The organism is Paenibacillus sp. J22P218 (assembly GCF_056269195.1).
This window is the reverse complement of sequence record NZ_JBWDNL010000001.1, coordinates 57,672-115,342: the sequence shown is the minus strand read 5'-3', so window position 1 is coordinate 115,342 and position 57,671 is coordinate 57,672. Positions and strand designations below refer to the sequence as shown.

The following is a 57,671-nucleotide window of genomic DNA, read 5'->3' as shown; positions in this document are numbered from 1 at the left end:
CTTGCATTGCCAACACAAGGGCAAGCGCCGCTTCACGTTTCTCGTACAATCGCCTCATGCTCTCCAGCAGGTTAACAGCGACGGCAGCCTCCTTCATCTCTCCAGCCATTGGCGCGAACTTCGCCACGAGCTCCAGCGTAAAGTCGATCGGTGCTTTATATTTCATATCCTCCAGCACTTGCCTGGCGAATATATCATGGTTGCCAAGCACGTCAGCAGTCTGAAGAGCCGCGGACTCTACTTGTCCGCCAACGACACTGAATCCGCTGCTAGCCCCGTTCTCTTCCTCCATGTTCACGGATACTACCTGCTCGAATATCGTTTGTCCGCTTGTGCCTCCACGGGCGAACAAACCATAACGCTCATAGAGTCCCTCATCGTAGGCGGATAAGACGGATCTTACGCCAGACCTTACCGTATCCTCTGCGAGCCTATGAATCGCCCCGATACGCGCATAATCAATAAGTACAGCAAAAAATAACAACAGTGAGGAAAGAACGATAACGGCAAATACGGTTACTGCGCCATCCTCTCGAAAAAGCAAATCTCTTAATCGAAGCCTCCTCATCCCGTTTCCGCTCCTTGTTGTCCTTGAGACGGACTTCATGGAGCTGCTCCTACGGCAGCATCTTGATAGGGAGCAAGCGCCTCAGCAGCTTTCGTCTTCGATATCGCCGGACCTCCGCTTCGATTCTGAAACCGGCTCGTATAATAACGGACGAGATCGACATTGCGAATGAACTCGACGGGATCGACCACAATAGCTGCAGCAACGGTCTTCGGTTCTCTGCCTAACCAGCCGTCTTGCCGAACATCGGATGATAGATTGAGCGGCTGCTTCAGCTTTACTAATACTTCGTTCTGCAATATTCCATGGTCGAACGAAAGCTCCCCCTTGTAATGAAGCTCTTCGTCACGCAGCCAAGCGGATGCTTGCATCAGCTTGCGCTCCGGCAAACTGCTAGCCTGAATAGCGCCAGCATCATCTTGACTGTCTGACAACTCCACTAGGGCGCCGCCTCCTCCCCGGGCTAAACCGAACAAGCTTTGCAGCATTTGATTGTCTCCGATTCTCCAATACAAGCCGTCATATTCAGGCTTCAGGAGCATGCCGCTCCTTGTATCGCGATGGCTATTATCCCAAGCAAAGGCGGCTCTCTCTGCTGTTGAGGAGGCGGCGTAATAAATGACAACCTTCTGGTAGATATACATACCGAATACGATGAACAACATAATAGCTGCGAGCAGCATCGGCATCACGATGGACGATTCTAGCGTGAAGCTGCCGCTCTCGCTTCGAGCTATGTTTGCCGCGGGCTTGGCTAACAGGGAACGAACCTTGCTTCGCTTAAGAGAAGATTTGATCTGCTTGGTCATCCGCTTTACCCATCAGCCGCTCGATTAGTTCAATAATCCAATCTTTGAACAGCAAAGCAATAATGATAACGACTGCAATGATCAATATAATTTCAAGCGTTCCAAGACCCTCCTCTGATTTCCAAAACTTGCGGACCGTATGTTTCATTCTTCTCATCGTACATCTCCCTCTCATTCATCGTTTGTTGTTAAGACATTAATAGAACAGCCGGCGCAGCGACTAAAATCATTAACACGAACAAAATTCCGACCAGCGGAAATACGAGCTTAGAGGATGCCTCCTCGCCACGCGATCTTGCGACCGCCTTTCTTTTCTCCCAAAGCGTGTAGGACAACTCTCGCAAGGCAAGTACGAAGTGCTCTCCTCCGCGCCTATAGTTAAGAAGCAGCACCGTTGTGAATACCGATACTTCTTGCACGGCGCATCTCCTGTTGAACCGCTCCACGGCCGAACTGAAGGAATGGCCATTGCGAAGCGCAGTTACCGCATGTCCCCACTCGATATACAGCGGATGCTTCCCTGCTTCCTTTCCATCCAGGCATCTTGCCAGAGCGTGCTGCACGGTCTCTCCTGCCCCTACAAGCAGCATCAACTTGCTTAACATGTCAGGCAGCTCGGCGATAATCTCCTGCTTGCGGCGCTCTACCTTGCGTCCCGCATCAACGAATTGGCGAAGCGGCAGTACGACGCCGAAGATGATACCCATCAACATCAGTACGCGCTCACCGGATAATGAGCTAAGCCAAGCACAAGCCGTTAATGCCGCATATCCGATGGATACAGCACCTCCTGCGGCTGTCTTCGTTCGCTCGATCGTCCAGTCAGCGCCGTTCAAAATGACCAGCTTCATATGGTAGCTGCCCATCTGTAGCTGCATCGTATCGAACAGACGAAGACGCTCCAACATTCGAACGAATGGTTCTGTCAGGATAAGACTTTGAAAGCTAGGTCCATGCTTCCGTAAAGCTGCGTTGCTTGATTTGAGGCCCAGCCAAACAGAACGCAGTCCGGTTGCACCTACCATATAAAGCCATACTCCAGTTAAAACAACGGCAATTAGAACATCCACTCCGAACCTCAGCCCCATCCTCCTACATTCGAATATCCATCATTTTGTTCATAATCCAGAAGCAGAAGAGCAGCAATACGAGTGCCGCAGTCAAGAGCAAGTAACCGAGCCCGCTGTACAAAGGAGCCATGTAGTCAGGTGCGGCAAAGCTGAGAAATCCTAAAAAAACGAAAGGCACAGCCATCATAATCTTGCCTTCGAACCGCTTCTGAGCGACCATTACCGCTATTTCCTGTTCTGTCTCCAGCTTCTCGCCGATAATCGCCGATGTGCGCTTCATCACCTCGATCAGATCTCCGCCCGACCTCTTGCATGCAGCAAGCGCATCGGCGAATTGCGTAATCTCGTCGATTCCTGCCCGCTCCGCGAAGCTTCGGAGCGCTTGTTCCAGCGGCTCGGCATGATCCAACCGATTGCTAATAATTTGGAATTCAATCAGCAGCTCGGTACGTGGATCGGGATACAGCAGCCTTAAGTCATCCAGCGTCGATACAAACGCATTTTCGATCGAGCGTCCGGCAGCAAGCGAAGAGACAAGCGAGAATAACGCCTCTTTAAATTGCAGCTTCAGCCTATCTTTCCGTTGCTGCAAGAGCCCTGCTCTCCAATACCTAGGTGCTATGACACCTGCGAAGGAGAACATAGCGGCAATGATGACGGAGTGGTAAAACAGATAAACAGCCCCCAACAGCGCTAGCGCCCCAGCAAGAGCAGCGATAGCAAATTGCCCATGGGTCAGCTTATATTGCCGATAATCGGGGAGGGTTGATTGCCTAGCAGTCGTCGCTTGAACTTGATTCTCCCATCCACACCAATACAGCAAACCGCGTATCGGATGTTCGCTCATGTCTATACAGCCTCCCCGCTTCTCTGCCGCCGTCCCGCCATAACAAGCTTGTCCGTATGCAGCAGAGTATTGCCTGTCGGACGCAGCTCACCGATCACTTTGCCCTCTTTCTCCCCGTCCTCTTGGAAACGAAACAGCGAATTCAACTGCACCTCGCCGCCCTCCATTCCTCGAATCTCGCATATTTCCGTCACCTTCCTCGTTCGATCCCGAAAGCGCGACAGATGAACGACAATATCGATCGCAGACGATATTTGCTGCCTAACGACCTGTACAGGCATATCCGCTGCACTTAATACCATCGTTTCCAGCCTCGCAATCATATCCTTCGCTCCATTCGAGTGCCCGGTTGACATTGATCCGCTGTGGCCGGTATTGAGTGCTTGCAGCATATCCAAAGCTTCACCGCCGCGCACCTCGCCAACGATAATGCGGTTCGGCCTCATCCGCAGCGAAGCGCGAATCAGATCGCGAATCGTTACCTCTCCTTTGCCCTCCGTATTCGCATTGCGCGTTTCGAGCGACACGAGATTGGGCAAGGTCCGAATCTGCAGCTCAGCCGAATCCTCAATCGTCACAATTCGCTCGTCGCTCGGTATGAATTGCGACAACGCATTAAGGAAGGTCGTCTTCCCAGTACCTGTTCCGCCGCTTATGAAAATGTTGTATTGCGATGCAATAATCTCCTCTAGAAAACTTGCAGCTTCCGCTGACAATGAGCCGTAAGAGATCAGCTGGTTCATCGTTAACGGCTGCTCAGGAAACTTCCGGATCGTCATGCATGGTCCTTTGAGCGCGACAGGAGGAAGCACGACATGTACCCGCGAGCCGTCCTTAAGCCTAGCATCAACGATTGGCGAAGATTCGTTCACGACTCGGTTCACGCTTGCAACTACGGCTTGAATCAGATCCTCGAGCCGCTCCCTGCTCTCGAATGCTACGGGATACAATGTCACCCTCCCATGACGCTCGATAAAAATCTCTGCATGATAGTTAATCATGATCTCCGTCACGGAAGCGTCCTCCATTAACGGCTGCAAAATATCCAGCCCTCGGAAGGAATGGAACAGCCTGCGCACAAGCTGTACTTTCTCATTTGCCGTAAGCGGATTTCGCGTGCACCACTCGAATACCGTATCTTCAGCAATTCGCATTAAACTTTCATCAGACAATGTGCCGTTGAAATCAATCTTGGCTCGAACGCTGTTGCGGAGCGACAGCACCACTTCATCCGTTAACGGCATGCTGCTCTCCGCCTCTCAGCATATAATTCATCAGCCTTCCTGCTGCAGCTCTGTATGATGGCGATGATAGGAGCTTAGCTGATGTCGCGCTATAGTTATTCCATTCCATCGCATCGGGCAATGAAATTGGCATATACGGTATGCCGTCCCGATTGACAGTCGGCGGCAACGCATTCATCTTCGCGCGATTATGAATCAGTTGGACCTTCTGAGCCATGCGTTGAAACCGCGGTCCCCACTTCTGCTCCCCATAGCGGTAGGCCAGCCGCTGCTTCGCAAGAACACCCTCATCGTCGCATACGAGCCACAATATCTGATCGGAATTTTCCAGCAGCTTCATGTGAAGCTCGTCCAGACCGTCGTCCAGATCGACAATGATGAGATCATATTGTCCTGACTGCTTAATCAGAGCAAGCAATCCAGCCGCATCTTCCGCGCCAAGCGTCATTCGATCCTCCGCGTTCGTGCATGAAGCGAGGTAGTCTCCCTTCAGCAACGAATGGCGCTTGCGATGCTCAAGCAACCATTTGCCTGCTTGCTCCGGTTCGGATTTCAACTTGTACAATAGCTCTGACATGCCAAGCTGAGTACCTGTGTGATTCGCATGCCCGAGCCATCCACCCAATGAATGCCACCGCTCCAAGTTCAGATAAAATGTTCGGTACTGCTGCGATCCCGCAGCATTTGTCAGATGAAGAGCAAGCGCGGTCTTCCCTGTGCCCCCGGAAGATGAATACACCGTTACGACCTTCGCGCCCACTTCCGAAGCGAGCCCAGTGCCAACGGGAGATGAGTACCCAGCGGTACCTGCCCCCGCGTGCATATCGAACAAGCCTTGCAGCAGTGCAGGCAACGGCTGATATTGCAGCAACTCCTTCTGCTGACCCCCGCTCTCTCCGCGCTTCGAGACGAGTGCAACGGTCGCAATTCGTTCCAGTCTTGCAGCATCGATGCCGACTTTCAGTTCTGTATACAATCCCGGCTGTACGGCAAGCAGGTCCATCGAATACCCTTTCTCGATATGCTCCTTCAGCGCTAGCGCATTTGTGAAGGCGATCAATTGCCATTGCTGGCCGATCGGGCTCTCGCGAACATATTCCGCCAGCCGTTTAACGTATTCCTCCTCCTTCGCCGCTACAGCAAGCTGATATCGTTTCATGGCTGCACACCTCCTCTTCAGTTGAGAAAAACAAACGCAAAAAAGCACCGTATAAAACGCTATTTCTAGCGTCATATACGGTGCTTCCGCGGTTGCTCTTATTAACTTTGGTTAAAATTTACCATATCCCCCTGCCACTCGTCAACACTAGCAGTCTATCTTTTTGGAATCTTTGAAGCGCATATTCCGGGATATCTCTTGCTACTGCTTCATCCTTATTGGAAAAATAGCTTGATTTCCCGATCCGCGTTCTCATCCGAATCCGAACCATGAATAATGTTGCTCGCCACATCGATGGCAAAGTCGCCGCGAATCGTCCCTGAAAGGGCATCGGACGGATTCGTCGCGCCGATCAACGACCTTGCGTTTTTGATCGCATCCTTGCCTTCCCATATCATGGCGAACACAGGTCCGGAGATGATGAAATCGACTAGCTCGTCGAAGAAAGGCTTCGCTTTCAGGTGCTCGTAATGCCGCTCGGCAAGTTCCCTGCTTATTTGCATTACCCTCGCGTCAACCAGCTTAAAACCCTTTTCCTCGAATCTGGCAACAATGCGTCCGACAAGACCTCTCGCAAACCCATCGGGCTTAACCATTACAAACGTTCTATCCATACAGATCCCTCCATCTCTATCGGTATAGCCATTTATCGGTAAAGCCATTCAATAATGATACCTGCCGTTTCCTCAATTGCACGGTTTGTGACGTCGATAATCGGACAATTGAGCGATTTCATAACATCCTCAGCGTATTTCAGCTCCTCGATAATGCGCTCCTGTGACGCATATTGCGCCGAAGATGGGAGTCCCAGCGTCTTAAGGCGCTCCGTTCTAATCCCTAGCAAATGCTCAGGCTGCATGGTCAGACCAACGATTAAGCGACCGGGCGCAGGCTTTAATTCCTCAGGCAAGTTAACCTCCGGCATGAGCGGAAGATTCGCAGTCTTAATTCCTTTGTGCGACAAAAAGACGCTAAGCGGTGTCTTGGACGTTCTCGATACGCCGATCAGCACGACCTGCGCCAGTACGAAGCCTCTCGCATCCTTGCCATCGTCGTATTTGACTGCAAATTCGATCGCATCCATTCTTCGATGATAAGCATCGTCTATCGAATGAAGCAGGCCTGGCTCACGCTTCGGATAACTTCCGAAGGTATCGACATAAGCTTGCATCATCGGCCCCATCACATCGACGGCGCGCACGCCCTGCTTAAGCGATTCCTCCTTCATCAGTTCCCGCAGCTCCGGCTGAACGAGCGTATAGCTGATGAATCCGCCAGTCCCAGCCGCTTCCGATACGATACGTACGATCTCATCCTCCGACTTCAAATGTCCATAACGCTTAATTTTCACATGCTCTGACGAAAACTGTCGGAGGGTCGCTTTCGCTACCGCTTCAGCCGTCTCGCCAACCGCATCTGAGCATACGTATATAATTTGCTGAGTCACTGGTGTCATAGATTCCGCTCCCCCAAATCCGGAGCCGCCGCAATGTCGGCCAACAGACGTATAATGTTCGACTTCGATACCCATCCTACAATCTCCGGATGAGGCGCTTGTTCGTCGCGAGGCATGATAACTGGCAAGCAATCGACCTGATGAAGCGACATCTTGCGTATCGCGTCCAGCACGGAATCATCTTGCATTAACGTTACGATATTCGGGTAACGGGTCATGACCATACTTACGGGAATCGATGCAGCTCCCGCATTGCCAAGCGTAATCTTGAGCAGATCCTTCGGCGTAACAATACCCGCAAAACCTTTGTTCTCATTAACGACTAGAAGCGTGTCGGCATTCTCGGTGAATAACGTGATGACTGCATCATGCACGGATAGCGAATCCGGCACGTTAACCGGTACGCCTTGGATTTCTCTTACCTTTAAGCTGCCTAACTGCTGCAACGCTTCGTTGCTTGACCGGTACGCATTGCCTAAGAAATACCCAACCTTAGGTTTGGCGTCCAAATGTCCCAGCATAACGAGCAGCGACAAATCCGAACGGAGCGTTGGCCTGCTAACACCGAGATATTCGGCTAATTGTTCACCGGTAATCGGTGCATGCTTCTTTACCAGCTCTACTAACTCCAATTGACGCGAAGATAGCTGAATCGGACTCCCTCCTACTATATGACTCATATTTACTAATAATTTCGTTATTATACGCCAATTAATATATCACATTCGCATATGATGTACAACATTGGAATCTCTGAGTGTACAAAAAGCTGCCTTCTCGTCATAACGACTACGATAAGGGCAGCTTTCTTTTGTAATAAGCTATTTAGATTCTATCGATTTTTCGGTCATATCAATGAATAATTGTACGTCTTCCTCCGTCAAAGCAACCGCCTCACTCCAGAAGTTGCTCTCCTCAAGGTTTACGCCCAAATGAACCGAGGCCAGCTCCTCGACGGTCATTCGGCCCGTATCCCGCAGCAGTGCGACGTATTTGTCCGCAAACGCGGGCCCTTCTTGCTGCGCTCTTGCATAGATGCCTGCGCTGAACAAATAGCCAAAGGTGTAAGGGAAGTTGTAGAATGGCACATCCGTTAAGTAAAAATGAAGCTTCGATGCCCAGAAATGAGGGTGCGCCTCGCCCAGCATATCGCTGAACGCCTCACGCTGAGCATCTTCCATTAGCTTGTTGAGCTGTTCAGAAGAAACAAGTCCTTCTCTCCGCAGCTCATAGAACCGGGTCTCGAACAAGAAGCGTGCATGTATGTTCATAAAAAAGGCAACCGAGCGCTGGATCTTATCCTCCAGCAAGCCAAGTTTCTCATCGGCGTCCGTTGCCGTCTTTAGTGCCTTATCCGACACAATCAGCTCGGCGAATGTCGATGCCGTCTCCGCAACATTCATTGCATACTCTTGCGATAAAGGCGGCAAATCATTCATAACATGCTGATGATACGCATGACCCAGCTCATGGGCTAATGTCGATATATTCGATGCCGAACCGGAATACGTCATGAAGATACGCGTCTGTCCGCTCTTCGGAAACGAGGTGCAGAAGCCTCCTGGACGCTTACCTGGGCGATCCTCCGCTTCAATCCAGCCATTAGCGAACGCCTCCTGCGAGAAATCGGCCAGCTCCGGGCTGAATCCGCGGAATTGTTCAACGATGAACTCCGCCGCTTCCGCATAGGGAACGATTCGCGCTGAAGCGCCAAGCGGTGCCTCCACGTCATGCCAGTCAAGCTTCTCTACGCCTAGCAGCTTCGCTTTCCGCTCCAAATAGCGAACGAGCGACTGTTTCCCGTCCTGTATCGCCGTCCACATCGCCTTTAGCGTTGCCTCGCTCATCCGATTCATCTGAAGCGGCTCTTGCAGCACAGACGCCCAACCGCGCTTATCATAAAGCTTCAAGCGGAAGCCGGAGATGCGGTTCAGCACCTCGGCGCTTAAATCTGCTTGCTCCGACCACACGCGCTCCCATTCGGTGAAAGCTGCCTGACGAACGGCTCGTTCGCCTTCGGACAGCCGATTATGCATCTGACCAGCAGATAGCGTCCGGCTCTCCCCGTCTGCTCCAACATCATTAAACTTGGCTCTCGATACGATTAAGTTATAATAATCGCCCCAGCCATGATAACCATCGACGGACAGATCTCCTGCCAGCGCCTCCAATTCAGGCGCCATTTTCTGCTTCGCAAGCTCTCGGCGCTCATGCAGGTTGAATGCGATCTCTGCCAGCTTCTCATGTTCGAGCAACGCTGCCCACTCGCTGTCCCCGTAAGCTCTTAGCATATTGTCATATCGAGTAAGCACGCCGATCAGCTTGGCAGACAGCGTCTTCACCTTGTCGTTAAGCGAATTAGCCGCTGTATCTCGGATATTGGCAGCCATCAAGCATGCCACGAAAGAATCCGTCTCTCTCAGACGCAGAAGAACGGATTGTACAATATCGGTCAGCTGTGCCAGCTTATCGGCATCCAATAACGCATTGCCAGCTAGTTCGGCATCCAGCCTCTCCATATCTTCCTCCATTCCTTTAAGCTCTTGCATAAAGGCTGCCGATCCGGAGCCCCCCTCATAGATCGAATCAAGCTCCCAAGTAAGCGGATATTGCTTTGCCACGCCCATCATCCTCTCATCGTTATTTGCGCAAATGTCTCTGACGGTGTATAACTTATATTAATATTACCACATCCCGATTAAGAAGAAACCGCATCGCGGTCCTTGTTAAAGGGCAAGGGGTTTCGCGATTCAAGCGTAAACGGCTATCGCTACGGTGAAGGCCCTGCGGAATGCTGAATGAATATTGAATGGAGGAATCATACATGTCTAAACCTTTGCAAATATCAGCCGAAACGGCTGTTAAGTTATCCAAGCAGCTTGGCGTGCCGATCGAGCATCTCATGCATATGCCCAAACATATTTTGCTCCAAAAGCTCGCCGAGCTTGCGAAGCAGGAAGGTCCGTCAACGGACGAGAGCGGCAACAGCTAATGGTCCCTTTCGAGAGAACATGGCCGTATGACATCATAATGGGTGATATTTATGTCACCAATTGCCCATTCTGCAATGAAGAAAATGTACTGCTTCCGCTTCGTCCTGAAGAGATTACATTGATCCAAGACGGCAAAAAGCGACTGCTCGTATTTCCATGCTGCCATAATCAAATCACGGTTGTTGACGTTGATCGTGATTACTTGCTCGCTAATCGCGCGCTCCCCGGGCGCAAATAAACAAATAAAGGCCGACCTCGACATATCACCTAAAGTGATTGCGCCGGGATCGGCCTTTATTATTTATTATGCGAATGAAGCTATGCCATCACCGCTCACTTGCTCAGTGGAATCGGTAATCTCGCCTTCGCCACTCAGCATCGATTCCTCGCGTATCAATTGCCATTGCTCACGGCTTGCCCGAATCATTGCCGAATCTACAATTTTCTTATCGTTGACTACGCGCGAGAACCATCGTACAGCATCATTCCGCTCACCGATTCTACGGTGCAGCTCCCCGATTATGTACATCAGCCTCGCATTGTTAAGCGAAGCGCCTTCTTCCTCATACACACGGATATAGGATTGCAGCGCGAAACGCAAAAAGCGCTGTTCCTCCGTTTTGTTGGACGCGTATCGATAAAGCCAAGCGATATGGTGTAATATTCCGGCAATAACACGTTCCTTCTCACCGACAGCCTGAGCGCTAATTAGCGCTAGCTTATAGGAAGCCATCGCTTCCTTCTCGGTACGCTCGCCGCCATAATTGACGGGTACCCACCGGCTTCCAGCCGCCTCCATATACTTCCGCTTCTGAACATCATTAAGCCTGTCCAAACCATTCTCCGTCGTAGCGAAGCCGCAGGTCGGGCATACGCGAACAACATAAAAATCAGGGTTAACGCCAGCTTTGTAGTAACCGCAAAAATCAGTGTCTGTAGCGATTGCTTTCTTGAAACTCGGGCGCACTCTTGATGTCTCAAATGGTGTTTCACAGCAAATACACTGTAGCTTAGATTGATAGAGCGGTTCCATTGAACTCACGTCTCCTCTTCGAGTGTGTTAACAAAGTGATGCGCCGGGCCGGACAGCCTGTCAATGACGATCGCTTGCAACTGCTCCTCTACTCCAATCTCCGCAAGCGCTCTGCGCATGCAATCGAGCCAAGCTTCCGCGCGCTCAGGCGTAATCGGAAAAGGCAAATGCCTAGCTCGCATCATCGGATGTCCATATTCGTCGGAGTAAAGCGAGGGGCCTCCAAAAAATTGCGTCAAAAACATATATTGCTTGTCCATCACCGGATGTATATCAGCCGGAAACAGCGGTCCGAGCAGAGGGTGGGCTTGCACCTTTGGGTAGAAAGCCTCAACCATTTCTCTGATCTTTCCTGCTCCGCCGATCAATTCATAAAGGCTTATATTCCTATTCATCGTCATTTTCAGCTCCATATTGTAGGTCTTTTGAATTATATTTTAAAGAAAAATCATTTCCTATTGCTTAGTATAACATTTATAGATGACCGTATAGAAAAAAAGCCCGCATTGTAATATGCGGACTCATGATTATAAGAACGAAACATACCTTAATAGTCTTCTTCACCAGGTGAGGATAGCGACTCTCGGATGACATAGACGAACGCGCAGACTAAGATGCCAGCGATATAACTCATGCTCATCACTCCAAGCTTTTAAAGGTAGCTCTATTGTAGCATATTTCAGCGTCAAAATGTAAACGTTTTCTTTGTGGTTAAAAAATTTATTTTCCCTCCCTGTAAGTGATGGATGTCCACCCTTCGGCATATACGTGTAGGAGGATCAATCGACTCGTCCATGTCGTCTTTCCTATGCTTGTTCTCACCGTATACAAAGGAGGCGGCTAGCGTGCTGCGCACTTTCATTCATCCTTTATCGTTAACGGCGTTCGCTGCATTAAGCGTCGCCCTGCTAATGACTCTATTTCCTGCTGAGACACTGACATCCTCGCTGCGCGGACTGTCGATATGGTGGGAGGTGCTGTTCCCAGCGCTCTTCCCTTTCTTCGTCATCTCAGAACTGCTGCTCGGCTTCGGCATTGTCCATTTCTTCGGCAAGCTGCTTGATCCGCTTATGCGACCGCTGTTCCGACTGCCTGGCAACGGCGCATTCGTCGTCGCAATGGGTTATATATCGGGTTATCCGGTAGGAGCGAGATTAACCGCGCAGCTATGGGAACAGCGCCTTATTAATCGTTCCGAAGGCGAACGGCTCGTTGCCTTCACTACAACGTCCGATCCCGTCTTCCTGATTGGCGCGGTAGCCGTCGGCTTCTTCCACAATGTCGCTTTGGCGCCGCTGCTTGCAGCTGCACATTACGGCAGCGGACTGCTTATCGGACTTACGATGCGTTTCCATGACCGTCATGCTCCAATGACATCGGAAAGGCGGCCGGCCGTCAGAGCAGATGGCAGCAACCGGCACCCATCGCGGCTGTATACCGCCCTGAAAGCTATGCATGAAGCTAGACTGCTCGACGGACGGGGGCTTGGACAATTGCTGCAGGATGCAGTAGGCTCTGCTTTACGGCTTATGATTGTCGTAGGAGGTCTCGTCGTCTTCTTCTCTGTCGTCATGGAGATGCTGACACGGGCAGGACTTGTCGGAGCACTGGCTGAGGCCTTCCGATTTCTATTAACGGCAGCAGGCCTGCCGGCACCGCTAGCGGATGCGGGCGTATTCGGCATATTCGAGGTGACGCTAGGATCGCGCGCAGCCGGAACAGCGAACACGCTGCTCCTTCATCAAGCTGCAATAGCTGCATGGGTGCTGTCATGGGGCGGCTTATCCGTTCATGCGCAGGTTGCCAGTCTGCTTAGCAAAACCGATCTGCGTTACCGACCGTTCCTGCTGGCCAGGCTGCTGCACAGCGTCTTGGCCATGGCACTTGTCTACTTGCTATGGAATGTGCTTGGACCTGCATAAAAAAGTGACCATTTTCCAGCCCACTCACGCATTGAATTCGATCGACATTTCCTTTATCATCTTAAGTATGCAACAGATCGGAAGGAGATTTACCTTTGAAATACGCGGTTATTGATCGAGGCGATTCTTTATCGCAATCATTGGCTCAAAAATTTCATCAGCTTGCAGCGGAGAAACATTTTGTTCGCAGCGACGACAGACCCGAGATCGTCATCTCGATAGGAGGCGACGGCACGCTTCTGCATGCCTTCCACAAATATGTCGATCGTATCGCCGATGTCGCTTTTATTGGCGTTCATACCGGACATTTGGGCTTCTATGCGGATTGGCAAGCAGACGAGATTGAAGAGCTTGTCGCCATGATGGCGGCGGAACAACCGCGAATTGTTCGCTATCCGCTTGCGGAGATTCAACTCGAAACGCCGACCGAAACAAGTTATTATTTATCGTTGAACGAATTCACGCTCAAAGGCGTCGATGGAACGCTCGTCGCACAAATTAACATTAACGACGAGATGTTCGAGATGTTCCGCGGCGACGGTATCGTTATCTCTACACCTTCGGGCAGTACCGCTTACAATAAGAGCGTCGGCGGCGCTATTGTTCACCCTTCAATCGAATCGCTGCAAATCGCGGAGATTGCATCCATTAACAATCGCGTGTATCGAACGCTCGGCTCATCGGTCATGCTCCCGCAGCATCATCACTGCGATATCATATCGAAGAAGGAGCAGAAGCTCCAGCTGACGATCGACCATGTAAGCATCACGCGCAGCGACATTATCTCGATCCGTTGTTCCGTTGCGAGCCGCAAAGTCAGCTTCGCCCGTTATCGTCCATTCACGTTCTGGAATCGGGTACGCGAAGCATTCTTAGACTCCGGCGAGCGTTAATAGACATTGAACCGATCACACAAAAAAGACGCCGAGACACTCCTTTAGGAGCGTCCGGCGTCTTTATTTGGCCGTTGGTTCGAAGGCGCTTCTGCGGATGCCGCCGCTTCGCCTGCGGCTGTACCGGAACGCGGATGCTTCTTGTTCCGATCGTTGCCGCCGCGGTAAGGCTTGCGAGGCTGCTGCTCGCCCTTCTCCCCGCGGGGATGTCCATTTCCGCCACCGCTGCGATGTCCGTTGTCGCGTTGGCCATTCTCACGGGAGCTATTGTCGTGGCGATGAGCTCCCCGGTTAGAACGCTCTTGTCGTTCATGACGTTCTTGTGCCGGTGCTGCAGCTTCCTTGCCTGCTGCCGTTTCGTCCAATGTTCCCGTTTCCGAGCGGCCCGCGCTCTCCGGCATCCGATACGTTCTCGCGTCGACCCGCGGCTTCAGTTCTTCCGCATCGAAGTCGTAATCTCCCGGCTCCTTCTTGCTCGACTCCTTCTTCTCCAGAATGAAGTAAGCGCAGCCGAAGTTGCAGTATTCGTTAATATAATCCGGCATACCGGAGTAGAGGCTGTCCTTCGTAGCCTTGGAGTGGGAATCGCGGAAGAAGCCTTTCAGCCTTAGCTGACTATAGCCCCAGTCGCCCACGATAAAGTCATACCGCTCCAACACCTCGCTGTATCGATCACGAAAGGCTTCTGGATTCCATCCGTTTCTATTCTCATGAACAAGCTCATATGATTTGCCGCCGATATGAATCAAAGCCATCTTCTCCACCTCTTCTGCGCATCCCTTACATTCCGCCGGAGCAAGAGACACTTCCTCACACTATTCCTTCCCAGAGCCTGCTACTGCCATCTTATCCGCAGCAATAGCCGAGTCCGTCTGTTCATGCGCATGATAAGAGCTTCTTACGAGCGGTCCGGATTCTACGTGACGGAAACCGCGTTTTTGCCCTTCTTCCTTCAACTTCGCGAACTCGTCCGGATGGACGTAACGAACGATTTGCAAGTGATTAGGCGTCGGCTGCAAATATTGACCCAACGTCAAAATATTGACATCGACTGCGCGCAAATCATCCATCGCCTGCAAAATCTCTTCGTATTCCTCGCCAACGCCAAGCATAATGCTCGATTTCGTCGGTATCTTCGGCTTCATTTCCTTCGCTCTCTTAAGCAGCTCGAGCGAGCGTCTATACTTCGCTTTCGCACGGACTCGGTTAGATAAGCGCTCCACCGTCTCGATGTTATGGTTCAGGATATCCGGATTCGCATCCATTACGGTCTGCAGAGCATCCCAGTTGCCCATAAAATCGGGAATAAGCACTTCAACGCGGCAGAATGGCATCCGCTTGCGAATTGCGCGAATCGTAGCCGCGAATATCGAAGCCCCGCCATCAGCAAGGTCATCGCGGGCAACCGAAGTTACAACGCAATGCTGAAGTCCCATCTGCTCGGCAGCTTCCGCTACGCGGTCCGGCTCTTGCAGATCTAGTTCTGTCGGCAGGCCGGTCTTAACCGCACAGAAGCGGCAAGCACGCGTACAAATATCGCCTAGAATCATGAACGTAGCCGTTCGATTCGCCCAGCATTCATAAATATTCGGACAACGCGCTTCTTCGCATACGCTATGCAGCGTCTTGCCGCGCATCATTTCTTTAATCTCGGCAAAGTTGCCGTCTGTCGCCAACTTTATACGAAGCCAATCAGGCTTTTGTAATTTCTCACGTTGTTTCATACGGCATTACCTGCTTTCACTTTCGTTGTATAAGGCCACAATCACTCCGCTTATTATATCACGTTTCGGATAAAAACCAATGATTTGCAAAACATATCGTTATTCCGTCATGCTTTTGGAAAGGGTGAGACGTTTGAAAAGGACTTTTCTGCTGAAAGCAGCATTATCGGCCGCATCGCTGCTCCTTGCCGTTCCCGGTATATCCGCTCAGGCCTCGCCTAGCAAGCAGCAGCGAACCGAGCAAGCCGCCAGGCCGACATCTTCTGCAACCGAAGCGGATTTGATCGCAGCAAGAAAAAGCTTATACCATCAACTAAGCACCGTTACGCAAATTCCATGGTTTTGGCTCGCAGCCATTGACCAATATGAACGCTCCATGTCGAAGGTGAAGCCAAAAGCACGGCCAATGCTCGGCAGCACGGTAGGGATATTTATCGATCAGGAGCAATGGGCCGGGCCGCTAAATCCCGATATGGACGACAGCTCTCCCGTATCGATCCAATGGTTCAACGGCATCGGACGCGACGGAGACGGCAATGGTATCGTCGAGCGCAATAGCGATATCGACCTTCTCTACTCGCTTGTCAGCAAGGTCGCGGCCTTCGGCACAACGGAGGAGGACTTCTCTATCGGGTTATGGGAATATTACCAGAACGGCCGAGCAGTCAAGCGCATTCAACAGTTTGCCCGCATTTACGAGCATTTCGGCAAGCTCGATCTGTTCGAGCATGCCTTCCCGCTGCCGATAGGCACCAATTACAGTTATAAGGACACCTGGGGTACGGGACGCAGCTGGGGCGGCAGGCGGACCCATGAAGGGACGGATATTTTCGCTAATCACGGGGTCCCCGTTAGAAGCACCTGCTATGGCGTAGTCGAGATTAAAGGCTGGAATCCGTATGGCGGTTGGCGAATCGGCATTCGGGACTTAAGCAATTTCTATCACTACTACGCCCATCTGTCTGGCTATGACAAGACAGTCGAGGCCGGCACGATCGTTCAGCCGGGTCAAGTGATCGGCTGGGTCGGCAGCTCCGGCTATGGCAAGCCCGGTACGCAAGGCAAGTTCCCGCCGCATCTGCATTACGGCGTATACAGCGATCGAGGGCTTATCGAATGGTCATTCGACCCTTATCCGATGCTCCGCCGCTGGGAAGCTTCCGAGAGGCAGCGCTTAAGATCCAAACGATAGTATTCTACACAAGGAGAGGCCGCCCCAACAGCCTATTGGCTTTTGGGGCGGCCTCATTATTAGCGGCTTCACTCCGAGCCGGTATTGCCAGCATTGCCAGCGTTATTGCTATGCTCCCCTGATGCATTTCCTGCTGAGCCTTCATTGCCCTCCGCCCCGCTGCCGCTCGCATTATTGCCGCCGTCATCCTTATTCTCGCCGTTCTCGCCTTGTGTCGTAACGCCGGAGCCCGGAGACAACGGAACCGATATATTCGGCGCCTGCCCCGCCGATTCGCCAACAGGCTTGCCCGTATTGTCGTAGTAATACATCGGTACATCACCAACGACGAGCAAGTAGGATATCGGAATCTCCGTCTCTACCAGTTCAGGCTCCGTATCGAATGGAATGATAATCGTAACCTCCGCCGTAATGCGAATGTACACCTCGACCAATACCATGTTGATCGCGACATCCTTCTCGCGCGTGCTCAGCTCCACCTTTGCCGCCCCGACCGGCTCGAACTTGACCGGTACTCGCGGACCGAACGACGATATAATCGCGCTGTTCAGCGCATGTCCGATCGGGATATGCTCTAGAATATCCTTCATATCCTTAAGCGTGTTCTCCACGGTGGAAACGGTCTGCGAAGTGATCTTCATATGCTCGGCATAATTGAGAATGAAACCGGATATTTTGCCGTTGCTATTCATCTTCCAGTCGATCAGCTTCTCTGATTCCGACTGGTTCGCCACCTGATCGGTAATCGCCTTGTTGATTGCCTGTGTTGCAACCTGCTTAACCCGAATCTTCGCGATATTCATGAGCGGCGGCCTTAAGTTCCGTTCGATATATACAAACGATTGAATCGATAACAACGTCATCACAATAAGGGCAATGAGCCAAAAATTGCGCCGTCGCATACGCGGCCTAGCCGGACGGCCGCCCCATGCGCCTGGAGGCGGGCCGCCGCTGTTCCTGCTCCGCGCACCGAATCCGAGTGAAATAGAAGATGTGCGTTTGCCCCATTTTCCTCGGCTAGCCCCCGTTCTCGACCCCCACTTCGCGCCTGAAGAGCTCGCCTGCTGCGTGCTGGGCCTGCTGCCGCCCCAGCTTACCGTTTTCACTCGTCTAATTGGCCTCCCCGTCCACATGCCCCCGCCGAATGAACGAAACCGCCAGCCTCTCCTTCCCCATTTTGCCAAGTGCAAGGCCTCCTCCCGCTTCACCCTGTCCGCCTTCTATATCCATTCATATGCGTGGCTCGGCCAAAAAAGAAGGCAGCTTGCCCGTTGCGGCTGGGCTGTTCTACCTTATAATGGAATCAGACAGACTCGCGGATTAACGATAGGAGTGTTATAGATGATTATGCGGCCTGAAGCGATTTTGATGGATATGGATGATACGATTATTGCCTTCGAGCATGGAGTAGACGTTGACGCCTGCTGGTTCCAAGCTTGCGGTATCCATCTGAAGAGCAATGACAAGGGCAATATACCGGCATTAGTAAGTGCGATTAAAACGGAGGCCAAATGGTATTGGAGCGACCCGCAGAGGCACCGAGAAGGCAGAATGGATCTCACCGCTGCAAGAACGCGTATCATCGATGCGGCTCTGCAAAAGTTGTCCTTCATCAGCAGCTACAGTTCATCGGTCTCACGGGCAATCGCTCGGGATTACGGACTAGTTCGAAACGAAGCGATCTACTTGTACGAGGATGCCATTGAAACGATTCGGCATATTAGAACATTAGGAATTAAGCTGGCGCTGTTAACGAACGGTACCTCATCGGAGCAACGGCACAAAATCGAGCGCTTCAACCTTGAACCGCTGTTCGATCATATTTTTATTGAGCAGGAAGTAGGCATTGGCAAGCCTGATCCCCGCGCTTACGAAAATGTCTTGAAGCGGCTAGGCGTAGAAGAGCCGCACACGGCGTGGATGGTAGGCGACAACTACGAATGGGAGATTACCGCTCCTCAGAAAATAGGCATTCGCGGCGTTTGGATTAACCATAACCGTCCGTTGCTCGATTCGAATCCAGATACAGCTCCCTACCAATCCATTTCAACGCTCAGCGAATTGCGTAAGCTGCTCCTATAAAGCTGTATCTGTATGAAAAGATAATTATAATCATCTTTTATATCCCGTTTGTTTTCCGGCCCGGCTAGAATGAGAACATACCGAAAGAAACGTACGAGGAGGAAGACAAAGATTATGATTGCCGTTGCAGCCATTCATACCGTTTTTCAGAAAGAAGCCTTGTTCGCTGCCATTGCCGAGCAGTACGATATCGGCAGTCCGCTCACGAGCCGATTTGTCTCGAACGGCTTGAACGATACCTACGACGTCGTTACGGACGAAGGCCGTTACGTGCTTAGAATCTATAAGAAACATTGGCGGAGCGAAGCCGAGATTCGTTACGAGCTCGATCTGCTGCTTTATTTGCAAGGGGCAGGCATCCCTTTATCTCGTCCCATTGCTCGGAAAGATGGCGAGCTCGTTACCTATATTGCCTCTTCAGAGGGTACGCGCTACGCGGTACTGTTCACTTACGCTGAGGGCATCGCGATAGCGAATGCTCAGACGAGCGTACACTACGGCCGGGCGGCAGCTCAGCTTCATCGTGCAGCGGACGGCTTCGTTCCGTCCCATGAACGCTTCCAGCTAGACAGCGCCCATCTGCTCAATGAACCGCTGGAACATCTGTTGCCCAAGCTTCAACACCGCCCCGACGATGTCCGATTCGTCCAAGAAGCGGCAGTCCGGTTGAAGGATAGGATGAACCGGCTGACGTTAAACGACAACGACTGGGGAGCATGCCATGGCGACCTGCATGGTTGGAATGTGTTCCATGACGAGAAAGTCGACGGCAGCCTGACGCACTTCGACTTCGATTGCTGCGGGGCAGGCTGGCGCGCTTACGACCTGTCTGTGTACCTATGGAATCTCGTGCATGGCAGACATGATCCCGAGAAATTCGGAGACGAGTGCTGGGACGCTTTTCTGAGCGCCTATGTCGCGGAACGTCCGCTGAGTCAGGCCGATCTTGACGCTATTCCGTTATTCGTGGCGGTTAGGCAGCTATGGCTGCTTGGGCTGCATACGGGCAATAGCGCGGTGTGGGGCGCGTGGCAGGATGACGGTTATTTTGACGGGAAGCTCAAGTTTCTTAAACTGTGGATGGAAGCATACGATTTATAATAACGTTCCAACCAACGTGAAGCGAGGAGGGTGTGCGTTATGCTCATACAACCGCTGGCGCATGCCGAAGCTGAACAAATATGTAATTGGAGATACGATGGCGAGTACTCGTTCTATGATATAGCCGATAGCCCAGACGTCATTACGGAGTTGACGGACGGCAGCTATTATTCGGTAAAGACGGCTGACGAAGGCGAGCTGATCGGCTTCTTCTGCCTCGGACCGCATGCGCAGGTTCCCGGCGGACAGATAGCCGGCCTGTATGGCGGGGTCGGCATCATCGATATTGGAATTGGGCTGCGGCCCGATCTCGTCGGCCAAGGCCGAGGCTCAGCTTTCCTGGCAGCTATCACCGAATACACGGTGGAGACGTTTCATCCTCGGAGGCTGCGCCTCAGCGTTGCGACATTCAACCGCAGGGCAATCGCTTTGTATACGAAGGCTGGATACCGGAGGCTAGCTGCGTTTGATAGCTACGGAACGGAATTTTGGCTCATGCTGTATACCATTTAGAAATTTGTTCATTTATTCAATAGGATTGGCGCTCATCTAAAGGCGTCATGCGAGATTATTCAAAAATAAAGCGATATCGGCATAAAACCGGCCGCTAGTCGTCTCTTTCAAATCATGCCCAGATCCGGGATACTCTCTAACCGTTAAATTCTCAGCCATTCTGAGGTAACGGTCCAGCTCGCCGTCAGGGATCATAGAGTCTTCCTTTAATCCCCTCGCTACTAAAACGGGAATGTTCACCCGATCATCGAGGTTGCGGTGCGTCGATTCTATCTGAATTCGTTGTACGGCCTTGACCCGAATATGCTCGGTACGGCCGAAAGGAATTAAATACTCATTGATATAGGCGCTAGGCCACTCAGGCGGCATCATCCGATGCTCTGGCGGATAATCCCCAATAAGCAGAGAACTCACTTGTGCCTGATGCTTGAGCGCATAACCAAGAGCGTACGACACCCCTCGGGAGTAGCCTAGCAAATGAAAGCTTTCCAACTGCGCCTGCTTTACGACTGCCTCTATATCGCTTATATGCTCATCCAAGTCATAGCCAGTGTCTGGCGTATCGCTTTTCCCTCTCCCTCGGAAGGATAACGCGATGCACCGTCTCGGAGAAACCGACATGACCGTCTCCAACAATTCCAAATACTCTTCCGCCGTTTCCGACAGTCCCGGACAAACGACCAGCGGCAAACCTACATCAGCTGTGGGTCTGATATCATAATAATGAAGGCTAACATCTTGGTTATTGGCAAAAAAAGATGGGTACGTATGCTTCATTACGGCAATCTCCTCCTTATCGGCCCTCGATTCGATACTTTTTCTCCAGATCAGAATAAGGCCCTGGCGCAATTGGAATCGGCTTCGTAATCGCTGACTCATCCGCTAGATCATCACTTTCTATGTCATCATACACAGAAATCCCCAGTTCAAGCACTTTGGCAACTATCTCTTCATCGATGTGCACATCATCCATTCGTTCCTCCAGGACGACCTCCATTGTATACTCGTAACCGAAGCGCTGCTCCAATCCTTTCTTATCCGTGTATATTAATGTAACTACAATAGGTTTGATTCCGCAGCTTATCGGCTCATCCGTAAAGATGGCTATCATGAATTCATCTGCCCGATCGGGACGGTAAATGACAATTTCACCCTTTTCATTCTCATAGAAGCGAGATAAGTTGCTTTTACGGCTAATCCCTTGCGGCAGCTCAATCACAATACGAGCAGTAGCAGCATTTCGAATCGGGCCGAACCGCACGAGCAGATGGTTCATCCCATCCGCATGCTCAATCATGGACTTCGCCGAACGTATCGTGATCACCCCTGGTCTCCCCTTTCGACCAATCCTGTTACAGCTTCAATGATTTTTCCCCTGAGCTCGGGCGACGTGCGGGAGCTGATCGACAAAATGACGTCCTCGCTAATGACATAAGTCTCGTGCCTCATCATCTGGTCAGCCTGATAGAGCGGCAGCTTCTCTCCGATGCGAATGACTTCCTCAATCGACAGCTGTTTCAACTGCTCCTGAATACTGGCTAGCGTCTCCCCGCTCTTCGCGAGCGTCAATAACGCACGAAAATAATGCAGATGATTGTCCGTGTAAACACGCTTATTTCCGACTGTCTCCAAAGGCGGAATAACGCCAATCTGCGTATAATACCGAACCGTTCGCAAATTCATCCCGGCGTCCTCATGCTGCAAAACTTCCGTTAGTTGCTTCGCTGTATATTGCTCCATGCTCCCCATCCTCGCGTTACACTAAAGTGTATTAGTTACAGTATACTGTAACGTTTCCGAATTGTAAAATATAAACTATCCTTTGTCAGATCTGATAAAACACAAAAAAAGCAGACCCACTTGCACGGTCTGCATTCTGATAATCCCTTATAACAACGAGCGGATATAAGCGAGGTTCTCGCGGAGCAGCGTCTCGGAATCGGCGGAGCTGCTGAAGTCCTCGAAGCTGAGCCAGCTGTCGTAACCGACTGCCCGCAGCGCTGCAATGACTTGCGGCCAGTGTACCGCGCCAGCTGTAACAGCCGACCACGATGCTTGCCAAATTCGGCCATGCTCGCCGCTTCCGATCGTCGGCAGCGCTGCATCTGTGCGTTGCCACACCGCGTTCTTGACATGGACGTGACCTAAATATTCGCCGAGCACTTCGAGTCCCATTTGATAGTTCTCGAAGCCTTCATGCACCATGTTGCCCGGATCATATATGACACCGATATGGTTCGCGTCGAACCCGTCAACCAACCGGCGGGCTAGTGATGCGCTAGGCGCAATATTACCATGATGAACTTCAATAAGACCTTTGACGCCGTAAGTTCGGCTTAGCGATTCCGCTTCTTGCAAGTAAGTGCGAGCCTCGGCATACAGCTCTTGGTAGGTGCGTTTGCCGTCATAATTCGGAACGCCGATGCGGATGGAAGGTGCGCCAAGCAACTTCGCTGCGCGCATCGCGTTTTCTGTAGCCGCCAGGTCGCCGCTGCCAATGTAAGCTGCCACATTCGGCACGACCAAGCCAGCCGCCTCAGTCAATTGCTTAAGCTCTAACAGCTCGGCTTCTGACGTATCCGTCTCGACTGTGGACAAGTTGTTGCCCCAGAACGAAGGCGCTTCCTCGCGTCTAGCCGGGTCCGTCTTCGTGAAACGCCATTCTACGCCGTCATAGCCGTTCGAGCGAAGCAGCTCAAGCGTACGTTGTTGCGAGCAATCTGGAAGCATTACCGTAAATACTGAAAATTTCATACGTCACCCCGATATCATCATTATCGAACACTATTTCGTATCAATCGATCATTGCTGTCCCCATCTTATCATAACGATCATCCCTTCTCTTCGCTTAGCTTTGCCTTTATGGCTCACCTATTTGACTGTGGTTGCTATCGCTTGTAGACTAGACAAGTCATATATCGCAGACAATCACGCACGATAGATATCTATGACTGGAGGAGTTCATACTTATGTCCGTCAATCGACGACTCTTTACCGATAGCGACTTCGAGGAAGTCATCCAGAAGCAGCTCAAAATCCGTGTTTTCCAAGACAATCATATTATCGAAGGCAGCACGGTCGTTGTCCGCTTCGACGATTCAACCGTCGTTACCCAATCGAGCGTCAGTGATATTACGTATCATAAACGAAACGCTTGCGAGTTTTTTGAGCTCAGAAGACGTTAAGTATAGGCAAGAAGGGCTGCCCTCGGAGGCAGCCCTTCTTGTTTGGATACTACTTTATCAATTGCACGACTTGCAACAATCGCTTAATAATAACAGCCGCTTCTGCGCGCGTTGCCGGATCAAGCGGAGCGAATATATCCGCTTTTCCTTTGCCTACTATAATACCTACTGCCGCTGCGCGCTTCACGCTATCAAGCGCCCATGCATGGATTGCACCTTCGTCACGGAAGCCTGCTTCTTTCGAAGAATCAACGCCTTGCTTCACCTGAAGCCCAGCGTTAGCCGCGAAAGCCAGCGCATTGGCCGCCATAACGGCCATCTGCTCGCGGGTAATGGCATCGAGCGGCCGGAAACGGCCATCGGCATTTCCTTTTACAAGACCGTAGCTTGCCGCCGTTACAACCGCTTCCTCGTACCATGCTCCCTTCGCTACGTCGGAGAAGGTTATTCCCGCTCCATTCCCTGCGCCTTGCAAGCCTAACGCTCTTACCAGCATCGTCGCGAACTCTGCGCGCGTCACACTGCGCTGCGGAGCAAATCTCGAAGCCGTAATTCCGCTTAAAATTTGCCGCGCTGCAAGCTGTTCAATGTCGCTCTGCGCCCAATGTCCCTTCGTATCGTCGAAGGATTTCGCATTACTCGCAAGCACGTAGATACTGTTGCTCATGCTCATGATATCGGCATGCGTCTTACCTTCGGCCGATTCGATCACGGCTGGCACGTAATGGAATTTTCCTGTGCCAGGATCATAGACGAGCACGACCGCATCCTTCGGATCGATTTCGCCTTTCGCGGTCAGCGTACGCTTCACGTAACGACCTCCGAAGCTGCGAATTTCTGTCTCCGTATTGCCGTTCGTTACGATAATCGTGAAGTCGATCGGTTCGCCTATAAGCTCGAGACCCTGCTCTTCGGCTTTCTTCTCAAGCTCAGTCTTGATCGCTAGCTCCACCGGCTTGATGTTGAGAGTCCAGACTACTTTGCTAAGTTCCTCCGGAGTCAATGTACCAAGCTGACTCGTTACGAACGACAACGGCAATTCATATGTCGCTCCGTCAAGTTCGATAACGATGACCGCATCGGCATTTTTTTTGCCAGCTTCAAGCAGTGCAGCGCCAGAGAACGAAACGCCGTTATTCGATTTGGCAGTGTCAATTGTAAATACGATGCGATCCTCGTTCGCGGAAGCCGCTTCAGTCAGCTTCGCATCGTTCTGCTTCGTATCGACCGTTTCTGTCACAGGAGGGTCTGGAATGATGCTGCCGCCCCCTGAGCCGCCTTGACCTTCATCATCTCTTGCCTCAACTTCGATCGTAAAGATGCGAAGATCACCGCCTAACAAGACGCTGAGCTTCGTCACCCCTTCAGAGCGTGCGCGAATGACATGATCCGATCCAATCGAAGCAATGCTCGCAGTCTCAATAGCGAAAGCCGCATCATCCGTCACGTCTACGCCCTCTGCACCCAGCACTTGCAGTTCCTTCCTCTCTCCCTCTGTCATACGAAGCGGTCCTGTATCGCCATTCTCAAGCTTAATGGAGAATGGCTTCTGCAGATTGGCAAAACCGTCGTTCAGCTCTTCAAAAGCAAAGTTCGGATTGGCATCGGCAATCATCCGAATGCGTTCACCGCGAACGATCACGTTATCAACGTCGATCGTGCCCGATAGATTGCCTGTTACGTCAATGCCGTTCGTGCCCATGCCATCGAGGACGACATTTTGCAACGTGAGATTATCGACGCCAAAGCCTCCGCCATGGACGATTAGTCCTGCATACGTGCTGTCCAGCGCGACATTGTCGCGAACGATAACATGACCGTTCAAGTCCTTCTCGCCTGCGAACAGCCAGATCGCGCCAAGATTGATGTTATAAGCCGAATCGGCGCTGCCGGTGCGAATGAGCGTATTTCGTTCAACAACAGTCGTTCCCGTGAACGGAACCGGATTGAAACGCGTCGATACGGCAATGCCCGCACCGTTCGTGATCGTATCCGTACCGATATTATCCTGAAGCTTATTGTCTTGCCCTCCAAAAATAACGAAGTTGTCCGCTAGCCATGGCAGCGCCACCGTATTGAAGCGCGCCGTATTGTTGACGCTCGCGAGTCCTTCTGCCGACCACATCGCAAGGCCGTCATCGCCTGGATAACGAATATCCGACTGCTCCATCAAGCTGTTGCTCGTTCCGACGGAGAAGTTGATGCCATCCGCCATCAGATTGCGCAAGCGAAGGTTAACCATATGCAGCTCGTCGGTAATTTCCGTACCGCCCCTAACTCTAGACAACCATAAACCCGTTTTGGAATGCTCTACCCACACGTTTTGGATGACCGAGCCTGTGCCATAACCGCCATAGAACGCATGCGTAAGCGCTTCGTCATCGCGAATATTAAGATCGCCGTCAATCAACAGATCGTACACCTGTACGTCACTGCCCTTGCCGATAAACTTCGCTCCGATCAGCGTCGTGTACCACATGCCAGCACCGCGAATCGTAATTTGCGACAGATCAATATTATCTTCACCAAGATGGAATACGCCGGCCGGGAACCATACACCCTTGCCCTGCTGCTTCGCGGCAGCCATCGTTTCTTCGAACGCGGCCATGTCGCTATCGCCGTCGCTGGCAACTGCGCCGAAGTCAGTCACCGATAAGAAGCCATCGGGCTTAGTCAGCGCGCCCTCGACTTGCTCCATGTCCGCAAGGTCAATGACATAGTAATCCGCTTCATTGCCCGCATCCTTCTGCAATCTAATCGTGGCTCCTGCAGGCACGTCGCCGATCAACGCATGAATTTCATCGAAGAAACGGTGCGCGTTGCCCTGATTAGGATCATTCGACCAAGGGTAGCTGCCGTATTCCCAGCCATGCTTGGAGCTCAGCGACAGCTGCTGCTTGAACTCGCCGTTCACATACAGCGCAAGCGTCTCGTTAAGCCCTGCTCCATCCTCGCTGTCAGGAATGACGTAGCGAAGCACGATTGAGTTCGCAGCCTTCGCAAGCGTGAATTCCACATACTCGCCTTCCGCATCCAGCTTGACCGCCGATCTTCCCGATGCTTCGGAAGCTATCTCCTTATAGAGACGCGATGGCTCAAGCACTTCTCCGTTCGTAACCGCGTGCTCCGCTTCATAAGAAACGTAAGGTACTGTTGCACCGCGATAGTTAATGCCTACACTATGGCGTACGGTGAGGCTATCGAGCTTCACGCGGCCGGTATCGGCGGCATTCTTCTGAAGCGTGATCGTGTTAATGCCAGCACGCAGCCCCAGTTCAAGCACTAGCTCCGTCCATGCTGTCGCCTTGCCGAATGCCGCTTGCGACACGGGCAATCCGTTGACGTAAACGCTAAGCGTCCGCTCAGCCGACGAAGCGCTCATATAGCGGAGAGCTACATCATAGCTGCCTGCCTCCGGCGCGTTTACGGTGAAACTAATTTTAGCGCCATTCGTTGTAAATCCGTCCATATACCCGTCGCCAGTGAAGCCTTTGGACGTATCGGAGGCTGCTGCTCCTCCGCCAAAGAATGCCTGCTCTGCTTCATAGCGAACGTCTGAACGTACCGGTGCAAGCGTCCACATCGCGTCATCCATATCGGATGGCGAGCCGTGTTTCACTCCACTGTCCGTATGCTGCAACAATCCGCCACGGTCAGAAGCGTTGCCGATCAGCTTGTAGCCAAGCCGATCCTCGGTGTACCACTGCGCCGCATCATTCCCCTTCGCATCCGTATCGAGACTGACATTTCCTTCGTCATCGACCGCGAGCAACTGCCCCGATTCTTTGTTGCGAATCAGCTTGCGGCCGTTGAAATCCTGCTGCAGCCACTGCGCTCCAGTATCGCCCTCAACTGGCGTTCCCGTTAACAAAGCTCCGTCTTCCACATACATGTATTGCGATGTTGCCTTCGATTGAATGGTCACGTAATTCGTATCGTTAAAGATAGGCGTTGCTGTATCATAGACTTTGCCTTCGCTCATATCCGGCGTATCAAACTCTTCCGGAGCGTATTCGAAGCCCCACTTCACCGAGCCGTAGCCGATTGGGAACAAGCCTCGTTCCGCGTAACCTGCATTGTTCTGCACATTGATCAGCTCGTCATTGTAATAGCCGTTCATGCTGCGGATCACATATTCCAACGTACCGGGAACCGCTTCAATGGCCCAATCCGATTCCAAATCTCCTTCAGCCGCTTCTTTGCTTTCAATGAACGTCATATCCTTTTTCATGGACATGTAATGTCCGGTTACACGATTTCGCAAACGCTGCACGCCATCATAATCCTCGATATACCAGTGGCCGTAACCGTTACTCTCGTCAACATCGCCATAGAGCACGATACCTCCGCTATTTTCGTACAAAAATTTGCCGTTCGCCATGCTTACGATTCGAATCGGTCCGTCATAGAGCGGTTCGGGCTCCATCACTACCGGTTCGAGTACATACTGCGCGCTGTCCTCTGCGACAACCAGCTTGCTCACCTTCGTGTAGCTCTCGCCATCGGCATACAAATAATGTCCAGCCCAGCCGCTCTTCAGAACGATAGTATCGTCGGACGTGCCCGGCTCCATCATCCACTTTGCACTGCCCCAGCATAAGCAAATACCGTCTTGCGCAACGATTTGTTGCGGCGGCGCATCAAGCTCAACATCTGCACCTACATGCTCCATCGAAACGTAATGATTTGTGGATACATTCTTCAGCCTAATCGAATTCGGACTGTCGCCCGTCTTTTCCAAATACCACACCGATGCCGACTGTTCTTCCGTGAGGTCGCCGTACTTGACTTTGCCAAGATCGTCTCCAGCCTCGGTTACCTCGTATAGGTAATCATTAGTCAGCTTATTTTTGATTCTGACGTTGGTAGGTCCCGCTTCACCGACAGGCTCAAACTTCCAGCGCGGACTGCCCCATGAAGGATTAATAACGCCGTACTCCACATATTTCGTTAAGTTTTGGAGGCTCAAATACTTTTGCTGGCCAACGACATCATTGGCATCTTGAACGCTGTGAATCAGCTTCGTCCCGTCGAAATCCTCGATCACCCACACGGCGCTCGTCCACGAGTCCTCGACGTCGGAGACGGATATGCGTCCGTTTTCCATATTTTCAATATGGATATAGTGGCCGGTCGCTCTGTTTTGGATTCGCTTGCGTCCGTGGAATCGCTCGACAAGCCATTGCCCCTTTTCATCGTCCTCGGCAACATTGCCATATTTCAATTGACCGTTGTCGTCCTCGTAGAAATAGAAAGGCTGCCATTCATTTCTGATCCGGACGTATTGAGGCGTACCGTCCCCCGAAAATGCCGGATCCTCGAACAACCATTGCGCCGAGTCTACATTCGGATCGATATCTCCTGCTTGTGCCGCACCGATTGCGTCTTTTATATTCAAAAATTCGCCTGCGGCAGCTTTGCTTTCGATTGTTTTGTAATCGTCATACAAGGTAGATCTTGCAAGCGTCCATTGATCATTAATAGTACTCTCGGATAAGTTCAGTACATGTAACGGATCTTCAGGACTATCGTTGCCTGCTCTTGATATATACCGGCCTGTTGCCAAATTGCGAAGCCGCTGCTTGCCGTCATAGTCTTCCGTTACCCATTGGTAATACGTTTTATCGCCAACTACGGTCGTTAATGCTCCATAGCTCACAACGCCTTCGTCATCGAACAAATAAGCCGTACTGACGGGATCTATCGTAAAGCCCGCAATCCGATATGGCAGCGCATCCGGTGCCAGCTCAATTCGCCATTGCGCGTTATCCAGTCCCGGATTCGACCAATCGTTGGAACGCACATGCGTATCGTCGGGGAATTGAGTGTTCAGCACATAGGTAAGCGTCCCGGATGGCGTATTTAACGCTTCAATGTTTTTGAACGTTATATAACCGGCGCTCGATGCATCCTCCATCAGCCATTCCGACTTCGTGTCGATACCTGTTGCTAATGCCTTTATTGGCTCCCAAAATACGCCTTGCGTAATATAGTGACCGGTAGCACGGTTTTTGAGGCGTTTCGTATTCGGCGTATCTCCCTCTTCCAATATCCAATGCGAGGAGGCGTCATTCGCTTTTTTATCGCCGAAATCAACGAACCCATCAGCAGCCTCGTACAAATATTGCCCTTCTCTGAACTTATTCGCCAGCCTGACCGGAACGGCTTCTTCCACCGGCTCAATCGCCCATTGCGGGCTCTCGAAAGTGATGTTAATGTCATTGCTCGCTTCCGCAAAACCAAGCTGATCCTCTTGGTGAATGACAAGGTTGGCGCTCGAAGGTACGGTTGCACTCTTGATGACGACAAACCCGGGGCGATTCGATTCATGAATCGTCCATTGGTCCGCATTCGTGCTTGTCGCTATCTCACGGGCGGTTAGCGCATCTCGGCGCTGCGTCACGTCCGCGATCGTTATGTAATGGCCGGTTGCGCGGTTGCGAATTCTTTTGTTGCCGTTGTAGTCCTCCATCTTCCATTGTGCGGACTCGTCTTCATAGCTTGGAAAACCGTAGCGAACAACGCCTGACGAATCCTCGTAAAGGTAGTTGCTCTTCCACTTGTTCTTGAGCCTAACATAGGAGTCGCTAACCGCATCCCCGCTTTCTCCTGCCAATTGCTCGTCAGCCGCGTATACCGGCATCGCCGTTAATACCAGCAGCAGCGATAGCAGCAAAGCGAGATATGACCGTGCTCGTTTCATTGCAAAACCTCCCTATTGTATATGAAATAATCTCTCTATAAGCATAGGTTGGAATCGCTTACATAACGATGTGTATTATTAAACGAAGTAGGTGTATTTTTACTAAATGTTGGTCGAATATCCATCTAGCCATGTCCTGCGCAAAAAAAAAGCTCTCCGTCACTCGCTGTTGAGCGAGTCGGAGAGCTTGAAACTTATTGATTGAACCAATTAACGCTTACGCTTAAGCCAGCTTCTGATACATATGATGCAAGTATCGCCAGCGGATCATGAAGAAATAGACTAACTGAATAAGGAAGAACGAGATGTAGATTTTGGTCGCGTTGCCTAGCATCGCATATTGAACGACGCCCTCCATGTTGATGAACGCCACTGCGCTATGGATAAGTCCCAGCAAGAAAGGCAGGAAGAACATAAGCACGAGCTGGCGTGTCACTAACCGCTTAAGCTCTTTGCGGCTAAGTCCTAGCTTGCTTATCATCTGATACTGACGCTCATCCCGCTCCAGATCGGCATAAAGCCGGAAGTAGATGAAGCTGGCCGCGAATGTGAAGAAGACGACGCCGACGAGCACGCTAATAATGAACAGAATCGCATTCAACTGCTTATCGTGATACCAGTCCATAACGAGCAAGTTATAATAGTATTCGCCGTTCTCGCTATGCGCCGGGATAAGCTCCTCCAAGCCTCGGCTTATGCTTAGCGTATCCGACCAGTCTGGCACGACATAATAATACACCGTCTCGCTGATGTTATTTTCTTGCTCGAACTGCGACTTTGGAATCGTATTGAACAGCTCGTCGGACACGATTAAGGTATCGCCGTATTCCGTTGAGATCAGTTCATTAAAACGATTCTTGATGATCATGTCCGCTCCCGACCACTCTCTCACCGCCGTTAGCAGCCCGGCGTCGTCGTAGCTTCGATTGCTGCGCGACGCAATTCCCGACGCGATGCTGACTTCCGTATTCGATAAGCTTTCCGGCTCATAACCAAGCAGCGTAGCAAGCTTGTTGAAGTCGCTAAGCCGAATGATCATGCCGCCCGCATTCGTATACCTGTGCGTGACAGCAGCCTTCTCATAAGCGAATCCACCGCTCGATAACTTCTCGTCAAACGTCTTGATATGCTCCTGCTCCATCTTGTTATCGTTCAGCGATCGGTACGTTATCGCATATGGATTCATTTTCTCCGAACGGACAGGATCGCCGACAGCCAAGCAAACGCCGATGCCGGAAAATGCGACAGCCATAACCGTAGCGACCATAAAGAACATAATCGCGTTGTCCTTCATCCGGTACGTCAAATCCGATAACGTTAGAAGATTAATCCGGCGAAAAAAGAACTTTTCCCGCTTCTTCATAGCCCGTATCGCATATACGCTGAGCTGCGTGAACATGAAATACGTACCGAGAACAACACTGCTGACTGCGGAGATAAGCAGCGTGAAGTAATACGCTTTGCCGAACACGAAATAGAACACCATGCCATAACCGCCCAAGATTAGGACGAGCGCCAGCAGAGATAGCCACAACGACGGCTTCGGTTCAGGCTTCGGTTTCTCGCCTTCCTTGATGAGATCCAGCACTTGATTGCGCTTGCCGATCCGCATCGTCAGAAGCGAGATGAATAGGAAGAGCAGCGCGAACGCTCCCGCCGTCGTCCATATCGCTTCAATAGGGACGTAGAAGTTCAACGTCTCCTCAAGCATCAGCATGCGTGAACTAACTAGTAGAATAAGCTTCGTAAAGAGCAATCCGATGATGATTCCGCATACAACCGAGGCGAGACCGATAATCATATTTTCGATAAAAGTCAGCCTCTTGCGCTGTCTCTCCGACATGCCCAGAATAAGCAGAATGCCGAATTCACGTTTCCGCACCTTGAGGAAGGCGCTTGTCGAATAGAGCAGGAATAGAAACGAGAAAATAAAGATCAAATACTGCGATATTTTCAGCCCCATCCCACCAAGGTAAGAAGCCGTCTCGCTGCTGGATGCAAGCTGTCCCTGGAAGTCAGGGTGATAGAGCAGCACCGCGTAGATGAAAAATACCATAACGGAGAAGGCACTGCTCATGAAATGGGCGGCATACGTTCTTTTTTTGCGAAAAACGTTATTAAACGCGAATTGTCGAAAATTCATTCTCGTTCCCCCCAAGCAAAGCGAGCACGTTGATGATTTTTTGGTAGAAGGCCGGACGGTTGTCGCCGCAATGAATCTCGGTATAGAACTGTCCATCCTTGATGAACATGACTCTATCGCAGTAGCTTGCAGCCATTGCATCATGGGTCACGAGCATCGTCGTCGCGTTCTCCTCCTTGTTCAGCTGCGCCATCAGCTCCATTACATCTCGCGCCGACTTGGAATCGAGATTACCGGTCGGTTCGTCGGCCAGCAGCAGCTTCGGAGTATGAATGAGCGCCCGCGCAATCGCCGTACGCTGTGCTTGACCTCCCGATATTTCATAAGTTCGTTTATCGAGGATACCGCTAATACCCAGCTTCTCAGCCATATAGGCAACTCGCTTGTTCATCTCCGTCAGGTTAACGCCGTCCAGCGTTAACGGCAATACGATATTCTCCTTCACCGTTAACGTGTCGAGCAGATTGAACGCTTGGAATACAAATCCAAGCTCCCGCCTCCGAAACTGGGAAAGCTTCTCGGAGGACAGCTCATAAGGATCTTGTCCGTTAATACGGACCTCGCCTGAGGTCGGACGGTCGATCGTGGACACCATATTCAGCAGCGTCGTTTTGCCGCTGCCCGATGGACCCATGATGCCGACGAACTCCCCCTTCTCAATCGTCAGATCAACGTTCGTCAATGCTTTATAAGCAACCTTGCCCGGATATATTTTATTTAAGCTTCGTACATGCAGCAGTTCCACTGGATGATCTCTCCTCACATTTAGTTGATAGCTCTAGTCTAGCCCAAGCGTAAACGGCTAACGCTACGTACGAACCGCTAGCTGTAGGCGTAGGTATAAGACTAAAACTTATACTTTACTATAATTCAAAAAAGCCGTCGCTCCTATGAGCGCAGCTTTCATTTACCTAACAACTTTGTAAGGTTGGCGAATGGGCCATTGGATATGCGCCGGGTGACGAGCCGTAAGTGTACATCTGACCAGCGGGCTGTAAGAGCGTATTTGCGCTTACAGCCTGGGATCGGTGTGAAAAACCGGTCGACGGGGAGCTGTACGTGGTGCGCATATGCTCTTACAGACCTCCCACCCGGGCGGCATACGGGAATGTAATGCGTACGGTCGTTCCTTCGCCAACCTTTGATTGCAGCCTGATGTCGTGGTTCATCTTGTCCAGCACCAGCTTCACGATATAAAGGCCCATGCCTGTCGACTCCTTGAACCTACGGCCGTTCTCTCCCGTGAAGAACGGCTGGAAGACGCGTGACAGATCTGATGCGGGAATGCCCGCTCCCTGATCGATAATTTCCAATATAACCGACCGATCGTCCGTCGTTGCCGACACGGTCACCTTCTGCTTCGTGCCCGCCGAGTAATTAATCGCGTTGGCAATCAACTGCTGCAGGATGAACCGCAGCCATTTGCCGTCGGATTCCACGCGGAGGGATTCATCAATCTGGATCTCGGGATAAACGAAGCTGCGGATGAATAGCCGCTTATTTTCTAAGATGACATCGTTCACGAGCTCCCTAAGCGATAACGTCTCCACCTGAAAGTCCTGCTCGAACGTCTCCAGCCTCGCCATATACAGGACCATCTCAAGCCCCTTGCGAATACGATCCGTTTCCTCGGACATGCTGACATCCCGGGGCTCGTCGCTATCCTGCAGCAGCAGCTCCAGCACCGAGAGCGGCGTCTTCATCTGATGCACCCATTGATTCATGAACGTAATCTGATTTTGCCGCTTGCGCTCATCCTCTAAAATCTGCTTCTGATAATGGCGGTATTGCGTATGCAGCAGCTCTCCAAGAGCCGCTTGCAGCGGGGCGGATTCCAACGTTTGAATCGATTCCTCGATTCGAACCTGCTTGCTCGACAGCACCTCATAGAACCGCCGATGACTTGCATACCGGTAAACCAAATACACAGCTAAGAAGAAAAAGCCAAGCAAATACGCATACAGCGCAACCTTCCAATTCCGATAACCTTCCAAATAAAAGACCACGGTCACCGCCGCCATCTGCAGCAGAACGACACCAACCAAAGGCCATTGCTCGCGAAAAAACAGCCTCATAGCTGTCTCCCCTCGCTCCAAGTGTCGCTTAACCGATAGCCTGTGCCGCGAACCGTTTCCAACGAGCCCTCAATACCAAGCTCAGCCAGCTTCTTGCGCACTCGCGTAATGTTAACACTGAGCGCGTTATCATCCACATACGTATAATCGTCCCACAGCTTCTCCAAAATGATCTCTCTGCTGACCAGTCGCTCGAATTTGCTTAGCAGCGTCTCTACAAGCACCGTCTCCTTCTTCGTCAATGCAGCGGTCTTGTCCCCCAGTCTGAGCTCCATTCTCTCCGGGTATAGCGTCAATCCTGACCGCTCAACGAGCCGTTCAGCCGATGACGCTGCATAATCGCCGTAAACTCGCCGCAGCTGGCTGCGTATCTTGGCCATGACGACCTCATAATGAAAAGGCTTCGTCATATAGTCGTCGCCGCCGTTCTCGATTGCCCTCACTTGATCCATCTCGCCGCTTCGGGCGGATATGAAGATGATCGGGCAAGTCGATATAGTACGAATCTGCCTGCACCAATAGAAGCCGTCGAAGCTTGGCAAATTAATGTCCATTAATACCACATGCGGCTTGATCTGCTGGAACTGATCCAATATATGTTGGAAACCGCTGGCGATAACGGCCTCATTGCCGTACTTCTCGATATGTGCGCGCAGCAGCTCTGCTATCTTCGCGTCATCCTCTACGATCATGATCGTGTACATGCTCCGCCTCCACTAGACCTTTGATATACAACAATTATACACCGATGACACTCACGGATAAAAATGAATAGCCATATCCCTTTGCAGCGGCAGGGCTAGTGTCTCGCAAGGCGTGCTAGAAGGCAAAAGATAGTGTATACCCTAGAACCTCTCAAGCTCAAAAAGGATACATATATAGGAGTACGAACCACTAGGAGGAACGCATATGACGAAAGTCTATATCAAACGTCCATCCGTCTCCATTCAAGGCAGATACGTCATTGATCCGAGGCAGATGACCCCGGTCCATCACCATCATCATCACCATCATCATCATGAAAGCCACGCAGCTGTTGCGCCTGTTCGCAAGCCTGTGAAACACAAAAAAATAAAAATCGTTAAAGTGCCTAAAAAACGTTACTACAGTCCTCCAGGCGCGCCCCTGCTATTGCTGGAGGGTCAATGCGTGCCAGTAAGACACTGTTGTGATCATGAAAAAGAACATGATGAGCATAAGCACAAACATGAACACAAACATGAGCACAAGCATGAACACAAACATGAGCACAAGCATAAGCACGATGAAAAACCTAATCCGCATCATGACAAAAAACTGAAAAAGGCTAAAAAAGTTAAACTCGTGAAACGGGCTAAAGCTATAAAAAAATGGAAGAAGATACATGTTGTTAAGAAGGTACATGATATTAAAAAGGAACATGTTGTTAAGAAGATAGTTGTCGTCAAGCCTATCAAATGCGTTAAAAAACCAAAAGCTCTAAGAGGACCAAGAGGCTACAGCGGAGCACAAGGCTTACGCGGACTTGCAGGACCGATCGGTGCTACTGGAGCTACAGGCGCTGAAGGGATTATAGGACCAATCGGACCGCAAGGCGTTCCAGGCATCCAAGGGCCAGTCGGACCAACAGGCGACCCAGGACCTGAAGGACCACAGGGTATCCAAGGCATCCAAGGCATTCAAGGTCCTCCTGGACCAGCATTCATTGGCGACTTTTCCGAACTGACAGCCTTATTGGAGGCGTATTTGCTGGAAGGCACAACGGTCACCGTCATGACTGCCGGACAGCCGACAGGTTTCACTGGCACGGTATCGAGCATTCAAGATACACTAGTCACGTTTATCACTGGTTCGTCTACGCTCATGACCATTCCGCTGAATCAAATTACGAACATCGAAATCGACGAGCCAGCGGATTAAGCAATGTCCACTACACTATCTGGCGATCTTGTTTCTCTGATAGGCACAGAAGTAACGATTGTTACGAACGCGTACGGACAGCTGTCTGTGATCGGTACACTGGTGTCCGTCGGCAACGACTTCCTCCTTGTAACGTTCGACGATGGGAAATTCCGTTATGAGCTGCGCGTCTTCTATGCCAACATTGTCTACGTTCAGGCTGCACCGACTGTAATACCCAGCTAGAGGAAGCAGCACTTCCTCTTCTCCGAACACAAACAAGAAGCCCGATCCTCCATACGGAGAACCGGGCTTCTGCCTTCCTATTCGACTTTGATTGGATCGTAGAATTTCTCTTGTACCAGCTTAGCAGAGTTGTCGAGCAACTTCTGCAGGTCTGCGCCTTTTTTGGAGAATACTTCTTGCAATACGTTCGTTACTTCGCCGTAGTAATCTTGCGTATTGTATTGTGCTTCTGCTTTACCGTCAAGCAAGTTGTCGGATTCAGCAGCGTATTTGTATACGTTGTCGTATTTGTCGAAGATCGCTTTTGCCTTTTGACCGTACTCGGAATCGCTGCCGAAGTAGTTCAATTGCGGCGGTATGAAGAATTTGCCTTCTTCTTGACGTTTCTTAATATCGTTTTCAAGCGACTCCAGGCCTTTGTCTGTGAAGTAGTCGAACGTTACATAACGGAATGCGATTTCTTGCTCGTCTTTTGTTGCGTTCGGGTTGATAACAAGGTAGTCGCCGCCAAGAACGCCTGTATGCTTGCCGTTCGCATCTGCTTTCGGCATTGGGAATGTCAATACGTCCGCCGGCTGCATGCCGCCTTGGTTAAGCGCTTGCTCCAGTACGCCTTCAGCACCGGCAATAACCATTGCCGTACGGCCTTGTGCGAATGCGCCTACTGCATCGCCCCAGCCAAGTGCCCAGTCTTGCGGAATTGCGTTAGCTTCCCATCTCAGCTTGTTGTAGAACTCAAGAGCTTTGACGCCAGCAGCCGAATTGAAAGCTGCCGTTACTTTGCCGTCGCCAACCGTTTGGATCTCGCCGCCTGCTTCGAACAAGAAATTCGTCCAGTTCCAGCCAGCTTCCGTGCCTCTGCCCATTGGTGCGATACCGGCAATACCTTTGCCAGGGTCGGCAACCGCTTTAGCCGTATTGTACATATCGTCCCAAGTCCAGTCATAGCCAGGTACTGCTACGCCTTTGTCGTCAAGCATCTTCTTGTTGACAACCGTCGTCGTTACATAACCTTTTTGGGAGATGCCGTATACTTTGCCGTCGATGTTGAATTGCGATTGAAGGATCGGGTTGATTTGATCTTTGTATTCGTAGTTATCCCACAGTTCCGTAATATCGGCAGCCCAGCCGCGCTCAACAAGGAACTTCGCTTCTGTTGCCCAAGTGTTGAATACAGTCGGCGCTTCGTTCGAAGCCATTTTTACGCCGATTTCCGTTGGGTTGTAGTGCCAGTCGCTTTTTACGATTTCAACGTTCGGGTATTCTTTGATGAAACGCGCGATTTTATCGTCTTCCGCTTTACGGTTTTCGACTTGGTCGGGCAATGGATAATAAATGCTGATCGTTACTTTTTTGTCCTTGATATCGTCCTTAGGCGGTTCCGTCTCTTCCGAGCCTTGGTTGCTCGGTTTATCCGTTGCCGCCGGCGGTGTTGTTTCCTCCGTCTTATTGTTTCCGTTGCCGCTGCACGCTGCGACGATCGACATCAGCAGGATGAGACAAACCATGACTACGACATTTTTCTTTAGCATCGTTATACCCCTTCTCATTCGGATTTGTTTTTACATTCTCATCATAACGAAGGCGTTTTCATGCGACGAGGTGTATTTTTATGTCGATCATGTGCAGGTTTACGATTCGTAAAACCTGCTATCCTTTCACGCCGCCGAGCTGCAATCCGCGCATAATGTACTTTTGGAACATCAGGAATACAACGATTGGAGGCAGCATGACCATCGTCAGAATCGCGAACCGAATGTTCAGGTCAAGCCTGCGAGCCTGAATAACATACTTGTAGATTGCCGTTGCAAGCGGATACGTATCATCGCTTTGCATGACGAGCGAAGGCCAGAACCACTCGTTCCATGCGCTCGAGAATACGAAGATCGCCAGCGTCGAGAAGATCGGAACCGATAGCGGGAGCGCGATCCGCGTGAACGAGCCCCACTCCGATGCGCCATCGATCCGCGCAGCTTCGAACATTTCATGATGGATGTCATCAAAGAAGTTTTTCAGCAATAGTAAGAAGAATGCGCTTGCGCCCGCCGGCAGCCAGAATGCCCAATAGGAGTTAAGCAGCCCGAGATCCCGCAAATTAAGGAAGTTCGGAATGATGTACGTACTAGGCGGGATGAACAGCGTAATCATGAAGAAGAAGTAAATCCCCTTCTGATACGGAACGTTCAGCTTCGACAAGCTGAATGCCGCAAGCCCGAGCACAACGACCGTCACGATCATGTTGCCGACGAAGATCGCAACCGTGTTGCCTAGAAACTGCGTTAGATCGATATAGTTCCAACCAGTCTTATAGTTGTCAAAATGCCATTCCACCGGCAGGAAGCGCGGCGGGAAGGAGTTAACCTCCGTATTCGCCTTAAGCCCGTTGAACAACGTTGACAGAATCGGATAGACCATGGAAGCGACCATGATCAGTATAAGGAGGACGATTAATGCCAAACCTGCTATATTGGATTTTTTCTTATAGTCGTAATCGGATAAAATACCGCGTTCCATCGTTTTGGCCTTCATGATTAGTTTCCTCCCTTGTTGTTCAGCCTGAATTGAAGCAGTGCCAGACCGCCAAGCACAAGGAACATCAGAACGCCAAGCGCAGAAGCTACACCGTAATCCAATCGTGTGGTCGCATACTTAATAATGAGCAGAGCATAAGTGAGCGTTGCTTTGTTCGGACCGCCGTCCAGCAATGCAAGCTGCGACTGGAACCCTTGCGATGTGCTGATCAGTTGCATTAACAGCAGCAGCATCAACAGCCCTCTGATGGAAGGAAGCGTAATATGCCATATTCTGCGGAATATGCCCGCGCCATCGATCTCCGCTGCTTCATACCAATCCTTTGGAATGCTGAGCATGGCTGCCAAATAAATAAGCATGGCAGACCCGAATTGCTGCCACGATTCCATGAAGACGATCGAGATCATCGACCATGATTTATCGGATAGGAAAGCGATTTGATTGGTGCCAAGTCCAGTCAACGCACCGTTAATCGGTCCGACCGGATCGTAGAACCAACGCCATAGCCCGTACAATACAACCGCCGGGAGCACGTTAGGCAAATAAGCGGCGATACGTACGATCCCTTGGAAGCGGCGCATCTCGGATATAATAATGGCAAATACGATCGGAACCCAAAAGCCCATTACAAGACCGAGGAACATATAATACAGCGAGTTTTTGATCGCAATCCACACGTCGGCGTCCTTGAACACCGTTTTATAGTTATCGAATCCTACAAACTCATTCCCTTTGACGAAGTCGATGTGGTAAAAGCTGTAAAATAACCCTTTCGATATCGGCACCCACAAAAACAGTAAAAAAATGATGGCGGCAGGCACTAAAAACAAATAACCCGGAATATGTTTTTTCCACCTGCCCGGCTTGCGCAAGGCTTTGACGCCCGGCGATTCGCTCATTGCGACTTGTTGTTTCATCAGCGTTCCCTCTTTTCTTTTCTATCGCTCTATATCATTTTAGAAGCATAGAGGCTCGCTGATAATGTGCATATCTAAGGCAATGATGTTCATTTTTACTCGTTGTAGGCGAAGCGATACCGAGTCGTTCTAATCGCTTGACTGCTTCTTCATCTCGCTCGGACTCATGCCAAAATATTTTTTGAATATTTTGCTGAAATGCTCCGGCGACTCGTAACCGACCCGCTCCGATATTTCATACCTGCGAAGATCGGTTTGCAGCATGAGCCGGCGGCTTTCTTCCATCCGCAGCTTGATGACATACTCCCATAGGTTATATCCCGTATCCTTCTTGAACAGATAGCTCAAGTAGTTCGGACTGACGTGATTTTTCTGGGCGACCTCGTGCAGGGTTAGACCTTTTTGGTTAAAAAATTGATCGATATACGCCTTCGACTTCTCGACGATCAAGCTGTTCTGCGCGCTTAGATCCTCCTCCGTCGGGTCCTGCGTATACGTGCTCCAGTTGAAATCGCCGTAATAGAACACATAATGATCGCGATGCTCGCGATTCCACAGAATCGCCTTGCGCGCCTGTTCGTCAAGGATGCTTAAGAACTCGATGCCTCGCAAAATTTGGCTAATCCCGATGACGCAATGCAGGCTCAAATATTTGTGGATATTATAATGAAGGCTGCGCCCGATCATATCGAGCTGATTGATCTTATTGACGGAGGACTCGCTGAACTCGCTCTCGTCCCATTGAATGATTATGCTAATCTCCTGATTGGGCGAATAGAAGGACAGGTAGTTCCATTCCTTCTCGAGCAGCTCGCCTGCAATATTAAGCGCCGCATACTGCAAAAGCTGCGCGTCGCTCGCAGGGATCGCGCGTTCCTTAGCCGACGTGAAGTTAAGCTTCAGCTTAATGACCGCAAAGTACGGCCCTTCGACTCTTCTTCCAAACCGCTCATAGAGCAGCTTTGCCGCCTCTGCGGCATTGCTCTGCGGAGGGGCAAGCAGCCGATTATACAGCTCGGTCCGCTGCGGAAGCGGCTCATCCATACGGAAGTGCTCCTGCATTTTCGAGAGGAATTGATCCTCCGCGGCTGCCGGTTTATCCATCTTGAGCAGCACATTCCGAACCGAATCAAGAAACTGCTCATTGTTAAGCGGCTTAATCATATAATCCTTCGCGCCAAGGCGAATGGCCATCTGTGCGTATTGGAACGTCTCGTAAGCGGATATAATAATCGTCTGCACCCACGGTTTTATGAGCTTCGCTTGATGCATCAGCTCGATCCCGTTCATCGAACCCATCTGAATATCGGTTACGAGCAAGTCTATTTCTTCAATGCGCAAATAATCGAGCGCCTCATAGCCGCTGTGGGCAATATACACATTGGCTAGACTTATGCCCGAAGTAGATAGCAGGTTGCTCAGCCCATCACAAATCAACGGCTCGTCGTCTACGATCAATATATTGTACATCCCCGCTGCCTCCCTATCCTATACCTCGTGAATCTGCTGTTCCTCTGTAATCATAGGCAATACGATCATCGCCGCCGTGCCGCCCTTCTCTCTTTCTTTATAGCTTAGCCCGTATTGATAGCCGAAATGCAGCTGAATGCGTTGCTGAATGTTGCGTATGCCATAGCCCGACGTATGATCCGGCTTATCCTCGTTAAGGATGCGCTCAAGCGCCGCATAGTCGACCGTCTTATGCCCGTTGTCCTCTACCTTGATCGTTACTCGCTCTCCCTCGATCATCGCCGAGATCCGAATTTCACCATCCTCACCCATGTTCTTGACGGCATGGATCATCGCATTCTCGATCAGCGGCTGCAGCGTAATCTTCGGAATCAAGACCTGGCGCGCGGCGTCCGGAATAATCCAGTTCACTTCGAATTCATATTTGTATCGCTTCTGCTGCAAGCTCACATACGCCGATGCATGCTCCAGCTCTTCCTCCAGCGTAATCAGCTCCCGGCCGCGGCTGAGGCTGATCTTCATCAGCTTGGAGAGCTCCTTGATCATATCCGCCGATTCCGTCTTGCCCTCGAGCGAGCTTTTCCAATAAATGCTTTCCAGCGTATTGTAGAGCAAATGCGGATTGATCTGCTGGTACAGCAGCTGCAATTGCGACTCCTTCTGCTTCAGATCCATATGGTACTTATAATGAATAAGCACGTTAAGTCTTCTGGCCATATCGTAAAGCGCGCCAACGAGTACGCCCACCTCGTCGTTTCGTCCTTTGAACGGCGTCTCCGGCACAAGCTTGCCCGGCTCATAGGTGCGCACGAATTGTGCCAGCCGCTGCAGCGGCGTCATTAACGAACGCCAAAAATAAATCATAACGATGCAGCCAAGAAGCAAGTAAACAACCGATATTAATTGAATAACGCGTTTCAGCTCGTTCTGCTGTTTAAGCAACGACTCCACCGGAACCTGATAAATAAGTTTCGTCTGTGTGCCTCGGTCATAGTTGATCACGTAAATCGAATCTTCCGTAATGAGGTCAACATTGCCTTGCGAGTTGACGCCATCGGGGATCGAAGCTTCATCCGGAAGAGAAAGAATCGTATCAATCAGATGAGGTTCGGTTGCGCTCATGACGCGATCGTTCCAATCGGTAAAATAAATATGACCATCCGGCAGCGAAACGGATCGCAGCGATTCCCCGATCTTCTTATCCATTTGCGTCGCGACAAGAATGCCTATGGTATCGTTTGCAATATTCACGCTGTTGACGGCTCGAATATACGCATATGTCTTCACCCTAGACAAGCCGACATTCGTGTCGATCATCGTCATATAGCCGCCGCTGTTCCGTTTCACCGCATCGTCGAACCATTCGGGCTTCGTCTTATCATTGAAGAAATATACGCCGGTCTGATTAAACTGCTGCTTCGGAGCGAAGAAATAATAATCGTTCGGATCGTACACGTACAACGAATAATAAACCGCTTCCCCTCCATTTAAAGGAATTGAGTTGTTGGAAAGCAGCTTGTCGACGCTGTCGAACTTCCTTACCCGTTCAATGACGGCATCGTGCTGGCTCGGAATAAGCTTTTGCACAACGGGGTTTTGGATCATCGTCGTCGTTATTTTGCTTACGGTATCAATGTCGCGGTTAATAAGCGTGTAATTCTGCTTAATGAGCTCGACGTACGCATTCGTCACATGATTTTTGAGCAGATGCTCCGTCTTCATGTTGCCGTACCAATGGAGCAGATAGATCGGGCTTACCATTACGAGGAACAATAGGATAAGCTGCTGCTTGACGTTAAGCTTTGTCATAGGATTGATCAGGCCCGTTCTCATGCTGGCACCTCCGACTAATAATTGTACTATAGCAAAAAAAGCTTTCCATAAGTGTGGCTATTTCTATGCTCTTCATGAGCGTTATTACGATATGGCCTGCTTTATTATTCGTCTTTCCCCAGCCAAAAACCTGTAAATGACCACATCGGCGCAAAAAAAGAGACCGAGTGCCAAGGCGGTCAGCCCTTGCACCCAAGTCTCTTCCTCGCAATTACAGTTCCTTCACCATCAGCACATGGGGAATGCCTTCCTCCATGAATACATCGGATGCTGTGCGGTAACCAAGCTTCAAGTAGAAGCCCTCCGCCTCCGTCTGCCCGTGCAGCTTCGCCTTGGATGCGCCATCCCGCTTCGCCAACTGCTCCAGCTTGTCCATAATAACTTTGCCAACGCCATACTTCCGATAGGCGGCCCGAACGCATATGCGTTGAAGCTTCGCCGTCTTCGTCTCCTCATCGACCCGGACACGCCCGGTGCCTACCGGCTTATCGTCGTAATAAACGAGCGCATGGCTTGTCTTTCCGTCCAACACATCGTATTCGTCGATCTCCACTTCCGCGGCTACTCCCTGCTCTTTCACAAACACTTCCATGCGTATGTCAAAAGCAAGCTTCAGCTGCTCTTGATTCGTTATCTCTACCGCTTGCATCATCGTTTGTTCCATCCTTCCGCTCGCTCTGAGGCTGTCTGATTTATGGTTCATTATTTATTAAACCATGATATCAGCCGTTCACTCAAGTCAAAGCAGCTTGCGATCCTAATAGGAATATTACCATAAAAACCCTTCGTTTATTCCTTAATGGATCCAAGCATGACGCCCTTGACGAAGTAGCGCTGCAGGAATGGATACAACACCAGAATCGGGACTGTTGCAGCGATTATTGTTGCGTATTTGATCGTTTCTTGAATAAGCCCTTTATCTACGTCGGCCACTGCTGTCATCATCGAATCCGTGTTGTTGGAAATCAATATTTCCTGCAGGACAAGCTGTAGCGGGTACAAATCGCGATCTCTTAAGTAAATCAAGGCATCCATGTACGAGTTCCAATGCGCAACGCCATAGAATAGCGTCATTACCGCCATAATCGGCAAAGAAACAGGAATGAAGATTTGGAAAAGAATCCGAAAATCGTTCGCTCCGTCAATTCGCGCCGATTCCTCGAGCGCGACGGGTATACCTGCGAACGATGTACGCATGACAAGCAAGTTCCAGGTGCTGATTGCCGATGGAAGGATCATTGCCCATCTGCTATCGAGCAGCTCCAGATTTTTCATATTCAGATAGGTAGGAATAAGGCCGCCTGAGAAAAACATCGTGAATACGATGCCGAACATGATCGGACCGACGAGCGCCACTCCCTTGCGCGACAGCGCGTAAGCCGCAAAGCAAGTGAGCAGAAGGTTCAATGCCGTTCCCGCTACGACATAGATCATCGTATTCAAGTAACCAATCGAAATCATCGGATTTTCAAACACGAGCTTATACGATTCCAAGCTGAAGCCGGCAGGGAAGAAGAGCAAGCCCCGATGGTCGATTAACTCGGCAGGATCGCTAAGCGACGCGAACAACACGTAGAGAAATGGATATAAAGTACCGGCCATTAATGCCAGCATGAACAAGGTATTCGTTACGTCAAATACCCGCTCTCCCAAAGCAATACGAGGCTTCAAGTTTGCTGCACCTCCTTAAAATAGTTCTACCATAGGCTCGTGTTGTTAATCTTGCGGCTCACTGTGTTGGCCGATACGAGCAGAATGAAATTCATGACGTTGTTGAACAAGCCGATCGCGGCCGAAAAACCGTAGTCCATCTGAAGCAAACCGCGACGGTATACGAAGGTGGATATAACGTCGGCCGTTTCGTAGGTTGTCGAATTGTAGAGCAGAAGCAGCTTCTCCAAGCTGCCGCCAGCCATCAACGTGCCGAACCGCAAAATAAGCATAATAATAACGGTCGGCATAATACCTGGAATCGTAACGTGCAGTATTTGCTTGAACCGGCCAGCACCGTCGGTCTTGGCAGCTTCGTACAGGCTCGGATCGATGCCCGCGATCGCCGCCAAATAGATGATGGAGCCCCATCCGATGCCTTGCCAGATTCCCGACGACACGTAGATCGTTCGGAACCAATCAGGTGCGATTAGGAACGAAACGGACGGCAGCCCGAGCAGGCCGGTCAATTGGTTGATTAATCCGTCACTGGACAGAAAGTCGACCATCATGCCCGCTACGACGACGATCGAAATAAAGTGCGGCAAATACGTGATTGACTGCACGATGTTTTTGAATACGCGCTTGCGGATCTCGTTAAGCAGCAGCGCCAGCAGAATTGGCGCCGGAAAACCGAATACAAGCTCATAAAGGCTAATCATGACCGTATTGCGAATCAATCTCCAAAAAAAATAACTTTCATAGAACGATGCGAAATGCTTGAAGCCGACCCAGTCGCTCGCCCATATCCCTTTGGCCGGAGCAAAATCCTTGAAGGCGATTTGCAAGCCATACATTGGCATATACAAGAAAACAACGTAATAAACGACGACTGGAAGAAGCATCAAATAAATATATTTATGGCGGGACCAGCCCCGTAACATTTTCAACTTCATGTCCTCCTTCGGCAAAGCAAGCCGACAAACAAGCGGGCCCTGGAAATCCGCGCTCTCGCGCTAGCTTTCTCCAGGCTGCCCGCTTCGACTCGTTTTTACCGTTTCAAGTATCGATCATATGCCGCCTGCTGAATTTCCAATGCTTCCTGAATGCCCATTCCTTCAATCGTCTTCACGAAGTTGTCGAATGAATCGATCGACTCGGCACCCATGACAACCTTGTCGAACATCTCGTCGCGATAGGTGTTAACGTCCGTCATGATGGAAGCCAGGCGAGCGGATTCGTCGTTCGTGAACGAAAGAGGCGGCAGCAAGCTCTCGTTGTCGACGTCCATCCAAGTATTAAGCGCCGCTTGCTGCTCCGGCATCTTGGCATTCTGCAACTGGTAACGCTTATCCTGCACGAACGGTCCTCCGAACGGAATGGCATACCTTCCGAGAGCGGTGCCGAACGCAAGGCCGTCCGGGTTTTTCATAATGTCGTCGGTATACGTCGGGAAGCCGTCGATCATCTCGTAGCTTTTGCCTTCGATACCGAAATTGAAGAGCATAGCGCCCTCTTCGCCGTATTTGTAATCGAGCCATTTGACCGTTTCTTTTACATGCTTGTTGTTTTTCGTAATAGCAGCGCCTACGCTGTTGAAGATCGGCTCGCGCTGTCCGAGCACCGGCTTGTCGCCTTGCGCTAGCGTCGGATATGGAGCGCCTACAAGGCTGAACTTCGGATTCTTGCCAGACATCGCCGTCGTATATTTGCCGATGCCCCCGCCTACGGCCATCTCTGCTGCTCCGAGCAGCTCGCCCGTCCACTTGGCATCCTTCTGCTTCGCGTCTGTGCCGGCATAGTCGCGGTCGATAAGTCCTTCTTCATACCAAGCGCGCATCGTTTGAAGGAACTGCTTGTATTCGGGTTGGATAGGTCCAAAGATGACTTTGCCATCCTTCAGGTTGAAGCGGCCGGTCGTTCCCCATGCGTTCAAAAACACATTGCTGAAGTTAAGCATCGTATCCCTGACGATAAGCAATGGAATCTCGTCAGCCTTGCCGTTTTTATTCGGATCCTGCTCCTTAAACGCTTTCAAGACCGTATGCCATTCGTCGATCGTCGTCGGCATGGGGAGACCGACCTCGTCGAGCCAGTCCTGGCGAACGCCGATGCCTTGGTACGTACGAAGATACGGATCGCTTCTTAGGAATGGAAACGCGTAAATACGGCCGTCGTCCGTGGAAATATCCCGTTTAATTTGCGGATTTTCTTCCAGCAGCTTGGTCAGATTAGGCGCGAACTTCTGAATGTATTCATTCAGTTCGATAATTACCCCGTTGTTCATCGCGCCTACCCCGCCGCCCGGATAGTCGTTCCATCCCCACTCGATTACATCCGGATAATCTCCGGAGCTCATAAGCAGGTTGAACTGGTTCTTCTCCTGTCCACTTGCAGGATGCTGGAATTCGATATGAATCCCCGTCTTCTTCTCTGTCTCCTGGTAGGCGGCCATGTCGTTAAGCGTTTTGATTCCCGGCGCAGGATTGCCCGACATCGTTACAAAATAAGACAGCGTAAGCGGTTCCGATACGATCTTGCCGTCTGCCGCCGCTTCCGTTCCCTTCGGCGCATCCGTCGCTTCCGTTCCCGGATTGTTATTGCCGGAGCAAGCAGACAATACGGCAGTCATCGCCGTAATAGCCGCGAGCCCCGCGAACCAATTTCTCTCTCCGTACTTCATGAATCATTACCCCCTCGTCGTTTGTATAGCAGGCTGCGTCGTCCATCAGCCGCACTCTCATGTTAGCCTCCAGCCCAGAAGACGGATATGTCCTGATTGTTCGATGCGCATTCCGTTTGAATGATCGGCGCTATACAAATTTAAGATCGGTGTTCCGTTTGTAAGTTGGCGCGGTACTGGCCCGGCGTAATGCCTTCATGCTTCTTGAAAAAACGAATGAATCCGATGTCGTTCGAGTAACCGACAGCCTGCGCGACATGCGCGATCGTATGCTCGGTCCCGGCCAGCAGCCGCTTCGCTTCGCGTAACCGCACGACGGCGATAAAGTCGAGGATCGTCTGTCCCGTAGCCTTCTTGAAGAACGATGACAGATACGGCTGCGTAATGCCCAGCTCGTCCGCGATCATGCTTACGCTCAGCATGTTCTGGCCGAAGCGATCGTGAACGATGCGCGAAATCGTATCGAGCATTCGGCTGCTCTGATCGGTGCGCCCTTCCTTCCATAACTGGCATACGCCGAGAAAATCGGACTTGATCCCCTCGAACGTACTGCGCGAATCGTCTAAGCGATCGAAGTCCTTCATTAGCAAACGAATGGCGAGCTCCGAATCGGCCTTCGGCGTACTTTGTACGATACGGAACAAAGTAGAGGACAAATGCTTAAGAAAATAAGTGCCTATAGGTGGTGGTCTGTCTCCTTGCTTTCCGTCATGATCCGCATACAACGCGTCAAGAAGCATAGCGGTCTTTTCTTCCTCGCCCGACTTCACGTAATTCGTCAGCTGCTGCTCGATATCGAGCGGATAGTAATAAGCGGGCGGCGGCAGGGGCAGCTTGCTCGCGCCGCTCTGTGCCGCCTTTCTTTTATAGCTCTCGTCCAGCCGCTTGAGCGCGTCCCGGAACGCTTCGCCGATCTGTTCCATTTCATGCACGACGACGCTCGTCCCGATCGCAACCTTAAGATGAAAGCGCATGCTAAGCATTTGATCGAGCTGCTCCGAAATATAATCAAGCTGCTGCTTGCGCCCCTCCTCGTCCGTTTCATTGAAGTTGACGAGCAGCGCTATTCTGCCTTGATCGAGCTCCGCGACATAGCCGACATTCCTTTCGTTCGCAAGCTCCTCCGCAATATTGGATATGACGAAGTTGAACAACAGCCACTCCTTGTCGCCATTTCCTTCCGGGAATGCGCTCATGTCCTCCGCATCAATCAGCATGACTGCGAAACTTTGCGATACAAAGCGGATGCCCATGAATTGCAGCGATTCTGGCTTCAGCTCATGCGAATCGGCATAACCTTTGACGAGGCGGCTGACAAAGTGCATGCGAATAATGGGCGTTTGCTGCGACAGCTTCGCCCGAAGCTCCGACTCGGCCAGCCGCGCAGACTGGATGCCCGTTCGGATAAGCTCGTATTCGACAGGACCTTGTTTATCCCGCGTCGAGCCGCCGCCGCCGGTTACGGCGGAAACAAGATCGCGAATGGGACGGTAGTTGCGGTAAGCAAGATAAACCGAGACGGCCGCTCCTGACAGCGCTGCCAATACGAAGAGCAGCAACGCCCAGCTCCGGATTTCATTCACCTCTTTCAGGAATACGGCACGCGGCACTTCCATGACGAACTTCCAGCCGTACACGCTGGAAGCCGCGTAGGAGACGACCGTTTCTTCCCCGCCGCGGCGGACGTTCAGCTTCCCTTCGTCGCCGCGCATTTCTTCGTATCGGAACGGCAGCGCATCGCGATCGTCGGTCGTCGCGCTTACAATACGGTCGGAGGCGTCCACGATGTAGATCTCGCCCTTGCCGGCCTTGGCAAGTCCAGCCAGCAGCTTGCGAATCTGCTCGTCGTCAATCATAACGAATAGCGTCGCAAGCCGCTTGGATCGGTCAACCAACGGCAGCGACTGCATATAACCGATGACTTCGTGTCGTTCTCCGAACGTGCTGTACGAGCGTAGACCAGGTTCGAACGACCGGTAAAGGTAGCCGCTATTGAACTTCGCCGTCCAGTCCTGAGCGCTCATGCCGTCGAACTTGTCCACTTCGCCGAACAAAATGTCCGGCGTCGTCTTCACTCCCGGACCAAGCATCGTGCCCGACTTCGGCATGTAAATGTAATAATCGTATAGGAATGGCGTCAACTGCTTGTACCGCTTTAAGTCGTCGGCCATGGCAATCATATCGAATTGTTCCCGGTCGGTCATCGATGCTTTGCTGTTCATTAACTGCAAAATCTTCGGATGATTGGCAACCTGCTGCTCCAACTGCTCGATCAGCTTGAGCTGCCCATCGGCAAGCTCCCTCAGTTGGCCGAGCATGGCGGAATTCGTATGCTCGACCGACTGCTCGACAACCTCCTGGGCACGCCAATACAATAAACTGCCGATTATGATCAGCAGCAGGAGAATAGCCATATACGACCAGAAGAGCGCTGACCATGCGCCTCTGAATTGCAACCACGCCAAACGGCGGCCGTACCGATTGTTTCTCATTTATTCTCCTCCGCATTTCTTACCTGATCTGCTTCGCAATCCCTATAAACGGCATTAGATAAACCAAAAAATATGATTTAGTATATCAAACTCTTAAACCGGTAAGGCTTATCGTTTCGTTTCATCCATTGCCTATTTGTAATATTCGGCGACGGCCTTGCATGAAAAAGGCGTGCAACTTGTACGGTTGCACGCCTGTTAATCCTATCAATACAATATTCCAGCTAAGACCCGAAGCTCCCGCTCGTATCGAACAGCTGCGCCTCCACCGACTTGAACTTGGAAGCCGCTGCCCGCTTGTTAAGCTCCGCCAAGTAAGCCTCCTCGTCGATCGGGAGCTCGACCGTCTGCTCCAGCCAGCTGGACAGATGCATCGCGTTCGACAGAGTCAGGCTGTGAATGCCTTCCTCGCCGCCCGCAACAAGCGGCGAGCCGTGCAATACCGCCTTCGCGAAAGCAGACAGAACGCCCATATGCTGGCTGTTGTCCCCAAACGTCTCGACGACGGACACTTCGACGCTCGGACGCGCGAAGCCTTCTTTCGTCTCGAAGCAGAATTCCCGCTCGTTCTGGCTGAGCTTATGAAGCGTCAGCTTATCGTTCTCGCAGATCAGCTTGCCCCGCTCGAGCGTAATCTCGAACCGATTCGTTCCCGGCAGATCGGCGGTTGTCGTAATGAATACGCCTGTTGCTCCGTTCGGGAACTCCAAGTATGCCGTCACATCGTCCTCGACCTCGATGTTATGCCACTTGCCGTTATGGCAGAACGCCCGTACCTTGCTTGGCATGCCGCAAATCCACTGGAGCAGGTCGATATTATGCGGACATTGGTTGATAAGTACGCCTCCGCCCTCGCCAGCCCATGTCGCGCGCCAACTGCCGGAATCATAATAGGCCTGCGACCGGTACCAGTCCGTTATGATCCAGTTGACCCGCTTGATCGCGCCTAGCTCGCCGCTATGCACAAGCTCGTGCATTTTGCAGTATACCGGGTTCGTTCGTTGATTGAACATCATGCCGAATACGACATCGCTCTCCTGCGCCTTCTCGTTCATTTCACGGACCTGCTTCGTATATACGCCAGCCGGTTTTTCAACCATTACATGGAGTCCACGCTCGAAAGCCTGGATAGCGAGCGTTGGGTGATCGTAATGCGGCGTAGCGACGATAACTGCATCGCACAAGCCGCTGTTCATCAGAGCCTCCGGCCCGTCAAACATCGCTACCGTATCCGGCAAATACGCTCTGGCTGCTTCTAGACGCTTCTCGTCCTTGTCCGCCACGGCGGTCAATACGATTTCCGGCACTGCGCCTCCCGTCAGTTTCTTCGCATGATCCGTCCCCATATTGCCCATACCGATAATACCTAATCGCATGCTGCTCATCACCTATTCGCCTCCTATCGATAGCCTAGCGCGGCTAAATTATTGTAGCTCGTCTGCAAGCATTCGAACGGACTTCCTTGGCAGGTGTCCTGCTCCACGAGCAAATATTTCGCATTCGTCTTCTCAAGCGCTTTCATAATTGCCGGAAAGTTCATATTGCCTTCCATAACCGGCGCCATCAATTGCTCCATGCCTCTTACTGCCATATCCTTCAGATGCACGCAGTGAAGTCGATCCTGCAACCGTTCGATCCACTCGCATACGTCAGCGCCTGCAGCCTGCACCCAATACGTGTCGAGCGTAATGCCCATTTCCTCCGGAGACAGGTCTTCGATCAGCCTTTCGATCATGCGGCGGCCGTCGATCTTCTCGAATTCGAAGTTATGATTATGATACATGAACAGTTTCCCTGCTTGTGCGATTGCGCCAGCGGCTTTGCGCACGTCTTTGGCGAAATAATCGTACCAGTCCATCGTACGGTATTTCTCCGGCATGCCTCCGATGCCGATGTAATCGCAGCCAAGAATGTCATGCTCTTCGATGATTTTGTCGGTTTCGTTCACGATCCGGTCGAAGCCCGTATGCGTGAGCGCAATCTTCAGCGACAGTTCATCGCATATCGCCCTAAGCGTTTGCGGTTCAATCTTCCCCATAGCGGATACTTGAATCGATTTGTACCCCATATCTGCAATCTTCTTAAGCGATCGTCTTATATCTTCCTCCGTCTGGATGAACGATCTAACCGTATACAGCTGCGCGCCCAAAATCATAAGTCCCGTCTCCTCCTTGACCTTATTTCCAATTGTCCCTACACCCTTAATTATAGATAACAGGTCTGGAATCGCCATTGTGAATAGCAATAATAAAATTGCAAATATAGCGATTATCTCCTACACTTGAGGGGAATATGGATCAGGGGGTAAAAAGATGCAGCACGTGAATATCCATACGGATTCGATCATTCTCCACCATACGGTTGGACATGGCAATACGCAGCAATACGCCCTGCATTGCCATAACTTCTATGAAGTGTTCTACTTCGTTGCCGGCGACGTGAGCTATCTCGTGGATGGCAAACGCTATGACCCCGAGCCGCACAGCATCCTGCTCATTGCCCCCCATGTGTTTCATGGCGTCAAGATCGAAAGCGATGCGCCATACGAGCGCATATCGCTGCACTTTGTTGCCGGATTTCTGCCGCGCGAGTACCAATCCGTCCTCTTGTCTCCCTTTCATACCGAAGGCGGCTCAAGTAACATTTACTTCGCGCAAGGCGTGAAGGACGAGCTGTTCTCCTTCTTCAAGCAGCTCATGGATTGCCGCGATTTCGAAGCTGATATTCGCGAGCTGTCGCTCCGCATTCGGCTAGAAGCGCTGCTATCGCAAATCTTGCAGATGAGCCATTCGCTTAAGAGCCATACGGAAGCTTCCGCCTCTTCTACTACCGTTTCCCGCGTCATTCAATATTTGAACGATCACATCGCCGAACCGATTACGCTCGATGACCTCTCTGCCCATTTTTTCATAAGCAAACATCACCTGAACAAAGTTTTTCGCCAGGCAACCGGCACCACTGTGCTTAATTACGTCATCCACAAACGGGTCGTGATGGCCCAAAATCTCATGCTGCAAGGCCAATCCGCCAATAGTGCCGCGGCCTCGGCCGGCTTCGGCGATTACTCCTCCTTCTACCGCGCCTATAAGAAAATATTCCGGCATGCGCCTTCGATAAAGCAAGCCCCCATGCTTCTCCATTAAGTCAGCTTCTTTCCCCTTGGCGTTTCCCTTAACCCTTAAGGTTCGTTTAAGCTGCCTGATTTATCGTTAGGAAACCCTAACAAACAGGAAGTGATAACAGCCATGAACCCATCCCGAAAATCAAGAAAAAAGCTATACGCAATTATCATTACCACAGCAGTAGTCGTTATCGGCGGCATCCTGTACGCCCTCGCTGACCGTTACTTAATCGAGAAGGTCGAGGTCGTCGTGGAAACGCCGCAAAACGTCGATACCGGCGATAGCAGCGCCACTCAAGAGCCTGTCGCAGAGCAAGCCGAATACGACGATTGGAATTACGAGAGCGATGAAATCAGCATTAGCATCGATCAGGTTCAGACGGGCTCCGGCGAGGACATGATTACGTATTTCGTAGCCGATGTACAGCTGTCGGGTGACGCAACCCTAAGCTCGGCTTTTGCCAAAAACAGCTTCGGCCGCAACGTGATCGATTACACCTCCAGCATCGCTGAAGACAATAACGCCCTCTTCGCGATTAACGGCGATTATTACGGCTTCCGCGGCGACGGCGTTATTATCCGGGGCGGAACGGTCTATCGGGACGAGCCGGCTCGCATCGGACTTGGCTTATTCGCGGACGGTACGATCAGCAGCTTTGACGAGACGGAAGTTTCCTCTTCCAGCCTGCTTGCGGACGGCGTCGTCGACACGCTGTCATTCGGCCCCGCCTTAATCCAAGACGGGGAGATCGCGGATGACCTCGGCAGCGTGAAGATCGATACGAACTTCGGCAATCGCTCCATCCAAGGCGCTAACCCGCGAACCGGCATTGGAATGATCTCAGCTAATCATTATGTGTTCGTCGTCGTCGACGGTCGTAAGTCGAATTACAGCAGAGGCATGACGCTGGATGAATTCGCAGAGGTGTTCGCCGATCTCGGCGCAACCGAAGCTTATAATTTGGACGGCGGCGGCTCGTCTACGATGTATTTCATGGGCAGAGTCGTCAACAATCCGCAAGGCAAAAACAAAGAACGCGGAGTGAGCGATATTTTATATATCGCGGAAAGGTAGGCGATGGAAATGGTTATCCTTATTCCTTCCTACGAGCCGGATGTTAGACTGATCAAGCTGATCGAAGATCTGCAGATTTCCATTCCTGGCATGCCAATCGTTGTCGTCGATGACGGCAGCGGCGATGCTTACAGCGAATGGTTCAAGCAAGTTGTTGAACTGGGCTGCATGCTGCTGACGCATAAAACCAATCTGGGCAAAGGCCGCGCGCTCAAGACAGGCTTCAACTATATAAGAAGCCATATGGATACCGATGGCGTCGTCTGCGCAGACAGCGACGGTCAGCATTTGCCTTCCGATATTAAGCGGATCGCCGAAGCTGTCCTCGAACATCCAGGCCGGATTGTCATGGGCGGCCGCCGGTTTACGGGCAATGTGCCTCTGCGCAGCCGCTTCGGCAACACAATGACGCGCAAGATGTACGCTTTCTCTACGGGAGTGAAGCTGTATGATACGCAGACCGGCCTTCGCGGCTATCCATCCGCTATGCTAGACTGGCTGTGCAACCTTAACGGGGAAAGGTTCGAGTATGAGATGAACATGCTGCTTGAGGCTCCCGGTGCAGGCTACGCGTTCCATGAAATTCCGATCGACACCGTTTATTTGGACGAAAATAAATCGAGTCATTTTCATCCGATCAAAGATTCCGTTCGTGTGTATAAGCCGATCATCACCTTCATCGCGTCGTCGCTCTCTTCATTCGTCGTTGATTTTGTCCTGCTTCTCGTCTTGCAGCTGTTAAGCGGTCATCTCTTATTTGCCGTCATAGGCGCTAGAATTGGCAGCTCGATCGTCAATTACTCCCTCAATCGAAAATTCGTATTTCGCAAGGGCAGCCGGAAGGCTTCGGCAGCAGCATCGACCACGGCATCGTCATCGTCCTCCGTCACAAAGTCGCTGCCGAAATATTACGCGTTAGTCATCGTCGTTCTGCTATTGAATTACGCCGTCCTGCATTTTCTCAATATTAATTTAGGCGTCCCATTACTGGCGGCTAAGCTCGTGACGGAAGCGGTGCTGTTCCTGTTCAGCTACTGGTCGCAACGGAAATTCGTCTACTAGAACCCGTTTCAAAGGGGAATTGTCGTCGTTTCTCCCGGCCTCACTTCAACCCGCTGCCATCCGGCGGAAGCGCATTGCCCGAGGGGCTTTGCTGCTTCCGCTTTATTTTCGACCAGAAGCTTAACCGCCGCGGGAAAGACCGACTTATTGCATACCGAGAGGATGCGCTCACCTTGTTCGTTAATTATAAGTCCACACTCCACTTGATCGATCGCAAAAATCTTATCGTTGGCCAAGTCAACATAGATGCCGGGAAGCTCCGCATACGTAAGCATAAGCGACACCTCGCACCAGCACGAATAAGGAATCACCTCTCCCACATAACCTTTACCTTCCCAATCGCTCATATTAACGCGCTCGCTCATATAACCCGGCGGCATATCATGACCATCCCAACCTCTCACCGGACGATCCGACCGTGACAAATATTGCGGCAGATTGCCCGCGATCTCCCGCAGCAGCTCCATATACATCGCTTTGCCGGTCGCACGATACAGCTTCAGCAACGAATCACCGGACAACGTGCAAATACCCGGTGCGCTATGCTTATTCTGAACGTTGGCAATTACCGAGCCGGTCGTACGAATGCCAAGCCTCCCGAATGTCGACTCCTCGGGAAAGCGGAAATCGTATGACACGCACCACGTCATCGCTTGTTGCGCCGCTTCCTCCGCCCGGTCGATCCAAGCCTTCTCGCCGCTCGTCTCATAGAGGACAATATACGATTCGAGCAGTCCAAACGCCGATTCACTATCCGGGCATTGCAATATTTCACCCGGACCGCCTGTCGTAACTCCCCGGGCAGTGAATTGCTTATAGAAGGATTCGGCCGATTCCTTCGCAATCTCCATATACATGCTTTCGCCGAAATAACGGCTGCAAAGAGCTAGCCCTGCCGGGGCAATACCCGCCCCAGCCGAACCGCCGATTATAATATCTCCAGTCCCCGTGTGCACCCATTGGCCGAACTGACCGTACGTTTGCCATAGCCTCACGAACGCATCGGCCAGCCTTCGCGTCCCGTCCGTCCAGCTAGGCGGCAATTGGAATTCAGGCTTCAACCGCTCAAGCGCGATGAAATGTTTCATAATGAAATAGAGTGCATCCGCGCTCTTGCGCAATATATGCCAGCGCTCCGGGTACAGTCGGTCCGGGGCGTCGTTGAACTCATCCCCATACCACTCTCCCTGATAACAGACACCATGGAAAAATCCCGACTCCGTCTGGCTGCTGAACATAAATTCAAGCGTCTCAAGCGTCCGCTCAACCGACTCATCATTGCCTTCCAGCAGTAAGGCGTAGCTAGACATTCCGCCTCCGACCCAGCCGATCTGCCAGTCTTGGTGCTTCATATCGATTGTGCCTACCGCATAGTAGCCGAGCTGCTCATTCCAATTCAGCTCGTTGTACTTCTTCTCCTGGATTTCCCATGCGGCGGAGAAAGGCAGACTCGATGCAAGTTTCGCTGATGGCTTGCCCGAGGTTCGAATAGCAGCGAACTTCTCGTACAGCCCCTTCACGTCTTCGCATGGGAAGCGATATACATGGCAGCGAATTTGCACGATTTCACCCGGTTCGAAATCATGTCCGCGATCGTCGCTTGACGCTTTGGTCGTCGCCATCTCGTATTTCGTCACCGGCCTGACGCCCGGCGCTTGAAAAGAAATTCGCGCCGTGCTTCTGTCCAAGCTTTCTTCCATATGTATCGACGTATCGCCAAGAACAGTCGCTTGCTCTGTTTCGAACAGCCAGCCGACAGACGTTTTGTCGTCGAAGATGCCGATAACTGGCGTTGCCGCATCGCCTGTCAGAAGGTGGAAGGCGGAAGGCATGTGTGAATGCTTTGATAGCCTTGGCACATCGGTGATAATCGTCGGCACGTTCGGTCCATGTTCATCGAGCTTCGTCCAGCATGGAGCATAAGGCAGCTCCCTGACCTCGAATCGATTGCCCGCATATACCGCTCCAGGTACAAGTACATAGTTGGAATTCGACCACCC

Annotated in this window: 52 protein-coding genes (2 of these 52 cut by a window edge); 14 read left to right on the top strand and 38 right to left on the bottom strand. The window is 51.3% G+C overall.

What is annotated here, in order from left to right; genetic code table 11:
• The 11 genes from AC0YN0_RS00590 to AC0YN0_RS00540 all read right to left on the bottom strand — a co-directional run.
• Positions 1-568: the start of a TadE/TadG family type IV pilus assembly protein gene (locus AC0YN0_RS00590; protein WP_475819551.1), read on the bottom strand. Its footprint begins 1,670 nt before the window's first position; the window shows 568 of its 2,238 coding nt (coding positions 1-568); the start codon lies at positions 566-568; its stop codon lies beyond the left edge, outside the window.
• 35 nt (positions 569-603) lie between these two features.
• Positions 604-1,377, bottom strand: a complete 774-nt coding sequence (locus AC0YN0_RS00585) for a TadE/TadG family type IV pilus assembly protein (RefSeq protein WP_475819550.1) — start codon at positions 1,375-1,377, stop codon at positions 604-606.
• Positions 1,349-1,534, bottom strand: coding sequence for a Flp1 family type IVb pilin (locus AC0YN0_RS00580; RefSeq protein WP_475819549.1), 186 nt, complete (start codon positions 1,532-1,534; stop codon positions 1,349-1,351). The genes AC0YN0_RS00585 and AC0YN0_RS00580 overlap by 29 nt, the downstream gene beginning before the upstream one ends.
• Before the next feature lie 31 nt (positions 1,535-1,565).
• Positions 1,566-2,465, bottom strand: coding sequence for a type II secretion system F family protein (locus tag AC0YN0_RS00575; protein WP_475819548.1), 900 nt, complete (start codon positions 2,463-2,465; stop codon positions 1,566-1,568).
• Between the two features lie 4 nt (positions 2,466-2,469).
• The gene (locus tag AC0YN0_RS00570; RefSeq protein WP_475819547.1) at positions 2,470-3,294 is read right to left on the bottom strand and encodes a type II secretion system F family protein; all 825 of its coding nucleotides are present in this window, start codon (positions 3,292-3,294) and stop codon (positions 2,470-2,472) included.
• Between the two features lie 2 nt (positions 3,295-3,296).
• Complete coding sequence (locus AC0YN0_RS00565) at positions 3,297-4,538, bottom strand: CpaF family protein (protein ID WP_475819546.1); 1,242 nt, start codon at positions 4,536-4,538, stop codon at positions 3,297-3,299.
• Positions 4,522-5,697, bottom strand: coding sequence for a P-loop NTPase family protein (locus AC0YN0_RS00560; RefSeq protein WP_475819545.1), 1,176 nt, complete (start codon positions 5,695-5,697; stop codon positions 4,522-4,524). Before AC0YN0_RS00560 ends, AC0YN0_RS00565 begins: the two co-directional genes overlap by 17 nt.
• Before the next feature lie 215 nt (positions 5,698-5,912).
• Positions 5,913-6,311 (bottom strand): nucleoside-diphosphate kinase, encoded by a 399-nt coding sequence (ndk, locus tag AC0YN0_RS00555; RefSeq protein WP_475819544.1) that lies wholly within the window; start codon positions 6,309-6,311, stop codon positions 5,913-5,915.
• Between the two features lie 32 nt (positions 6,312-6,343).
• A complete protein-coding gene (locus tag AC0YN0_RS00550; protein WP_475819543.1) occupies positions 6,344-7,153 on the bottom strand; it encodes a pyruvate, water dikinase regulatory protein in 810 nt (269 codons plus the stop codon).
• Positions 7,150-7,833, bottom strand: a complete 684-nt coding sequence (locus AC0YN0_RS00545; protein ID WP_475819542.1) for a helix-turn-helix transcriptional regulator — start codon at positions 7,831-7,833, stop codon at positions 7,150-7,152. Before AC0YN0_RS00545 ends, AC0YN0_RS00550 begins: the two co-directional genes overlap by 4 nt.
• Positions 7,834-7,974: 141 nt before the next feature.
• The gene (locus AC0YN0_RS00540) at positions 7,975-9,774 is read right to left on the bottom strand and encodes a M3 family oligoendopeptidase (protein WP_475819541.1); all 1,800 of its coding nucleotides are present in this window, start codon (positions 9,772-9,774) and stop codon (positions 7,975-7,977) included.
• A gap of 203 nt (positions 9,775-9,977) precedes the next feature.
• Between AC0YN0_RS00540 and AC0YN0_RS00535 the strand changes: the two genes are divergently transcribed.
• Complete coding sequence (locus tag AC0YN0_RS00535) at positions 9,978-10,145, top strand: YycC family protein (protein ID WP_442048062.1); 168 nt, start codon at positions 9,978-9,980, stop codon at positions 10,143-10,145.
• Complete coding sequence (locus AC0YN0_RS00530) at positions 10,145-10,384, top strand: hypothetical protein (protein ID WP_442048063.1); 240 nt, start codon at positions 10,145-10,147, stop codon at positions 10,382-10,384. The genes AC0YN0_RS00535 and AC0YN0_RS00530 overlap by 1 nt, the downstream gene beginning before the upstream one ends.
• A gap of 66 nt (positions 10,385-10,450) precedes the next feature.
• On the opposite strand, the gene AC0YN0_RS00525 is transcribed toward AC0YN0_RS00530, so the two are convergent.
• Entirely contained in the window at positions 10,451-11,179 is a 729-nt protein-coding gene (locus AC0YN0_RS00525) for a DUF2225 domain-containing protein (RefSeq protein WP_442048064.1), read from the bottom strand.
• Positions 11,180-11,184: 5 nt separating this feature from the next.
• Complete coding sequence (locus tag AC0YN0_RS00520) at positions 11,185-11,574, bottom strand: globin domain-containing protein (RefSeq protein ID WP_337102840.1); 390 nt, start codon at positions 11,572-11,574, stop codon at positions 11,185-11,187.
• A 450-nt stretch (positions 11,575-12,024) separates the two neighbouring features.
• On the opposite strand from AC0YN0_RS00520, the gene ylbJ reads away from it, so the two are divergent.
• Positions 12,025-13,101: a sporulation integral membrane protein YlbJ gene (gene ylbJ / locus AC0YN0_RS00515; RefSeq protein ID WP_475819540.1), complete on the top strand. Its 1,077-nt coding sequence runs from the start codon at positions 12,025-12,027 to the stop codon at positions 13,099-13,101.
• A gap of 95 nt (positions 13,102-13,196) precedes the next feature.
• A complete protein-coding gene (locus AC0YN0_RS00510; protein WP_442048067.1) occupies positions 13,197-13,994 on the top strand; it encodes an NAD kinase in 798 nt (265 codons plus the stop codon).
• 44 nt (positions 13,995-14,038) lie between these two features.
• Here AC0YN0_RS00510 and AC0YN0_RS00505 read toward each other — a convergent pair whose 3' ends face one another.
• Positions 14,039-14,749, bottom strand: a complete 711-nt coding sequence (locus AC0YN0_RS00505) for a YutD family protein (protein WP_475819539.1) — start codon at positions 14,747-14,749, stop codon at positions 14,039-14,041.
• A 60-nt stretch (positions 14,750-14,809) separates the two neighbouring features.
• Positions 14,810-15,718, bottom strand: a complete 909-nt coding sequence (gene lipA, locus AC0YN0_RS00500; protein WP_442048069.1) for a lipoyl synthase — start codon at positions 15,716-15,718, stop codon at positions 14,810-14,812.
• Between the two features lie 109 nt (positions 15,719-15,827).
• Here lipA and AC0YN0_RS00495 point away from each other — a divergent pair, with 109 nt between their 5' ends.
• Entirely contained in the window at positions 15,828-16,910 is a 1,083-nt protein-coding gene (locus AC0YN0_RS00495) for a M23 family metallopeptidase (protein WP_475820869.1), read from the top strand.
• Positions 16,911-16,978: 68 nt separating this feature from the next.
• Here AC0YN0_RS00495 and yunB read toward each other — a convergent pair whose 3' ends face one another.
• Entirely contained in the window at positions 16,979-18,094 is a 1,116-nt protein-coding gene (gene yunB, locus AC0YN0_RS00490) for a sporulation protein YunB (protein WP_475819538.1), read from the bottom strand.
• Between the two features lie 157 nt (positions 18,095-18,251).
• Here yunB and AC0YN0_RS00485 point away from each other — a divergent pair, with 157 nt between their 5' ends.
• The 3 genes from AC0YN0_RS00485 (at position 18,252) to AC0YN0_RS00475 (ending at position 20,606) form a co-directional block, all read left to right on the top strand.
• Positions 18,252-18,992 (top strand): HAD family hydrolase, encoded by a 741-nt coding sequence (locus AC0YN0_RS00485; protein ID WP_475819537.1) that lies wholly within the window; start codon positions 18,252-18,254, stop codon positions 18,990-18,992.
• 114 nt (positions 18,993-19,106) lie between these two features.
• Positions 19,107-20,093 (top strand): phosphotransferase enzyme family protein, encoded by a 987-nt coding sequence (locus AC0YN0_RS00480; protein WP_475819536.1) that lies wholly within the window; start codon positions 19,107-19,109, stop codon positions 20,091-20,093.
• 39 nt (positions 20,094-20,132) lie between these two features.
• Complete coding sequence (locus tag AC0YN0_RS00475) at positions 20,133-20,606, top strand: GNAT family N-acetyltransferase (RefSeq protein ID WP_475819535.1); 474 nt, start codon at positions 20,133-20,135, stop codon at positions 20,604-20,606.
• Positions 20,607-20,651: 45 nt separating this feature from the next.
• On the opposite strand, the gene AC0YN0_RS00470 is transcribed toward AC0YN0_RS00475, so the two are convergent.
• The 4 genes from AC0YN0_RS00470 to AC0YN0_RS00455 all read right to left on the bottom strand — a co-directional run bounded on the left by AC0YN0_RS00470 (position 20,652) and on the right by AC0YN0_RS00455 (position 23,360).
• Complete coding sequence (locus tag AC0YN0_RS00470; protein ID WP_475819534.1) at positions 20,652-21,383, bottom strand: alpha/beta fold hydrolase; 732 nt, start codon at positions 21,381-21,383, stop codon at positions 20,652-20,654.
• Between the two features lie 16 nt (positions 21,384-21,399).
• Positions 21,400-21,930, bottom strand: coding sequence for a hypothetical protein (locus tag AC0YN0_RS00465; protein WP_475819533.1), 531 nt, complete (start codon positions 21,928-21,930; stop codon positions 21,400-21,402).
• Positions 21,927-22,346, bottom strand: a complete 420-nt coding sequence (locus tag AC0YN0_RS00460) for a MerR family transcriptional regulator (protein ID WP_475819532.1) — start codon at positions 22,344-22,346, stop codon at positions 21,927-21,929. The genes AC0YN0_RS00465 and AC0YN0_RS00460 overlap by 4 nt, the downstream gene beginning before the upstream one ends.
• A gap of 147 nt (positions 22,347-22,493) precedes the next feature.
• Entirely contained in the window at positions 22,494-23,360 is an 867-nt protein-coding gene (locus tag AC0YN0_RS00455; RefSeq protein ID WP_475819531.1) for a sugar phosphate isomerase/epimerase family protein, read from the bottom strand.
• 215 nt (positions 23,361-23,575) lie between these two features.
• Here AC0YN0_RS00455 and AC0YN0_RS00450 point away from each other — a divergent pair, with 215 nt between their 5' ends.
• The gene (locus tag AC0YN0_RS00450; protein ID WP_337102784.1) at positions 23,576-23,791 is read left to right on the top strand and encodes a hypothetical protein; all 216 of its coding nucleotides are present in this window, start codon (positions 23,576-23,578) and stop codon (positions 23,789-23,791) included.
• 49 nt (positions 23,792-23,840) lie between these two features.
• On the opposite strand, the gene AC0YN0_RS00445 is transcribed toward AC0YN0_RS00450, so the two are convergent.
• From AC0YN0_RS00445 to AC0YN0_RS00425, 5 genes are all read right to left on the bottom strand, one after another.
• Positions 23,841-30,494 carry an S-layer homology domain-containing protein gene (locus AC0YN0_RS00445; RefSeq protein ID WP_475819530.1) on the bottom strand — a complete coding sequence of 2,218 codons (6,654 nt, stop codon included), beginning with the start codon at positions 30,492-30,494 and terminating at the stop codon, positions 23,841-23,843.
• Positions 30,495-30,717: 223 nt separating this feature from the next.
• Positions 30,718-32,637, bottom strand: a complete 1,920-nt coding sequence (locus AC0YN0_RS00440) for an FtsX-like permease family protein (RefSeq protein ID WP_475819529.1) — start codon at positions 32,635-32,637, stop codon at positions 30,718-30,720.
• Positions 32,612-33,382: an ABC transporter ATP-binding protein gene (locus tag AC0YN0_RS00435; protein ID WP_475819528.1), complete on the bottom strand. Its 771-nt coding sequence runs from the start codon at positions 33,380-33,382 to the stop codon at positions 32,612-32,614. Before AC0YN0_RS00435 ends, AC0YN0_RS00440 begins: the two co-directional genes overlap by 26 nt.
• 331 nt (positions 33,383-33,713) lie before the next feature.
• Positions 33,714-34,712 carry a sensor histidine kinase gene (locus AC0YN0_RS00430; RefSeq protein ID WP_475819527.1) on the bottom strand — a complete coding sequence of 333 codons (999 nt, stop codon included), beginning with the start codon at positions 34,710-34,712 and terminating at the stop codon, positions 33,714-33,716.
• Positions 34,709-35,416: a response regulator gene (locus AC0YN0_RS00425; RefSeq protein ID WP_475819526.1), complete on the bottom strand. Its 708-nt coding sequence runs from the start codon at positions 35,414-35,416 to the stop codon at positions 34,709-34,711. The genes AC0YN0_RS00430 and AC0YN0_RS00425 overlap by 4 nt, the downstream gene beginning before the upstream one ends.
• A gap of 205 nt (positions 35,417-35,621) precedes the next feature.
• Here AC0YN0_RS00425 and AC0YN0_RS00420 point away from each other — a divergent pair, with 205 nt between their 5' ends.
• Positions 35,622-36,611, top strand: coding sequence for a hypothetical protein (locus AC0YN0_RS00420; protein ID WP_475819525.1), 990 nt, complete (start codon positions 35,622-35,624; stop codon positions 36,609-36,611).
• A 3-nt stretch (positions 36,612-36,614) separates the two neighbouring features.
• Positions 36,615-36,836: a hypothetical protein gene (locus tag AC0YN0_RS00415; RefSeq protein WP_475819524.1), complete on the top strand. Its 222-nt coding sequence runs from the start codon at positions 36,615-36,617 to the stop codon at positions 36,834-36,836.
• Between the two features lie 77 nt (positions 36,837-36,913).
• On the opposite strand, the gene AC0YN0_RS00410 is transcribed toward AC0YN0_RS00415, so the two are convergent.
• The 12 genes from AC0YN0_RS00410 to AC0YN0_RS00355 all read right to left on the bottom strand — a co-directional run bounded on the left by AC0YN0_RS00410 (position 36,914) and on the right by AC0YN0_RS00355 (position 52,568).
• Complete coding sequence (locus tag AC0YN0_RS00410) at positions 36,914-38,368, bottom strand: ABC transporter substrate-binding protein (protein WP_475819523.1); 1,455 nt, start codon at positions 38,366-38,368, stop codon at positions 36,914-36,916.
• A 118-nt stretch (positions 38,369-38,486) separates the two neighbouring features.
• Positions 38,487-39,365, bottom strand: a complete 879-nt coding sequence (locus AC0YN0_RS00405) for a carbohydrate ABC transporter permease (RefSeq protein WP_475819522.1) — start codon at positions 39,363-39,365, stop codon at positions 38,487-38,489.
• A 2-nt stretch (positions 39,366-39,367) separates the two neighbouring features.
• Complete coding sequence (locus AC0YN0_RS00400; protein ID WP_442048087.1) at positions 39,368-40,285, bottom strand: carbohydrate ABC transporter permease; 918 nt, start codon at positions 40,283-40,285, stop codon at positions 39,368-39,370.
• Positions 40,286-40,414: 129 nt separating this feature from the next.
• Entirely contained in the window at positions 40,415-41,755 is a 1,341-nt protein-coding gene (locus tag AC0YN0_RS00395; RefSeq protein WP_475819521.1) for a response regulator transcription factor, read from the bottom strand.
• An 18-nt stretch (positions 41,756-41,773) separates the two neighbouring features.
• The gene (locus AC0YN0_RS00390; protein ID WP_475819520.1) at positions 41,774-43,588 is read right to left on the bottom strand and encodes a sensor histidine kinase; all 1,815 of its coding nucleotides are present in this window, start codon (positions 43,586-43,588) and stop codon (positions 41,774-41,776) included.
• Between the two features lie 211 nt (positions 43,589-43,799).
• Positions 43,800-44,237 carry a GNAT family N-acetyltransferase gene (locus AC0YN0_RS00385; RefSeq protein ID WP_475820868.1) on the bottom strand — a complete coding sequence of 146 codons (438 nt, stop codon included), beginning with the start codon at positions 44,235-44,237 and terminating at the stop codon, positions 43,800-43,802.
• A 140-nt stretch (positions 44,238-44,377) separates the two neighbouring features.
• Positions 44,378-45,259 (bottom strand): carbohydrate ABC transporter permease, encoded by an 882-nt coding sequence (locus AC0YN0_RS00380; RefSeq protein ID WP_475819519.1) that lies wholly within the window; start codon positions 45,257-45,259, stop codon positions 44,378-44,380.
• Positions 45,260-45,285: 26 nt separating this feature from the next.
• A complete protein-coding gene (locus tag AC0YN0_RS00375; RefSeq protein WP_475820867.1) occupies positions 45,286-46,182 on the bottom strand; it encodes an ABC transporter permease in 897 nt (298 codons plus the stop codon).
• Between the two features lie 107 nt (positions 46,183-46,289).
• The gene (locus AC0YN0_RS00370) at positions 46,290-47,921 is read right to left on the bottom strand and encodes an extracellular solute-binding protein (protein WP_475819518.1); all 1,632 of its coding nucleotides are present in this window, start codon (positions 47,919-47,921) and stop codon (positions 46,290-46,292) included.
• A gap of 140 nt (positions 47,922-48,061) precedes the next feature.
• Entirely contained in the window at positions 48,062-50,413 is a 2,352-nt protein-coding gene (locus AC0YN0_RS00365) for an AraC family transcriptional regulator (RefSeq protein WP_475819517.1), read from the bottom strand.
• 224 nt (positions 50,414-50,637) lie between these two features.
• Positions 50,638-51,798 carry a Gfo/Idh/MocA family protein gene (locus AC0YN0_RS00360; protein ID WP_475820866.1) on the bottom strand — a complete coding sequence of 387 codons (1,161 nt, stop codon included), beginning with the start codon at positions 51,796-51,798 and terminating at the stop codon, positions 50,638-50,640.
• 14 nt (positions 51,799-51,812) lie between these two features.
• On the bottom strand, positions 51,813-52,568 hold the full coding sequence (locus AC0YN0_RS00355; RefSeq protein WP_475819516.1) for a sugar phosphate isomerase/epimerase family protein: 756 nt from the start codon (positions 52,566-52,568) through the stop codon (positions 51,813-51,815).
• A gap of 157 nt (positions 52,569-52,725) precedes the next feature.
• On the opposite strand from AC0YN0_RS00355, the gene AC0YN0_RS00350 reads away from it, so the two are divergent.
• The 3 genes from AC0YN0_RS00350 to AC0YN0_RS00340 all read left to right on the top strand — a co-directional run bounded on the left by AC0YN0_RS00350 (position 52,726) and on the right by AC0YN0_RS00340 (position 55,671).
• Positions 52,726-53,556 carry a helix-turn-helix domain-containing protein gene (locus tag AC0YN0_RS00350; RefSeq protein ID WP_475819515.1) on the top strand — a complete coding sequence of 277 codons (831 nt, stop codon included), beginning with the start codon at positions 52,726-52,728 and terminating at the stop codon, positions 53,554-53,556.
• A gap of 102 nt (positions 53,557-53,658) precedes the next feature.
• Positions 53,659-54,609, top strand: a complete 951-nt coding sequence (locus AC0YN0_RS00345) for a phosphodiester glycosidase family protein (RefSeq protein ID WP_475819514.1) — start codon at positions 53,659-53,661, stop codon at positions 54,607-54,609.
• A gap of 3 nt (positions 54,610-54,612) precedes the next feature.
• Positions 54,613-55,671 carry a glycosyltransferase gene (locus AC0YN0_RS00340; protein WP_475819513.1) on the top strand — a complete coding sequence of 353 codons (1,059 nt, stop codon included), beginning with the start codon at positions 54,613-54,615 and terminating at the stop codon, positions 55,669-55,671.
• Between the two features lie 8 nt (positions 55,672-55,679).
• Here AC0YN0_RS00340 and AC0YN0_RS00335 read toward each other — a convergent pair whose 3' ends face one another.
• Positions 55,680-57,671, bottom strand: the 3' portion of a protein-coding gene (locus AC0YN0_RS00335) for a glycoside hydrolase family protein (protein WP_475819512.1). It continues 267 nt past the right edge of the window; only the last 1,992 of its 2,259 coding nucleotides appear in the window; its start codon lies off the right edge, out of view — the gene reads right to left on this strand; its stop codon occupies positions 55,680-55,682.

Excerpts from the sequence above, each read along its gene's own strand:
- AC0YN0_RS00585 (WP_475819550.1), bottom strand. The coding sequence starts at position 1,377 with ATGACCAAGCAGATCAAATCTTCTCTTAAGCGAAGCAAGGTTCGTTCC.
- AC0YN0_RS00580 (WP_475819549.1), bottom strand. The coding sequence starts at position 1,534 with ATGAGAAGAATGAAACATACGGTCCGCAAGTTTTGGAAATCAGAGGAG.
- AC0YN0_RS00575 (WP_475819548.1), bottom strand. The coding sequence starts at position 2,465 with ATGGGGCTGAGGTTCGGAGTGGATGTTCTAATTGCCGTTGTTTTAACT.
- AC0YN0_RS00570 (WP_475819547.1), bottom strand. The coding sequence starts at position 3,294 with ATGAGCGAACATCCGATACGCGGTTTGCTGTATTGGTGTGGATGGGAG.
- AC0YN0_RS00565 (WP_475819546.1), bottom strand. The coding sequence starts at position 4,538 with ATGCCGTTAACGGATGAAGTGGTGCTGTCGCTCCGCAACAGCGTTCGA.
- AC0YN0_RS00560 (WP_475819545.1), bottom strand. The coding sequence starts at position 5,697 with ATGAAACGATATCAGCTTGCTGTAGCGGCGAAGGAGGAGGAATACGTT.
- ndk (WP_475819544.1), bottom strand. The coding sequence starts at position 6,311 with ATGGATAGAACGTTTGTAATGGTTAAGCCCGATGGGTTTGCGAGAGGT.
- AC0YN0_RS00550 (WP_475819543.1), bottom strand. The coding sequence starts at position 7,153 with ATGACACCAGTGACTCAGCAAATTATATACGTATGCTCAGATGCGGTT.
- AC0YN0_RS00545 (WP_475819542.1), bottom strand. The coding sequence starts at position 7,833 with ATGAGTCATATAGTAGGAGGGAGTCCGATTCAGCTATCTTCGCGTCAA.
- AC0YN0_RS00535 (WP_442048062.1), top strand. The coding sequence starts at position 9,978 with ATGTCTAAACCTTTGCAAATATCAGCCGAAACGGCTGTTAAGTTATCC.
- AC0YN0_RS00530 (WP_442048063.1), top strand. The coding sequence starts at position 10,145 with ATGGTCCCTTTCGAGAGAACATGGCCGTATGACATCATAATGGGTGAT.
- AC0YN0_RS00525 (WP_442048064.1), bottom strand. The coding sequence starts at position 11,179 with ATGGAACCGCTCTATCAATCTAAGCTACAGTGTATTTGCTGTGAAACA.
- AC0YN0_RS00520 (WP_337102840.1), bottom strand. The coding sequence starts at position 11,574 with ATGAATAGGAATATAAGCCTTTATGAATTGATCGGCGGAGCAGGAAAG.
- AC0YN0_RS00505 (WP_475819539.1), bottom strand. The coding sequence starts at position 14,749 with ATGGCTTTGATTCATATCGGCGGCAAATCATATGAGCTTGTTCATGAG.
- lipA (WP_442048069.1), bottom strand. The coding sequence starts at position 15,718 with ATGAAACAACGTGAGAAATTACAAAAGCCTGATTGGCTTCGTATAAAG.
- AC0YN0_RS00495 (WP_475820869.1), top strand. The coding sequence starts at position 15,828 with ATGCTTTTGGAAAGGGTGAGACGTTTGAAAAGGACTTTTCTGCTGAAA.
- AC0YN0_RS00485 (WP_475819537.1), top strand. The coding sequence starts at position 18,252 with ATGATTATGCGGCCTGAAGCGATTTTGATGGATATGGATGATACGATT.
- AC0YN0_RS00480 (WP_475819536.1), top strand. The coding sequence starts at position 19,107 with ATGATTGCCGTTGCAGCCATTCATACCGTTTTTCAGAAAGAAGCCTTG.
- AC0YN0_RS00475 (WP_475819535.1), top strand. The coding sequence starts at position 20,133 with ATGCTCATACAACCGCTGGCGCATGCCGAAGCTGAACAAATATGTAAT.
- AC0YN0_RS00470 (WP_475819534.1), bottom strand. The coding sequence starts at position 21,383 with ATGAAGCATACGTACCCATCTTTTTTTGCCAATAACCAAGATGTTAGC.
- AC0YN0_RS00460 (WP_475819532.1), bottom strand. The coding sequence starts at position 22,346 with ATGGAGCAATATACAGCGAAGCAACTAACGGAAGTTTTGCAGCATGAG.
- AC0YN0_RS00455 (WP_475819531.1), bottom strand. The coding sequence starts at position 23,360 with ATGAAATTTTCAGTATTTACGGTAATGCTTCCAGATTGCTCGCAACAA.
- AC0YN0_RS00450 (WP_337102784.1), top strand. The coding sequence starts at position 23,576 with ATGTCCGTCAATCGACGACTCTTTACCGATAGCGACTTCGAGGAAGTC.
- AC0YN0_RS00445 (WP_475819530.1), bottom strand. The coding sequence starts at position 30,494 with ATGAAACGAGCACGGTCATATCTCGCTTTGCTGCTATCGCTGCTGCTG.
- AC0YN0_RS00440 (WP_475819529.1), bottom strand. The coding sequence starts at position 32,637 with ATGAATTTTCGACAATTCGCGTTTAATAACGTTTTTCGCAAAAAAAGA.
- AC0YN0_RS00430 (WP_475819527.1), bottom strand. The coding sequence starts at position 34,712 with ATGAGGCTGTTTTTTCGCGAGCAATGGCCTTTGGTTGGTGTCGTTCTG.
- AC0YN0_RS00425 (WP_475819526.1), bottom strand. The coding sequence starts at position 35,416 with ATGTACACGATCATGATCGTAGAGGATGACGCGAAGATAGCAGAGCTG.
- AC0YN0_RS00420 (WP_475819525.1), top strand. The coding sequence starts at position 35,622 with ATGACGAAAGTCTATATCAAACGTCCATCCGTCTCCATTCAAGGCAGA.
- AC0YN0_RS00415 (WP_475819524.1), top strand. The coding sequence starts at position 36,615 with ATGTCCACTACACTATCTGGCGATCTTGTTTCTCTGATAGGCACAGAA.
- AC0YN0_RS00410 (WP_475819523.1), bottom strand. The coding sequence starts at position 38,368 with ATGCTAAAGAAAAATGTCGTAGTCATGGTTTGTCTCATCCTGCTGATG.
- AC0YN0_RS00405 (WP_475819522.1), bottom strand. The coding sequence starts at position 39,365 with ATGAAGGCCAAAACGATGGAACGCGGTATTTTATCCGATTACGACTAT.
- AC0YN0_RS00400 (WP_442048087.1), bottom strand. The coding sequence starts at position 40,285 with ATGAAACAACAAGTCGCAATGAGCGAATCGCCGGGCGTCAAAGCCTTG.
- AC0YN0_RS00395 (WP_475819521.1), bottom strand. The coding sequence starts at position 41,755 with ATGTACAATATATTGATCGTAGACGACGAGCCGTTGATTTGTGATGGG.
- AC0YN0_RS00390 (WP_475819520.1), bottom strand. The coding sequence starts at position 43,588 with ATGAGAACGGGCCTGATCAATCCTATGACAAAGCTTAACGTCAAGCAG.
- AC0YN0_RS00385 (WP_475820868.1), bottom strand. The coding sequence starts at position 44,237 with ATGCAAGCGGTAGAGATAACGAATCAAGAGCAGCTGAAGCTTGCTTTT.
- AC0YN0_RS00375 (WP_475820867.1), bottom strand. The coding sequence starts at position 46,182 with ATGTTACGGGGCTGGTCCCGCCATAAATATATTTATTTGATGCTTCTT.
- AC0YN0_RS00370 (WP_475819518.1), bottom strand. The coding sequence starts at position 47,921 with ATGAAGTACGGAGAGAGAAATTGGTTCGCGGGGCTCGCGGCTATTACG.
- AC0YN0_RS00365 (WP_475819517.1), bottom strand. The coding sequence starts at position 50,413 with ATGAGAAACAATCGGTACGGCCGCCGTTTGGCGTGGTTGCAATTCAGA.
- AC0YN0_RS00360 (WP_475820866.1), bottom strand. The coding sequence starts at position 51,798 with ATGAGCAGCATGCGATTAGGTATTATCGGTATGGGCAATATGGGGACG.
- AC0YN0_RS00355 (WP_475819516.1), bottom strand. The coding sequence starts at position 52,568 with ATGATTTTGGGCGCGCAGCTGTATACGGTTAGATCGTTCATCCAGACG.
- AC0YN0_RS00350 (WP_475819515.1), top strand. The coding sequence starts at position 52,726 with ATGCAGCACGTGAATATCCATACGGATTCGATCATTCTCCACCATACG.
- AC0YN0_RS00345 (WP_475819514.1), top strand. The coding sequence starts at position 53,659 with ATGAACCCATCCCGAAAATCAAGAAAAAAGCTATACGCAATTATCATT.
- AC0YN0_RS00340 (WP_475819513.1), top strand. The coding sequence starts at position 54,613 with ATGGAAATGGTTATCCTTATTCCTTCCTACGAGCCGGATGTTAGACTG.